The sequence below is a fragment of the Ochrobactrum sp. MYb379 genome (assembly GCF_037479515.1).
In the GTDB taxonomy this organism is placed as follows: domain Bacteria; phylum Pseudomonadota; class Alphaproteobacteria; order Rhizobiales; family Rhizobiaceae; genus Brucella.
In genome coordinates this window covers 1-55976 of the sequence record NZ_JBBGYW010000011.1, presented here as the reverse complement: position 1 = coordinate 55976, position 55976 = coordinate 1, and the positions used below count along the sequence as shown (strand labels likewise).

The window sequence follows — 55976 nt, the reverse complement described above, 5'->3', positions numbered from 1 at the left end:
CGTAAAGAACAAACTGGCCCAACGTACCGGCGCTCATTGTGCCCGACAGGACATCGCGCGAGCCAAACCACAGCACCGCAACAACACTGGCAAAGATCAGAAAGATCGCAAAGCCGGTGAGAATAGCGCGTGCTTTGATGGATGAACGTGCGGCTTGATAAGCTTTTTCAACGGCACCTGCAAAGCGCCCCACAACCATATTTTCATTGGTGAAAGCCTGCAAAGTGCGCATGGCACCAATCTGTTCGCTGGCATAGGCATTGGCATGGGCCAGCATATCCTGCGTCATTCGCGAGCGACGACGTACCGAGCGGCCAAACGCAATCAGCGGAATAACAATCAGCGGAATGGCGGCAATCACCAACATGGATAGCTTGGGGCTGGTGACGACCATCATGATCAACGCACCAATACCGAGAATCATGTTGCGCAAAGCAACAGAGGCCGTCGCACCCACAACCGACTTAATCTGCGTGGTATCGACTGACAGTCGCGAAACGATTTCGCCAGACTGCGAGCGGTCAAAGAACTCGGTCGAAAGGCTGGTCACATGCGAAAACACGGCATTGCGCAGATCAGCCACAACACGCTCGCCAAGCGAGATCACAAAGAAATAGCGAAGCCCGGACGCCAGCGCCAGCACAAGCGCCAGTGCCACCAGCATGACGAAGTAATTATTGACGAAGATCGCATCAGCGCCTGAGAAACCGTGATCAATCATCCGGCGAACGGCAACAGGAACTGCGAGGGTGGTGGCAGCAGCAAGGACCAGCGAAAAAAGCGCGCCAACGACCAGACTCTTATAACGCGAGAGAAATGGGATCATCCGCTTCAAAGGCTTGAGCGAGCGGCGTTTCCGATCTTCTTGCGTATTGAAATCAGGATTCATGCGAATTTGACTGTCTGTGCTGGCCATTCTTGAGATTGCGCCCTTGTTATTGCCGTGCGCCTGATGTATAGGCTCGCCAACCCTTTTGGAAGCCGTTGCCGTTGGTAACGGGTCTTCATATTGACCATCGGGCGAAAGTGCCGCAGTTTTAAACACTAGAGCTGGGCTTTTCTTCCCAGACTTTCAGGATTGAGAAGATGAAAGCTGATATCCATCCCGACTACCACACCATCAAGGTCGTGATGACCGATGGTTCGGAATACACAACCCGTTCCACATGGGGCAAAGAAGGCGATACGATGAATCTCGATATCGATCCATCGACGCACCCAGCTTGGACCGGTGGTTCGCAGACCATGCTTGATCGCGGTGGCCGCGTTTCCAAGTTCAAGAACCGTTTCGGCAATCTCGGTATCTAATACCGTCATTGATGAGATTACGAAAAACCTCGCTCCGGCGGGGTTTTTTGTTGTCTGCATTTCAAGCGAAGACCCAATAAAAAACTCCCGGACGAGCCGGGAGTTTCAAGATTTAGAACTGAGACCGGAACTTAGGCGCTCAGCTTTTCCATCACTTCATCGCTGACTTCGAAGTTGCTGTAGACGTTCTGAACGTCATCATCATCTTCAAGCACGTTGAGAAGCTTCAGCACGGAGCGTGCCTTTTCTTCATCCAGTTCAGTGTTGGTCTGTGGCTTCCAGATCGTCTTGATCGATTCGGCTTCACCAAGCGCTGTTTCCAGCGCTTTCGAAACGTCGCCAATGTCTTCAAAGGCGCAGAGGATCACATGCTCCTCTTCGCCTGTCTGAACATCGTCAGCACCGGCTTCAATCGCCGCTTCCATGACGGTATCGGCGTCGCCAACGGCAATCTTGTAGACGATTTCGCCAACGCGATCGAACATGAACGCAGCCGATCCGGTTTCGCCCAGCGCGCCACCGGACTTGGTGAAAGCTGCGCGGACATTGGAGGCTGTTCGATTGCGGTTGTCGGTCAGGGCTTCAACGATAACCATAACGCCACCGGGGCCACGGCCCTCGTAACGCACTTCATCGTAGTTTTCGCCGTCATTGCCAGCGGCCTTCTTAATGGCGCGTTCAATATTGTCTTTCGGCATGGACTGCGCTTTGGCATTCTGGATAGCCAGACGCAGGCGCGGGTTCATCAATGGGTCAGGCAGACCCTGCTTGGCCGCAACGGTAATTTCGCGTCCGAGCTTGGAAAACATTTTCGACCGCACGGCATCCTGACGGCCTTTGCGGTGCATGATATTCTTAAACTGTGAATGGCCAGCCATGGCACCCCTGTTCGGTTCAAATGAAGCGCACGGAGAAAGCGTCACTTGAGAAGAGGGCAGGCCACAGCTCGGGCCAGCGTGCTTTCCGTGCAGAATGGGCGCGTTATAAGGAATTGAGGCCCATTCGTCCAGCAAAAGCGCCAAATTACAAATTCCTCTGTCAATTATGCGATTAGCTGTCGACGCCCGGACCCAAACAGCTTTATCTATAAAGCCATGAAACAGCATTCCAGCAATACCACCAGCGAAACAATTGCTACCCGTATCAGCCGCATACTCGCCGACCGCATCATTGCCGGCGAGATCGAGCCGGGTGTTAAGTTGCGGCAGGATCATATTGCTGAAGAGTTCGAAACAAGCCATGTGCCTGTCCGCGAAGCGTTTCGACGGCTGGAAGCACAAGGGCTTGCAATTTCAGAGCCAAGGCGCGGTGTTCGGGTTGCTTCTTTCGACATCAAAGAAATTCGTGAAGTGGCGGAAATGCGCGCGGCTCTTGAAGTGCTGGCATTGCGCCATGCGGCACCGCACATCACACGCGCTACACTGGATGCAGCAGAACAAGCCACAGTCGAAGGTGATAAATCACGCGACGTCAGAAGCTGGGAAGAAGCCAATCGTCGCTTTCACCGGCTGATTCTCGAACCCTGCAACATGCCACGCTTACTTGCGACCATTGACGATCTGCATGCAGCCAGTGCGCGCTTTTTGTTCGCCACATGGCGGTCGGAATGGGAAACTCGCACCGATCATGACCACCGGGCTATTTTAACCGCCCTTCGTCAGAATGACATTGAAGCCGCAACGACCATCCTCGCCCGGCATGTGCAATGGATCGGCCATCGCCCGATCAAAACGGCATCTGGCAAGACACGCGATTCCTTCGCAATCGTCGGCTAGACAGCAGTTTCAACGATCAGTTTTTTGCTGCGACGTGATCTGCCGCTTCAGCAGATTTCGAACGGGCTTTATTGTCTTGATTTTAAACAATTTTTACATTTTTATATATTTTATCTATTTCTCACTTGCCAAAATTCATCAATCCGGAGATTTTAAATAGATCGAGTCGTAATTTTATCTATAATTTGAGGAAGCCATGGCCTACATCACCCAGAAGAGCGTATCTTTCAGCCCGCTTGATCTTGAGTCCCGCTCCCCTGCCCTGCGCATCGCAGCCGTCGCATTTGGTACACTGGTTCTGGCAATCTCGTCACAGATCGAAGTTCCGATGATCCCCGTTCCAATCACGCTTCAGACGCTGATCGTACCATTGATCGGCGCGCTCTATGGCTGGCGCCTGGGTGCAGCCACGGTTCTTGCATGGCTGGGTCAGGCGATGATCGGCCTTCCTGTTCTTGCAGGCGGTGCTGGCGGTATCCATCACTTTGCAGGCGCAACGGCTGGCTATCTCGCAGCCTTCCCGATTATCGCAGCGCTGACCGGCTATCTTGCTGAACGCGGGTGGAATAAGAGCATTGTTCTGAGCTTCACGTCGTTCCTTGCCGCCAACGCGATCTGTCTGGCTCTCGGCGCACTATGGCTTTCGGGCGCGATCGGCATTGAAAAGGCCGTTGCCTTCGGTGTTACACCATTCCTAGTCGGTGCAGTGATCAAGTCGGCACTGGGTGCAGCAATCCTTAAAGCAGCAAATCGATAAGCAAAAAATGACGGTACGCTTACGCGGCCATCATCTTCTCTGCATGCTGACTTATATCGGCAAGGGCTACAGCCCGGCATTCGTGGACAATTATGACACGATTGCCGGGCGCTTGTCTGATGGAGAAGACATCGAGATCATCGATGGGCCGGACGATATTTGTCAGCCGCTGCTTTGTGATGGCGATTGTCATTGCTTAAATGAAAGCGTGATCGTGCGCGACCGGCTGGCGCTGAACTCCATCTCAGATTTATTCAAAACCACAGTCGCCGCAGGCTCAGATTTCGAGCTCGATGCGGCGCGACTTGCATTGATGCGGTCGGCCTTTGTAGCAGGAACCATCCGCAAAGCCTGTCAGTCTTGCGAGTGGTCAGATCTCTGTACCCGCATCGCCGTCAACGACGATTATGCGGGTGTTCAAATCAGATTATAGCGCAGACTATTTCCAGAATTCTGGAATATTCTCTTCCAGCCGTGCGCCAATACGCAACGGTGCAATTTTTTCAGCAAGCCCAGTGCGGTCAGAAATCTCGATCCCCACGCCGCAGACAGTGGCAGGACCGCTGGCGGCCTCAAAGCGACCTTTCGGTACTTTCGACAGGAACCGATTAAGCGGCTCTTCCTTTTCCATGCCCAGCGACGAATCATAATCGCCGCACATGCCAGCATCCGACATATAAGCCGTGCCGTTGCGCAGGATTTGATAGTCAGCAGTCGGCACATGGGTATGCGTTCCAACCACAGCACTGGCACGACCATCGACGAAATGACCGAAGCACTGCTTTTCGCTTGTGGCCTCCGCATGAAAATCGAAGAACACGGCATCGGCCTGTTCACCAAGCGGACAAGCTTCAAGAATTTTCTCGGCCGCGATGAACGGATCATTGAGGTCGGGATGCATGAAAACGCGGCCCATCACATTGGAGACCAGCACCCGCGCACCGTTCTTTGCAATGTAAAGCCCTTCCCCCTTACCCGCAGTTCCTTTCGGAAAATTTGCAGGACGCAGAAAACGATCTTCACGCTTGGAGAAATCAAGCGCCTCGCGCTGATCCCATACGTGATTGCCGGTCGTCACAACATCAGCACCCGCGCGGATTGTGTCGTGAAAAATCTCTTCGGTAATACCGAAGCCGCCAGCGGCGTTTTCACCGTTGACGATCACGAAATCCAGCTTCAGATCGGAAATTAAGCCCGGCAGCTTGTCATAGACTGCCGTGCGCCCCGACCGGCCCACCATATCACCAAGAAAAAGTAATCTCATAAATCCGTCTTTATCAGCCCTGATCGAAGGAGCGCAAGCCAGTCTCGGTCAGTATCTGGTGAAGAGCAATATCGTGCGACTCATTGGGCACATGTGGCACTTCCTGACAATCAAATGCCATACCGATCAGCAGCGGCTCCAGACCCCGACCCCTGAATCGCGAAAGAGCGCGATCATAATGCCCTGCCCCATAGCCAAGCCTGTGGCCACGTTTGTCAAAACCTGCAAGCGGCATCAACAGAATCGCCGGGTCGACCAGCGGCGCATTTTTATCTGGACCCATCGTACCAAAGCCTGTCTGCACCAATTCCGCATCTGGCAGAAATTCGCGAAATGCTATTGTCTCTTTATCAAGCACTACCGGCAAACAAAGCCGCACACCCTTATCGCGCATAAACGACAATAGCGGGCGTGGATCAATCTCCGACCGGATAGGCCAATAACCCGCGATCATTGCTCCCTTGGGAATATGAAGAGCGGCTTCTGCCTTTTTAGCTGCCGACAAAGAGGCTTCGTAACGAAACCGCGGATCAAGCGCATCGCGGCGCGAAAGCACTGTTCGCCTCAAATGCTGCTTATCGCCGCTCTGCGGCTGCCCGGTATCATTCATCAAACGCCTCCACCAATTGCTGATAGTGGAACCGGAATGCGCTTCTCCGTCAAGGGTCAGTTGCTAATCTCTCCGAGCGCTCACGAATAACTTTCAGCACAACGCCATGGAAATCATTCAGGAAAACCTTACCCCAGAGATCGCAGTAGAAATTGATTGGCGTCGCAATGCGGTAGCGCGTGGTCAGCGTCAGGCGTGTGTGACCATTCGGAAGTGTTTCAAGCTGATAATCGCCATTGGTCAGCTTGAGATAGGAGCTATCCACATCGATATGCGCTTCAACAGCTGCAGGTATCGATTCCGGCCCAAAATTGAAATCCCATGCGAGATGTCGATTCTCTTCCCACTGCGTTATGATTTCCTGAAATTTTACACCGCGTGTCCATTCAAGCTGGCGTACAGCGCCGACACCCTCGCCTTCAAGCCGCGCATCCACTGGCTGCGGAACTCCGACGATGCCATGACTGAATGTCCAAGACAGTTCATCCGGGCGCACATTGCGGATTTCAGCCGTCTGCTGCCACACAATGTCAGGCGAAGCTGCAATATCGATAACAGTCGTAACCGCCCCCTCATGCGGCTCATATTTCAGCAACGGCTCTAACGGATAAAACATCAACGGAAGTGCAATCACCAGCATTGTCGAACGCGGCGAACGAAACCGCTGAATGAGGGAAAGCGTCACCCAAGATCCAATCGCCGAGAAAACTGCGAAAAACGGCGCAGCCATAATCACGCAAATCCCGCCCTCGCGAAAGAAAACCATGCTGATAACAACGAGGCCGCCGATAATCATCCAGCCCATTTTCACGTGGTTCCAAAGGGGCTTTAGTGCACGCGGATCGCTGATACTCGATGCAAGGCTCGCAATTCCCATCGGCAAAAGCATCAGCCCACCAATGAAGGGCATCATATCCGAAATGGGCGTCAGCCAGATCAGCATATAGAGCAACAGCCCGTAGACCATCGCAATCGGAACAGCGACGCGCAGACGTTCAGACACTGGAGGCAAATCAGGGGGAGTATAAGTCATCAGCAAACGCACATATCTTTGAAGGGATAAGGCGCGTTAGAACATACTTATCTTAAATAACAAACCGCTTGGCTCAAAAAGGCACGAAGCGAAAGAAAGTGGCGACCACGACGACCGATGGTAGTGTTTGATCCCGGGAACCTACAACGTAGGTGGGCGCCATATGCGAAAGCCCACAGGCCTTCACAGGGACAGCTCCCTTAGAGATCAATAAGGCCCCGGGGATGCTGTTACACCTGTCGGGAAGCGCAGTACGCCGACAACACATATAGGCGCACTCACGCTTAAGCGCCAGAGGCGTTAAGACAGATACAGAAATCTTTTAGAAAAATCAGGCAGAACCGCGACGCGGTGAGATACGCGCAGCAACCTGTTCAAGACGCGTCGCGACATCTGCGAGCATTCCCGTTACGGCAGCATCATTCTTGTCGGCACTTGTCAGCGCTTCGTCATGCGAGTGGCGCAGGTTTTCAACCTCTTTTTCAAGCGCTTTAACGCGCTTTTGCGTCTCAGCCAGCTCATCCATCACCATAATGCCGGACATAACAGTGAGGCGCAGATCGCCGATTTCGCCAAAAGAAGATTTCAGATGAGTAACATACTGGTCGAAACGATCCGCAAGGCCAGAGAGATGCTCTTCTTGCCCTTCGTCACAGGCCATCCGATAAGCTTTGCCATCGATGGTAACGGTTACAGTCGCCATGCTTGTGTCCTTTATCGATCCAGAACGGCGCGGATGGTTTCCATAGCGGTCACAAGACGACGTGACACTTCGCGGTTCGCAGCTTCAAGCCGCTCTGCGCGCGCCTCAGATTGATCAAGTTCCTGAGCAAGTTTGCTACGGTCAGCGTTCATACGCTGCACCTCTTCCTCGGCTTCGGCGAAGTCGCCTTCCTTGTCCAGCCGCAGATCAACTGCTTGTTCAAGCGTGTTGAGTGCTTTGTCCAGCCGTTCGAGGACTTGCCTGAGGGTCGTATCGGGTGCCATCCATATCCTTTCCAATGCCAGATCACAGACGCAGATTACAGACTTCGAATCGCGCCTGCCGGACGGGCATCTTTAAAAAGACTGTAATAATCGTGAGCCCGATAAGCAACAAATGAGGGGGCTTTGACCCCGTTCATGCACCGTTATCAGCGCAAAAAAGGCTTTTCAGTGTTAGCCGCCCCAACAATTGCCCGCATTTCGCGCCTGATCGCGGAGTGTTTATTGTCGAAAAGCTATCGTTTTGTTGACTCCTTGGTCGCAGGTGCTATGTGTCCCAAAGCCTTCTGCAGCGCGAGCATCTCATGCATTTAATCGGTTTAAATAGATTAAATCGTTTAGTATAAGAAATTCGTGCTTCAGTCCCGAGGCATCGCCGCAACCCCGTTCAAACCACTCTGGAAAGACGGCTGAGACCATGACGAATTCCGATAAACAAAATCAGTTGGCCAATGCAATCCGCTTCCTCTCGATTGATGCGGTTGAAAAAGCCAACTCCGGCCATCCCGGACTCCCGATGGGTGCAGCCGATATTGCGACCGCGCTTTACACGCGCTTCCTGTCGCATGACCCACAGAACCCACATTGGCCAGATCGCGACCGCTTCGTGCTTTCCGCAGGTCACGGCTCGATGCTTCTTTATTCGCTGCTCTTCCTTTCGGGCTACGAAGACATCTCGATTGAGGAAATCAAGAATTTCCGTCAGCTCGGCGCACGTACTGCTGGTCACCCAGAATACGGTCATGCCGCTGGTATCGAAACCACAACTGGTCCGCTCGGACAGGGCATTGCCAATGCTGTTGGCATGGCGCTTTCCGAACGCGTTCTGAATGCACAGTTCGGTGACAGCCTTGTTGACCACTACACCTATGCGGTTGTTGGTGACGGCTGCCTCATGGAAGGCATCAGCCAGGAAGCTCTCTCGCTTGCCGGCCACCTGAAGCTTAACAAGCTGATCGTTCTTTGGGATGACAACAACATCTCCATCGACGGCCCGATCTCGCTGTCCGACAACACCGATCAGCCAGCACGTTTCGCCGCTTCGGGCTGGAACACCATTGCTGTTGATGGTCACGATCAGGACGCGATTGCCAAGGCAATTGAGCTTGCCAAGGTTTCGGAAAAGCCAACCTTCATCGCGTGCAAGACCACTATCGGTTTTGGTTCGCCAAACAAGGCTGGCACCAACAAGGTCCACGGTTCGCCGCTCGGTGCAGAAGAAATCGCTGCAACACGCAAGGCACTTGGCTGGTCGGCTGAACCTTTCGTTGTTCCTGCTGAAGTTCTCGATGCATGGCGCGTTGCTGGTCTGAACGCTGCGAAGAAGCGTCTGGAATGGGAAAAGCGTCTGGCGAATGTCGATGCGGAAACCCGCGCTGAATTCGAACGCCGTATGCGTGGCGACCTGCCTGCAAACTTCGATGACGCGATCAACGAATACAAGAAGAAGCTTTCCGCTGAAAAGCCAAAGGTAGCGACCCGCAAGTCGTCCGAAATGGCTCTGGAAGTGATCAACGGCGTTGTGCCTGAAACGCTGGGCGGCTCTGCCGACCTGACCGGTTCCAACAACACCAAGACCAGCCAGACCAAGGCTGTTACGCCAGAAAACTACGGTGGTCGTTACATCCACTATGGTATCCGCGAACACGGCATGGCTGCTGCCATGAACGGCATCACGCTGCATGGCGGTCTGATCCCTTACTCCGGCACTTTCATGTGCTTCTCGGATTATTGCCGTCCGGCAATGCGTCTGTCGTCGCTGATGGGCATCCGCGTTGTTTACGTCATGACCCATGATTCGATTGGTCTTGGCGAAGACGGCCCGACCCACCAGCCGGTTGAGCATCTTGCAGCTCTGCGCGCTATTCCAAACCACAATGTCTTCCGTCCGGCAGACGCTGTGGAAGTTGCAGAATGCTGGCAGATTGCTCTGCATTCGAAGGGCACCCCTTCGACGCTCGCTCTGACCCGTCAGAACCTGCCTGTCGTTCGTACCGATCACCGCGAAGAAAACCTCTCCGCATTCGGCGCTTACGAACTTGCAGCTGCAAAGGGCGATGCAAAGGTTTCGATCTTCGCAACTGGTTCCGAAGTAGAAATCGCGCTTAAGGCTCGTGACCTTCTCGAAGCCAAGGGCATTGCAACCCGCGTTGTTTCGGTTCCATGCTTCGAGCTGTTTGAAGAACAGAGCGACGCTTACAAGCAGGCAACGCTCGGCGATGCTTCCGTTAAGGTCGCAATCGAAGCTGGTCTTTCGATGGGCTGGGAACGCTTCATCGGCGAAAACGGCGTGTTCATCGGCATGAAGGGCTTCGGCGCTTCGGGCGAGATCAACGATCTTTACAAGCACTTCGGCATCACAGCAGAACACGCTGCTGAAGCTGCGGAAAAGAAGCTCAACGCCGCATAATGTTCAAACGCCGGCGCTAAACACGCCGGCGTTTAAGTTTCCAGTTAGGGCTTAAGGCCTTAGCTGTTTTATCAAGTCACTGCATATGCAGAACCCTTTTGGGAGAATTAGAGAAAATGACAGTTCGCGTCGCAATCAACGGTTTTGGCCGCATCGGCCGTAATGTCCTTCGCGCTATCGTCGAATCGGGCCGCACCGACATTCAGGTCGTTGCAATCAACGATCTTGGTCCGGTCGAAACAAATGCGCATCTGCTGCGCTATGACAGCGTTCACGGTCGTTTTCCAAAGGAAGTAAAAGTCGTTGGAGACACCATCGACGTTGGCTACGGTCCGATCAAGGTTCACGCTGTTCGCAACCCGGCTGAACTGCCGTGGAAAGAAGAAAACGTCGACATCGCTCTGGAATGCACCGGCATTTTCACATCGCGCGACAAAGCAGCCCTTCATCTTGAAGCCGGCGCAAAGCGCGTTATCGTTTCGGCACCTGCCGACGGCGCTGACCTGACTGTCGTTTACGGCGTCAACCACGACAAGCTGACGAAAGACCATTTGGTCATTTCCAACGCTTCTTGCACCACCAACTGCCTTGCGCCAGTGGCACAGGTTCTTAACGATGCCATCGGCATCGAAAAGGGCTTCATGACCACGATCCATTCTTACACGGGCGACCAGCCAACGCTGGACACCATGCATAAGGATCTCTACCGCGCACGCGCAGCAGCTCTTTCGATGATCCCAACTTCGACGGGCGCTGCAAAGGCTGTTGGTTTGGTTCTGCCAGAACTGAAAGGCAAGCTCGACGGCGTTGCAATCCGCGTTCCAACCCCGAATGTTTCGGTTGTTGACCTGACTTTCATTGCAAAGCGCACCACCACTGTTGAAGAAATCAACAATGCGATCCGCGAAGCTGCCAATGCCCGCCTCAAGGGTATCCTCGGTTACACCGATGAACCGCTGGTATCGCACGACTTCAACCACGATCCGCATTCGTCGATCTTCCACACCGACCAGACCAAGGTTATGGACGGCACGATGGTTCGTATCCTGTCGTGGTACGACAATGAATGGGGCTTCTCCAGCCGCATGAGCGACACCGCAGTCGCTATGGGCAAGCTGATCTAATAACTGACAACGCCCCTTCAATCACGAAGGGGCGTTTTCAATTACATATTCAAAACCGAGAGAAGAAAAATGGCTTTCCGCACCCTTGATGATGTCGACGTCAAATCAAAGCGCGTTCTGGTTCGCGTAGACCTCAACGTGCCAATGGCAAACGGCGAGGTAACAGACCTCACCCGTATCGAACGTATTGTTCCAACCATTGCGGAACTCTCGAAGAAGGGTGCAAAGGTTATCCTGCTCGCCCATTTCGGTCGTCCGAAGGGTGTGGCGTCTGATGAAAACTCGCTGAAGCATGTCGTAAAGCCGCTCGCCAAGGTTCTTGGTCATGGTGTGCATTTTGCGGAAGACAGCATTGGCGAAAAAGCCAAAGCCGCAGTCGATGCACTGAAAGACGGCGACGTCCTGCTTCTCGAAAACACCCGCTTCCACAAGGGCGAAGAAAAGAACGATCCTGAATTTGTGGCGGCACTTGCTGCAAACGGCGACATCTTCGTCAACGATGCATTCTCGGCTGCACACCGCGCTCATGCCTCGACCGAAGGTTTGGCACACGTGCTGCCAGCCTATGCAGGCCGTGGCATGCAGGCTGAACTTGAAGCGCTTGAAAAAGGCCTCGGCCAGCCAGCACGTCCGGTTGTTGCAATCGTTGGCGGTGCCAAGGTTTCCACCAAGCTCGACCTGCTTTCAAACCTGATTGAAAAGGTCGATGCGCTCGTCATCGGCGGCGGCATGGCCAATACTTTCCTCGCTGCACAGGGCCACGATGTTGGCAAATCGCTTTGCGAACATGATCTTGCACATACCGCACGCGAAATCATGGCTAAGGCTGAAAAGACCAAATGCGCGATCATTCTGCCGGTTGATGCGGTTGTGGGCTGGCACTTTGCTGCCGACACACCAAACCAGACCTACGGCGTTGATGGTGTACCAAGCGACGGCATGATTCTTGATGCAGGCGCGCTTTCAACTGATCTGATCGCTTCGGCCATTGATGATGCAGCAACGCTCATCTGGAACGGCCCGCTCGGTGCATTTGAGCTGCGCCCGTTCGATGCGGCAACCGTAAAGACTGCAAAGCATGTTGCAGCCCGCACGAAAGCTGGCAAGCTTGTTTCGGTCGGCGGCGGCGGCGATACGGTTGCAGCGCTTAATCATGCAGGCGTTGCCGACGACTTCACCTATATCTCGACCGCGGGCGGCGCATTCCTTGAGTGGATGGAAGGCAAGCCGCTTCCAGGCGTTGATGTCTTAAAGAAGTAAAAAAGAAAGCCCCGGGAAACCGGGGCTTTTTCTTCATGGCTTAGGCGTCAGTTTTAACAACCGGCCCGGATTATCATCCTCGATCACCCAGATCGCACCATCAGGCGCAACCGCCACATCGCGGATACGATTTTCCATCGCAAAGCGCTCTGCTTCATTCGGCTGACCGTCACTGTTAATCGTGACGCGGATCAATGCCTGCGATGAAAGGCCTGCGATCAGCGCAGAACCGTTCCAGTCCGAAAACTGCTTACCCTTGTAAAAAGCAAGTCCACCCGGTGAAATCACCGGCGTCCAGAACAGCATCGGCGCTTCAAATTCCGGTCGTGTGCTATGCCGTGGAATAGGCCGTCCACTATAATTGTCGCCATTGGAAACAACCGGCCAACCATAGTTCAAACCCGGCTTAATGAGATTGAATTCATCGCCACCGCGCGGTCCCATCTCATGTTCCCAGAGCTTGCCATCAGGTGCGAAAGCAAGCCCATAGGGATTGCGATGCCCCATGCTCCATGTCAGCGCTTTAACACCCTCTTCTGATGCATGAGGATTGTCTTTCGGAACAGAACCATCAAGGTTCATACGCAGAACCTTGCCCATCGGGGAGTTCTCATCCTGCGCAGTGGCCGGGATCATGCGATCGCCAACGGACAGAAACAGATGCTTTTTATCGGGCGAGAATGCGATCTTGCCGCCGGGTTGTCCACCCTTGGCAACCGCCGACTGCCTCCAGATTGCCTCAAGGTTCTTGAACTCAGCCTTGCCTTTGCCTTCAGACAAAGTCGCACGCGCCAGCACAAGGCTGCCGCCACCATTTTCCGGCATGACATAGGTGAAATAAATCGCCTTGCTCTTAGCAAAATCAGGTGCTGGCACAATGTCCAGCAATCCGTTCTGGCCGCTATAGAGAACTTCCGGAAGACCAGAAATTTCAGTCTTTTCACCCTTTTGGGTTACGACAAAAGCTTTGCCACCCTTTTCGGTGAGGATTAGTTTTCCGCCCGGCAAAAATGCAATCGCCCATGGTGTGTCGAATTCCGCCACTGGCGCTATATTGAAAGGCAACTCAGTGGTGGCTTGCCTGCTTCCTGCATTGATACTTTCCGCGAATGCGGTTTGCATCGGAACGGCGATCATCGATGCAGCCAGCATGAATGGCAGGCTTAACAGGGCACGTCGCATCTCTCCTCCTATAACTCGAGCGCATCCCGAAAAGTGTGAAACGGTTTTCGGAACAAGACGCGCGTAAAAAAACAAATAGATAGAGCATTTCTAATGATTCAATGAAAACTGGAAATGCTCTAGTCGCCTTTAGATGGGATTTTTCACCGCCATTTCAAAACCCAATTATGGCTAAAATGGCTGTTAAGCCGCGAAAATATCAATAAAATCGTGCGCTAATTGATAATTTTAGCTTTCAGCGAAATGAAACCCGACGACTAGCGCCATAGCGAAAATTGCAAACACCGCAATCTTCCAAAAATCACCGCGCTTTTTCAGTCCCGGCCAGCCCAGCGGCTTGATAATATGCAACGCCATGAGGGCCATAAGCAGCACCGGCAAAATTTTGGTCACGAAGCACCTCTCATTCTTCCTTGTGACGTAGCAACAGGCCTGCTGCAAGTCTGATCACTGCATTCCCGACTTTGATATGTTTATTCATCTTTAGTTTGATGGACGAAACTTCGCTCATCGGCTTACACTCATCCCCGGAGGAGATGAAAAGCGTGTGGAGGAGATAAGGCCAACGAGCCAAATCTTGCGCTTTCATCCAGCATGTTATCGCAACGCTTTTACAGGCTATAGGCCGGTCAGAGCGTGCGTCTGGGAGGAACGGCATGACATCGAAATATGCGCAAACCTATGCTGCATGGCAGAAAGACCCAGAGGGCTTCTGGGCCGAGGCGGCTAAAGCCATTGACTGGTTCAAGCCATGGGATCAGGTTTTTGCGAGCGATGAAGGCGTCTATGGGCGCTGGTTTAAAGGCGCTGAATGCAACACGTGCTATAATGCGCTCGACCGTCATGTCGCCAATGGGCGCGGCGATCAGGTGGCACTCATCTATGAAAGCCCGGTGACGGGTTCCGTGCGCAAGTTCACCTATCGCCAATTGCTCGAAGAGGTCGAAGCGCTTTCGTCTGTCATGCTCGACAATAACGTGAGCAAAGGCGACCGCGTGCTTATCTACATGCCAATGGTGCCTGAAGCAGCGATCGCAATGCTGGCCTCAGCGCGCATTGGTGCCGTGCATTCCGTTGTGTTTGGTGGCTTTGCCGCCAATGAACTAGCAACCCGTATTGATGATGCAAAGCCGGTGATGATTATCGCCGGTTCCTGTGGGATTGAGCCCACCCGCGTCGTGCCCTATCAGGCGATGCTCGACAAGGCGATTGCCACGGCCCGTCATAAGGTCGAACATTGCATCATCCTTCAGCGCGAGCAGCATCCGCATAATCCCGTTGCAGGCCGCGACATCGATTACCGCACATCCGTCGATGCTGCCCGCGGTCGTCACGTTCTCTGTACGCCGGTTGATGCTATTGATCCACTTTATGTGCTTTATACATCCGGCACCACTGGCGAACCGAAAGGTGTTGTGCGCGACAATGGCGGGCATATGGTGGCGCTTACCTGGTCGATGAAAAATGTCTTCGGCGTTGAACCAGGACAAGTGTTCTGGGCGGCATCTGATGTCGGCTGGGTCGTCGGCCATTCCTATATTGTCTATGCACCACTCATTGCCGGTGCCACCAGCATCCTTTTTGAAGGCAAGCCCGTTGGCACGCCAGATGCAGGCACCTATTGGCGCATCATCGCTGAACACAATGTGGAAGTGATGTTCACCGCGCCAACGGCTTTGCGTGCCATCAAAAAAGACGATGCGGACGGCAATTTCGTACGCAAACACGATCTTTCCAAATTCCGCGCACTCTATCTCGCCGGTGAACGTGCCGATCCCGACACTATCCACTGGGCTGAAAATCTGCTCGGCTGTCCCGTGATTGACCATTGGTGGCAAACAGAAAGCGGCTGGCCGATGGTCGCAAATCCGCTTGGTCTCGGCCTGCTTGAAACCAAATATGGCTCACCCGCGGTTTGCCTGCCCGGCTATGACATTCAAGTGCTTGACGATGCAGGTCATGAAGTCGAACGCGGCCAGCTTGGAAACATCCTGATTAAGTTGCCCTTGCCGCCCGGTTGCTTGCCAACCCTGTGGAACGCCGATGAGCGCTTCCGCAAAGCCTATCTCAACGAATTTCCCGGCTATTATAAGACTGCCGATGCGGGCTATATGGATGAAGACGGCTATCTCTACATCATGAGCCGCACCGACGATATCATCAACGTCGCTGGCCACCGTCTCTCGACGGGCGCCATGGAAGAAGTGCTTTCCAGCCATCCGGATGTTGCAGAATGCGCGGTGCTTGGCATTTCCGATTCTGTCAAAGGTCAGGTGCCTTGCGGATTTCTCGTCCTCAAATCCAATATCCACCGCGATATTCAGGAAGTCGAAAAGGAATGCGTCAGCATGATTCGCGATGCCATCGGTCCGATTGCAGCTTTCCGGCTGGCTCTCACGGTAAAGCGCTTGCCCAAGACCCGCTCCGGCAAAATTTTACGCTCAACGATCCAAAAAATCGCTGATGGTGCGGAATGGAAAATGCCCGCCACCATCGATGACCCGGCAATTCTGGACGAGATAAGCACTGTTCTGCGAGAGCGCCACATCGGTCTAGCGTTTGTCTAATTTATTTATCATGCATTGACCGGCGAAACTCGCCGGTCCACTCTCCGGCAAAATTCGGAGAATGATGAATGCAGTTAGAAGGCAAGGTCGCAATCATCACAGGGGCTGCGCGGGGCATCGGCTATGCCATCGCCAAACGCTTCCTGATGGATGGTGCAAGCGTTGTTTTATCGGATATTGACGGTACAGCCGCCACAAAAGCCATGAAAGATCTGGAGCAATTTGGCAAGGTTCTGTCGATTGCATGCGATGTCGGTGACAAGCTCGACATTCATAATCTGCTGACCTATGCCACGACCAATCTTGGCGAGATCGATATTCTCGTCAACAATGCCGGTATTGTGCATCAGTCCGATTTTCTAGACCTGAAAGAAGATGATTTCGACCGGGTGATGCGCGTCAATCTTAAAGGTGCATTTCTCTGCGGGCAGTCTGTTGCAAAACGCATGGTCGCACGCGTGGAAGCCGGTGGCGACGCTGGCAAAATCATCAACATGTCGTCGATCAATGCCATTTATGGCCTGCCGGAACAGCTCGCTTATTCTGTCTCCAAGGGCGGCATGAACCAGCTGACACGCACAATGGCAGTGGCACTTGCCAAATGGGGTATCCGCGTCAATGCGATTGGCCCCGGTTCGATTGAAACCGATATGCTTGCTGCGGTGAATACAGACAAAGAGGCACGCAAGAAAATACTCGACCGCACACCATTGGGTCGAATCGGTCAAGCCGCTGAAATTGCAGCAATTGCTTCATTTCTGGCCTCAAACGATTCGAGTTTCATCACCGGCCAGACCATTTATGCTGACGGCGGACGCCTACCGCTCAGCTACACGGCAGACCCGCGTTTTAAACCGTGAAAATCACGCTCACTCCTGACAGAGAGTTGTCAGGAGCACTGTGTCATAGTGCATTCTTACAGATGAGGGATTCACCATGGCACTCGCAATCGCACCACTGCTGGCAATTCTGAAGGAATACAGGCGCAGACAAAATGAACGTCGGCGCTTTGTGCTGACACAGCGCGCACTCGACAATCTTCCAAGCGAGCTGCGCAAGGACATGGGCTGGCCGGACCGTTATCTCGAACAGCGCCGTAACGCTGCCGATGAGAGGAAATAACACCATGGCGAAAACCAAAACGATCGGTTTTGTCTTCGTTGAGGGCTTTGCTGATTGGGAATATGGATTTTTATCGGCATCAGCACGCGAATGGTTCGGCGTAAACACCGTTTCACTTGCGCCCGCAGGTTTGGAAGTCCGTTCGCTCAGCGGCTTTCGGCTAACACCCGATCGCAGCACGGACCTGCAAGAAAATGCTGATCTCGACGCTATTGCCGTTATCGGCTCCGATCTATGGGCGACGCCACAGGCTCCTGATATGACGGCGCTCTTGCGCGCCATTGCCGAAAGATCCGGTGTAGTTGGTGGCATTTGCGGCGCAACACTTGCACTAGCCCGCGCGGGTATATTCAATGGCGTCAATCACACCAGCAATGGCCGCGAATGGATCGCGGAGCGCGCACCGCAATATGCGGGTGCTGATCGCTATGAGGATGTGCCGAATGCTGTTGCGGACAAACGCATCGTTTCGGCACCGGGTACAGCACCCGGCACCTTCGCTGCTGTTTTTCTAGAAACGCTGTTTCCAACCGAACGGGAACGTATTGGCCAAATGCGCGCGCTCTTTGCACGCGAATATACTTGAGATCACCATGCGCCGAGCAGACCGCCTTTTCCAGATTGTTCAGCACCTGCGCGGTGGCAGGCTTGTCACTGCGCGCCAGCTGGCCGAACGGCTGGAAGTCTCCGAACGCACCATCTATCGCGACATAGCCGATCTTCAATCAACTGGCGTTCCTATCGATGGGGAGGCTGGTGTCGGCTATATTCTGCGTCAGGGCTTTGAGCTACCGCCGCTGATGTTTACCCGCGATGAAATTGTGGCACTGGTAGCGGGCGCACGCCTGATCCGCGCATGGGGCGGTGTTTCTATGGCACGCGGTGCAGAAGAAGCATTGGTGAAGATTGAAGCCGTTCTGCCGAAGGAAGAACGCGCGCGCATCACCAGCACGCAAATTCATGCACCGTCTACATCTATCAGTGTGGATGAGCGGCGCATCATCGATGCCGTTGAACGCGCGGTCGATGAAGGCACGGTGCTTAATATCCGCTATCGTGATCTTGAAGCGCGTGAGAGTGAGCGCGATATCCGTCCGCTCGGCCTTTGGTTCTGGGGTAAGGTCTGGACAGTGATCGGCTGGTGCGAGCTGCGCAATGCTTTCCGCACGTTTCGCACGGATCGGATTATAGCTGCTGACAAAGCTGGTCGCACATTCCGCTCAGAACGCGGCAAAACACTGGCTGACTTTTATCGACTCATGGAATTAAGCGAATGGAATTCCTTTAAAGATTGAAACGCCATCCAGCTTAAAATGAAAAACCCGCCTGACCGGCGGGTTTTCTATGTTCATCGAAGACGATCTTATTCTTCGTCTTCGTCGGTGTTTGTGCTCTTCAGTGAAGAAAGCTTTGCGAAAACCTTTTCCGCATCCAGCTCTTCTTCTTCAGGAGCCACATCGCGGAAATCGAAGTTTTCGGTCGCCGATGCTGGCAGCAATGTGCTGTCGGCTTCGACAACAGGACGGCTGCGTGCTGCACGATCAACTTCAAGATCGAGATCAATCTGCGTGCAAAGACCAAGCGTTACCGGGTCCATTGCGGTCAAAGTTGCCGAATTCCAATGCGTACGGTTGCGAATCTGTTCGATGGTCGACTTTGTCGTTCCAACCAAACGCGAAACCTGTGCATCCTTCAATTCTGGATGATTGCGAACCAGCCAAAGAATCGCATTCGGACGATCCTGACGCTTTGAAAGCGGGGTATAACGTGGACCTTTACGCTTGGCTTCCGGTACGCGAACCTTTGGCTCGGAAAGCTTCAAGCGATGGTATGGATCCTTTTCGCCCTTCGCGATTTCTTCGCGCGAAAGCTGGCCAGAGATAACCGGGTCCAGGCCCTTAATGCCCTGCGAGGCCTCGCCGTCCGCAATCGCCTTCACTTCGAGCGGATGCAGCTTGCACAAGCCAGCGATCTGATCAAAGGACAGAGCCGTATTATCAACGAGCCAGACTGCCGTTGCCTTCGGCATAAGAAGCTGGGTGGCCATTAGATATAATCCTCTTGTTCGTCCGCTCCGGTAGGGCGGGCCGTGGGAAAAACCACAAATTCCGGGAAATCACGGTCTGTATATATTTTTTTTAAGCGCAGAGCAAGAAACTGCTGCCATCCCATCCCATGTTCTCTTTTCATTGAATAAAATCAGGCAACTTCGAGCACGATCTTGCCGATATGCTGACTGCCTTCCATGCGCTCATGCGCTTTGCACGCATCTTTCAGTGGGAACGTCATATCCATCACCGGCGCAACCTTACGTTCCGCCAGAAGCGGCCAAACTTTTGCTTCCAATTCACGCGCGATACCTGCTTTGAACTCCACAGAACGCGATCGCAATGTCGAACCAGTATGGGTGAGACGCTTGGTCATCAGGATTGCAAAATTCGCCGTAGCCTTAGCACCATTTAGAAAAGCGATCTGCACAATGCGACCATCTTCAGCCGCAGCCTTGTAGTTGCGATCAACATAATCGCCGCCAACCATATCAAGAATAACATCAGCGCCCTTGCCGCCGGTGAACTCCTTCACCACAGTGACAAAATCTTCATCACGATAATTCACCGCGCGGTCAGCACCGAGCTTCAGACAGGCTTCGCATTTGTCAGTGGAGCCAGCTGTAATGATCACCTTCGCACCAAAAGCCTTCGCAAGCTGAATGGCCGTGGTGCCAATGCCAGATGATCCGCCATGGATCAGCAGCGTTTCGCCTTCTTTCAAGCCGCCGCGTTCAAACACATTGTGCCAGACGGTAAAGAAAGTCTCCGGAATTGCGGCCGCTTCACTGTAGCTATAGCCAGATAGCAACGGCAGAGCAGTGCTTTCATGCACCGTCGCATATTCTGCATAACCGCCACCAGCGAGAAGCGCGACAACCGCATCATCGATACGATAACGCTTAACGCCTTCACCAATTGCTACAACATCACCCGCAATTTCCAATCCCGGAATGTCTGACGCTCCGGCTGGTGGGGCATAACTGCCTTGTCGCTGCAATACATCAGGACGGTTCACGCCCGCAGCGCGAACCCGCACCAGTATTTCGCCAACTTTTGGCTGAGGTACTGCGCGCTCAACAGGTTGCAATACATTCGCATCACCCGGCTGCGCGATTTCGATTGCAGTCATTTGGGAAGGCAATTCAGCCGTCATGATCAAAGCTCCTGTTTTGTCCTATCGTCGCATATTTGCCGCACATATCGGCATGCTGGGCAAATTCAGAGAAATCATCATCGATTTCTGGAAATATATATGCGAAGATTCAAGGTGTTAAATCTTTTCTCTCTTTATAAGCCCATCATAGACTCCGGAGGAAGGCCATGAGCGGTTTTGACGAAGATGTTACAAAACCACGCAACAGTGTGGTTCTTAGCGATGAAGAATTATCGCTGCTGTCGGTTATCGAAATCGACCAGCACATCGCTTTGCTCCAGTCCGAAATAGAACGCCTAAAAGCCGAGAGACTTAAGAAGGGAGACAGTCGCGCTGCGGCTGAAGCCCTTTTCCGCTAAAGCATGTCGCGGAAAAGTGGGAACCGTTTTTCCGATAACGACATGCGTAAGAACCAGGAGTTAGAGCGAGCGCTATGGATACGAATAAGTGCGACACGCTCTAAGACTGCCCTGTTTCGTCATCAATGATAAAGCGAAGTGGCATTAAAGCGACTTCATAAAATCCCGGGAACGTGATCTTGCGCATTTATATTCAGGTTCTGGCGCTGCTCTGCGGCACAGCCTTTCTGTTGATGGCCTCGGGCCTCCATGGTCTGCTTCTGCCGTTGCGCGGCGGGCTAGAAGGCTTCTCCGTCGCATCGCTTGGTTTGCTCGGCACCACATGGGCAGGTGGATTCGTTGCTGGCTGTCTGTTTGCACCGCGTCTTGTGCGGCGTGTCGGCCATGTGCGTGCTTTTGGCTGTTTCGCTGCCTCTGCGGCCATCATCGCACTTTTATCTGGCATCTATATCGATGCGGTGTCCTGGATCATTCTGCGCACATTTACCGGCTTCTCAATGGCAGGCGCTTTCATGGTCATTGAAAGCTGGCTCAACGAGCGCGCCACCAATGAATCGCGCGGCAAGATTTTCGGCCTCTATATGATGGTCAACTACGGTGCGACCATGAGCGGTCAGATGATGGTGGCGAATGGCGATATTCGTTCTGATCACCTTTTTATGATCACCGGCATTCTTTTCTGCTTGGCTCTTATACCAACCGCCATGTCCACTGCCGTCAGCCCTAAGCCACTGACCGAAGTGCAGCTTGACCTGAAGGCACTTTATCGCAACTCACCCGCCGCATTTGTCGGCTGTATCCTGATCGGCATTGCAAACGGTGCATGGGGCACACTTGGCGCAGTTTTCGGCGCAAAATCAGGCATTTCGACCCCGGAAATCGCGCTCATGGTCAGTGTGACAATTGCCGCTGGCGCTTTAATGCAAATACCCGTGGGTCGCATTTCCGATCTGATTGACCGCCGTTATGTGCTGGCTGGCGTGGCTTCACTTGCAGCCCTTGTTGGCCTTGCAGCCTTTATTATCGGTCCATCCAACGGCAAGGTTATCATCATCATGACCGGCTGTTATGGGGCACTTGCCTATGCACTTTATCCTGTCGCAGTAGCCCATGCGAATGACCACGCTACATCTGAAAGCTTCGTGAAAGTATCGAGTGGGCTGCTGTTGCTATATGGCTTCGGCACCATGCTCGGACCCTTGCTGGCTGCGGCTGCGATGGATATTTTCTGGCCATCAGGCCTGTTTGCCATCACAGCGCTCGCGCATATTTCGATAACGGGCTACGCGCTGTTTCGCTCCCGCAGACGGGCATCGATACCGAAATCAGAAAAAGAGCAGTTTAAGAGCATGCCATCGGTGAAGAGTGCAACGCCTGAGGGGATGAATCTCGACCCACGGGCGGAAAGCGAAGCCAATTAAATAAAGATGTTCGGCGGCTGTAACGCAGCCGCCAATATTTAAAGAATAATTGCTCGACATCGCTTATTTAGAGCGCATCCCCGAAAGTGGGTTTCCATTTTCTGACAAGATGCTCATTAAAACGAATATTCAGCGCGCCGATCTGATTTAATCAGATCGAAACGCGCTCTATCATAAGCCTATAAAAACGATGCAATATCAACAGTTAAGGGCGTTGAACACCGTGCTTGGGGATCAGTGACGCGTCACTTGAATTTTTAGCTTTTCAATCTGCTCTTTGAGAGCCAGCTTCTTGCGCTTGAGAGACGTAACATGCAGGTCATCAATTGCCGGTGACGCTAAAGCTTCGGAGATTTCCTCTTCCAAAGCGCCGTGCTTCTGTTCAAGCGTGGCAAGATGGGACTCGATAGCCATCATCAATTCTCCTTTGATTGATTTACCAAAGGACAGGGCCATGTTGCAGCTTTTGCCAACAAATGGCTCCATCCGCTCTCACCTGCGCAAACGCCCGGTAGTACACCTCCTGCTATCCGGGCCAGTTACGCAGTCCCGGCTGCCATTCAACAGTTCATTCAGCAACCGTTGTTCATGACAGAACAATGACACTGTGGCATGAGTTTGATGCAAAGTCGAATTTGTTTTGGTAGGATTTTCCAATCACGAAAAATGTGATAAAGGCTTCGCCTGAAACGGGTCTGCACCACTCTGGAGCGGCCCGTAATATTATTTTTAAGAAATGGGGCAAGCCGCATGTCCGATCAGGATCAGGCCGAAGTTAGATTGGTCGTCGCACGTCTGAAACAGGAACACGCGGATTTCGATGCAGCTATAAATGCCATGATGCAGGTCGGCTGCGATCAGCTGCGCATCCAGCGCATGAAAAAGAAAAAACTCGCAATCAAAGACAAGCTTCAGGAACTGGAAGATCAGGTCATCCCTGACATCATCGCCTGAGCATAACATAAAAGACGTTTCATAGCCGGGGTTCGCCCGGCTTTGTTTTTCAATCCATGATCTAAAGAAGCAGGACGGATCAATGAGCAGAAGTGCAGATGTCGCAATCATCATGGGAAGCCAATCCGATTGGGAAACAATGCGCCATGCCGCTGATACGCTTGATGCATTGGGTATATCTTTCGATGCGCGCATCGTCTCGGCACATCGTACTCCTGATCGCCTCGTTTCTTTTGCCAAAGGCGCAAAGGCTGAAGGCTTCAAAGTTGTGATTGCCGGTGCTGGCGGCGCGGCCCACCTCCCCGGCATGGCAGCAGCGATGACCCCGCTCCCGGTTTTTGGTGTGCCAGTTCAGTCGAAAGCACTTTCTGGTCAAGACTCACTTCTGTCCATCGTGCAGATGCCCGCGGGTATCCCGGTAGGCACACTCGCCATTGGTCGCGCGGGCGCTGTCAACGCAGCGCTTCTATCAGCGGCCGTACTTGCCCTTTATGACGACGCGCTGGCCGCACGTCTTGACGAATGGCGCACTGCACAGACCGAAAGCGTTGCAGAACGCCCATCTGATGAGGTCTGATATGACAGTTTCAGCGTTGAAGGCCGGTTCTACAATCGGCATCATCGGCGGCGGCCAGTTGGCGCGTATGCTCGCTATGGCAGCGGCACGCCTTGGTTATGAGACCATCATTCTCGAGCCGCAGGCAGATTGCCCGGCAGCACAGGTGGCCAACCGTCAGATTATTGCGGCCTACGATGACCCAGCAGCGCTTGCACAGCTCGCTGCGGCGTCTGACGTCATCACCTATGAATTTGAGAACGTTCCGGTATCAGCAGCTGACAAGCTTGCGGAATCGGCGCTCGTGTTTCCACCACCAGCCGCACTTGAGATTTCACAGGACCGCTTTACCGAAAAGCAATTCCTCAATGAAAGCGGCATCGAAACCGCCCCGTGGCGCCTTGTCGACGATGAAGAATCGCTCATTGCAGCACTCGCAGCACTTGGCGAACGCGGTATTCTGAAAACCCGTCGCCTTGGCTATGATGGCAAGGGACAAGTCCGCCTCACATCGCTTGACGAAAGCGAAGCGAAAAACGCGCTTCACGCGATCAAGCACGCACCGGCAATCCTTGAAGGCTTTGTCGCTTTTGAGCGCGAAGTTTCTGTGATTGCAGCGCGCGACCGCCAAGGCAATGTTGCGATCTTCGATATTTCAGAAAACGTCCATAAGGACGGCATTCTGTCGACTTCGACAGTTCCTGCAGCAATCTCAACCCAAACTGCCGAAACCGCTAGCAAGGCCGCTGAGAAGCTTCTTCATGCGCTTGATTATGTCGGCGTCCTTGGACTTGAGTTCTTCGTTCTTGCTGACGGCACATTGCTTGCCAATGAGTTTGCGCCACGCGTGCACAATTCCGGCCACTGGACGGAGGCTGCCTGCGCGATCTCGCAGTTTGAACAACATATTCGTGCCGTCGCAGGCCTGCCTCTTGGCGACACTATGCGTCATTCCGATTGCGTGATGGAAAACCTGATCGGCGACGATATTGAGCAGGTTCCGGCGATTCTCGCAGAATCGAATGCTGTGCTGCATCTCTACGGCAAGAAAGAAGCCCGCCCGGGCCGCAAAATGGGTCATGTGACCCGCATTCGCACCCGCGCACGCTAAGCATTACGCAGGAATCCATCAGATTCCTGCGTTTGTAGGCCCTGCGGCAAGATTTTCGGGACCAGTCTTCGTGAATCTGCGGCGCAGGAGTTGACATTCAGCTGAAATATTGTGTATTTCGGCCAACCCTTCGGGCAGGAATACTGCCTGTAACCAATTGGCGCCTTGGGCGCCTGTTTTTATGCCGCCCCGCGACACGTGCTGTCGATGGGCCCAACCAAGACCGGTGATTGACATGAAGATCAAGAATTCGCTCAAGGCGCTCAAGGGCCGTCATCGTGACTGCCAGCTCGTTCGTCGTAAGGGCCGCGTATACATCATCAATAAGACTGCTCCGCGCTTCAAGGCACGTCAGGGCTAATCTTATTTCTGATTTTGCATTTGACGTTTCGCTACGTATAATCAACATTATGCGTATGCGGAACGTTTTTGCTTATCCAATACATATCACGCTCCTATCGGTCTTTAGCGCAGCTTTGCTTATCACAAGCCCTGCCCTCGCCGATACGAAGCCTCAGCTGACCGCCCCTATCCTGCCTGTGCAGACCGGTGCCGACAGCGAACAAAAGCCTGCTCCCAAGCCTCAAGATCAAGCTGACCAGACGCCTGAAGAGCGTCTCGATAAGCTTTTTGCTGATCTCAAGCGCACATCGGATGCGACTAAGGCTCGTCGCCTGACGATTCAGATCAATCAAATCTGGCAGCAATCTGGCAGCGCCACGGTGGACCTTCTGGTGCAATGGGCCAATTCAGCGATGCTTGAAAAGCGCTATACATCAGCGCTCGATTTTCTCAATGAAGCCATCGCGATCAATCCCGATTACGCAGAAGCATGGAATCGTCGTGCGACGGTGTATTACCTGCGCAATGATTATGCGCATGCCATGTTTGACATCAATCGCACGCTAGAGCTTGAGCCGCGCCATTATGGTGCGCTAACCGGCATGGCGGACATTCTGCGCGCTCGTGGCCTCAAGGAACAAGCTCTGAAGGCCTATGAGAAAGCGCTCGAGGTTAATCCGATGATGCGTGATGCGCAGAAGAACCTGCTCGATCTCACGGAAGAGCTGAGCGACACCCGCACCTGATTCTCTCAAAGCGATACAAACAAAAACGCGCCCCGAAAGGAGCGCGTTTTTTCTTATCTGTGAAGCCCACCCAAAACTGGATGGAATTCGGAATTATGGTGAGCCGAAAATGGTGGGATTTGAGAACCGGCGCGCAGCGTACTTAACGTACGTGAGCACCGGAAGCGAAAAAACACACCATTTGCAGGCCACTCCGGCATCTGCCCAAAAATCGGAAATGATTTTTGGAAGGCACGATGCGTAGTTTCAATAATTTAGAGCGTCCTTTGTGCGTCCAATAGGACGCACGGCGCTCTAAAAACCGAATGCCGCCGGTTTTAGTCAGTAGAAGACTGACCGTCGGCTCCAATGTAGGCGATGCGAAGAAGGTTGGTTGCACCCGGTGTTCCAAATGGCACGCCAGCGGTAACGATCAGACGATCACCAGCTTTACCGAACTCTTCCTTGAATACGACCTGACAAGCGTGATCGACCATGTCTTCCAGATCATGCGCGTCTTCTGTGACAACGCAATGCAGACCCCAGACAACCGACAGACGACGTGCGGTTTCAACAATTGGCGACAGCGCGATGATTGGTGTACGAGGACGCTCGCGCGCCGCACGAAGACCGGTTGCACCCGAAGCCGTGTACGTGACGATTGCCGAAAGGTTCAGCGTTTCTGCGATCTGACGTGCAGCCAAAGCAATTGCATCAGAACCCGTTGGCTCAGGAATTGCGCGCTGCGCATCCAGAATGCCCGGATAGGTCGGCTCGCGTTCAACCTTTTCCGCAATGCGGTTCATCGTGGCAACAGCTTCAACCGGATACTGACCGGAAGCCGATTCTGCCGAAAGCATAACCGCGTCTGCACCTTCAAACACAGCTGTCGCAACGTCCGACACTTCAGCGCGGGTTGGAACTGGTGCGGTGATCATTGATTCGAGCATCTGCGTGGCAACCACAACCGGCTTACCAGCGCGGCGTGCCTTGCGGATCATCTGCTTCTGAATGCCCGGAACGCTTTCCAGTGGCATTTCAACGCCAAGATCACCACGGGCAACCATGATAGCGTCGGAGAGTTCAATGATCTCGTCAAGACGGGTGACAGCCTGCGGCTTTTCGATCTTCGACATCAGGCCGACCTTGCCACCTGAAATCTTGCGTGCTTCGATCAGATCTTCCGGACGTTGAATGAACGACAGGGCAACCCAGTCGATGTCTTCCTTCAGAACCGCGTCGAAATCCTTGTAATCTTTTTCGGTCAGAGCGCCGACACCCAACGTGGTATCCGGCAGGCTTACGCCCTTACGATCGGAAATGCTGGTTCCAGCAACAACCTTACAAACAATCGACTTACCGTCGCTTGATTCTGCAATCAGTTCCAGCTTGCCGTCATCGATCAGAAGACGATGACCAGCTTCCACAGCTTCCAGAATTTCGGGATGCGGAAGATAAACGCGGGTTTCGTCGCCCGGCTCTTGATTGTTGTCTAGCGTAAAAGTCTGACCAACTGTCAATGTGACTTTGGTATCTTTGAACTTGCCAACGCGAAGCTTTGGACCCTGAAGATCGGCCAGAATGCCGATCGGACGACCAAGTTCTTTTTCTACATTGCGGATGCGCTTCACAAGCGTACGCATCATGTCATGATCGGCATGACTCATATTGATACGGAAAACGTCTGCGCCTGCTTCAAAAAGCTGACGGATAACGGATTCCTCGCCAGACGCCGGGCCGAGTGTGGCGAGAATCTTGACCTTGCGGTTGCGCTTCATGGGTTATTCGTTCCTGTAACTGTGGAGTTTTCTAACGGCGTTTCGTCCGTGAGCTGTACCATCCAGCTCGATTGTTCCCCGGTATCGTATTCCTGAAAGCCATTGCGCTGGAAACCACGGGCAAAACAGTCCTGAACACCCGTGATGCGGAATTCTTTTTCCGCAACACACATGTTCACTTTGCCTTCCCAGCGACCGCCGCTCTGAGAATCTTCTGCGAAAAGATAATAATATCGGGAGGTCAACGGCCCCTCGATCAGCGTCTTGCAGGTGGAGCCATCAATATGCCACCAGCCCTCAGTCACCCAGCCGGCTTTGGCTCTGTAGCCAATGGAAACACCAACCAGATTCTGAGTTGAGTTACATACTCGAAAATCAGCGCGCGCTTCCATGGATGTCAGACCCAGAGCGCCCACAAGCACACTGGAAAACAAACCCAAAAACACTGGAAGTCGCATTCGCCGAACTCCTTCAGTCCGCAATCGCTTTTGTCTCACGCAAGGAAATCCTCTTTCGGTCGATCTCTTTTCGGCAGTTTCGCCTTTGATGTCAACGCAATCCCGGAGAGAACAAATCAGTTACAGCATTTCCAATCAAACTGCATAGCGATTTTCGCTCAATTTAAACGATTAGATTCCTGCCTTGCCTCAATCCGGAAACTCCTTCACCTTTCTTTTGAGAATGATCGTTGCAATACCGACTTTCTCATGACAGAGCTGAAACTACTTGCGATTTATGACAGAAATCCCACCCAAGAAGCTGCATCCATGTCATTTGATCCGTCATTTTCACCCGTCCATCAGGTCGATGGCAACCTTAGCCTTGGTCTGCTTCTGACTGCTGATCATGCCCGCCGTGATTTGCCTGCTGAATATGGCAATCTGGGTCTCGCGGAGAGTGAGTTTGAACGGCATATCGCCTATGATATCGGCGTAGAGGAACTGACACGGCAGCTCGCAGCCAAGCTTAACGCACCGGCGGTCATGGGTGGCTTTTCTCGATTACTGATTGATCCCAATCGCGGCGAAGACGACCCGACACTCGTCATGCAATTGTCAGACGGGGCGGTGATTTCCGGTAACTATCCAATGACACCGGAAGAACGCGAAAATCGCCTCGACCGTTTCTATCGCCCCTATCACGACGCCATTGCCTCGATGAGCACGCGGGTTGCTGCCGAAAGTGGCAAAGCACCGTTTATCGTCGCCATCCATTCCTTTACGCCAAACTGGCGTGGCAAAGACCGTCCGTGGCATATCGGGCTTTTGTGGGATTCCGACCCGCGTGGCGTTACGCCTTTTCTGTCCATGCTGCGCAATGAGGCCGGATTGGTCGTCGGCGATAACGAACCTTATGATGGCGCGCTTAAGAACGATGCGCTGTATCGCCATGCAACAGCCAGAGGCTATGCGAACGTGCTTATTGAAGTGCGGCAGGATTTGATTGCTGACAAAACCGGGTCAACACAATGGGCAGAACTGCTGGCGCCGATGCTGGCAAAGATCAACGCGATGCCTGAGATCCACGAAATCCGGCATTTCGGCTCGCGATCTGGCTTGGTTGGCTGATCCTTTGCCCGCTATCCACAGCCCATCAGCGATAAAAAGCGCATTTCTAAGCCCGATGGCTCTTAATTTTGCCTGCGACTCGCAGAAAAACTAAGTCCGACTTTCGGCAACGGTCCTGTTCCTGTAACGGATGACCTTTGACCCGCATTCATAATCGACTTTGAATTGGAGAAACGCGTGAGCGACGACATTACCAGCGAAGCCCAGACCATTGCTGTTGGCCAGTTGCGTGCTTTCATCGAGCGCATTGAGCGCCTTGAAGAAGAAAAAAAGACCATTGGCGACGATATCAAGGAAGTTTACGCGGAATTGAAGGGTTCGGGGTTTGACAGCAAGGTCGTAAGGACCATTATTCGTCTGCGTAAAAAAGAAGACCATGAGCGTCAGGAAGAAGAAGCCATGCTCCAGCTTTATATGGATGCACTTGGCATGGGTTGATTCTTGGACCCAAATTCCTTCTTCCTGAAATCATAACGCTGCGGCTCCGAATGGGGCCGCAGGCAAAGGAAGAGGATAGGGTCCATGGAGTTTAGAAAACTCGGACGTACTGAACTCGAGGTTTCGCCGCTGTGTTTTGGCGGCAACGTATTTGGCTGGACGGTCGATGAAGCAACATCGTTCTCGCTTCTCGACCGTTTTGTCGATGCAGGTTTGAATTTCATTGATACGGCGGACGTTTACTCCGCATGGGCGCCGGGAAATTTCGGCGGCGAATCCGAAACCATCATTGGCAATTGGCTGAAATCCCGCGGCCTTCGTCACAAGGTTGTGATCGCAACCAAAGTCGGATCAGAAATGGGGCCTGACGAAAAGGGTCTTTCTCCCGCCTATATTCGCAAAGCCGTTGATGCCTCCCTCAAGCGGCTGCAAACAGACTATATCGATCTTTATCAATCGCATTGGGATGATCCAGAAACGCCGTTTGAAGATGTTCTTGGCACCTATCACGACCTGATCAAAGCGGGCAAGGTTCGCGCAATTGGCGCATCAAACCTGACGCCAGAACGGCTTACAGAATCGCTTAATATCGCAAAGCAGCACAGCCTGCCGCGCTACGAAACATTGCAGCCGCTCTATAATCTCTATGATCGTGCAGGGTTTGAAGACGGACTTGAAGCCATCTGCCGTGACAACGAACTCGGCGTTATCAACTATTACTCGCTTGCTTCCGGCTTTCTAACCGGCAAATACCGTTCGAAAGATGACCTTGGTCAGAGCGCGCGCGGTCAAACAGTGGAAAAATATCTGACTGATCGCGGATCGCGAATTATAGCAGCACTCGATCAGGTTGCCCGCGCCAATGATGCGACATCCGCTCAGATTGCAATTGCCTGGCTGATTGCCCGACCCGCTGTCACCTCACCGATTGCCAGTGCAACTCGTCTCACCCAGCTCAATGAGTTGATTGATGCAGCACAGATCAAGCTGGACGATGAAGCGATTGCCCTGCTCGACAAGGCAAGCGCTTAACCAAAAACGAAACGGAAGGGTAAACTACCCTTCCAGTTCTTCCCGCAGCATCTCCAGCTCCAACCACTCTTCTTCCATGGCAGAATGCTCGGAACGCTTCTTATCGAGAAGATCGGCGGTCTTGGCAAACAGTGTCGGGTCTTTTGCATAAAGCTGCGGATCAGCAAGCTTACCTTCAAGCACAGACATTTCCTTTGTCAGTGCATCCATCTTGCCCGGCAGAGTTTCCAGCGCAAATTTCTGCTTATAGGAAAGCTTGCGCTTTTCTTCACGCTTAGGCTGAGCAGCTGCGTCGCTCTTGTCACCAGAGCGAGCGGTAGCCGTATTGAGGTTGCGTTTCGCTAACGCCTGCTCCTTACGCTGCGCCATCATATCGGCATAACCACCAGCATATTCGAGCCAGTTGCCATCGCCTTCCGGAGCTATCACCGACGTCACCGTGCGATCAAGGAAATCGCGATCGTGGCTCACAAGGATAACCGTTCCGGGAAAACCCGAAACCAGTTCCTGTAACAGATCGAGCGTTTCCATATCGAGATCGTTGGTCGGCTCATCGAGGATCAGCAAATTGGCAGGGCGTGCCAAAACACGCGCAAGCATAAGACGCGCGCGTTCACCACCGGAAAGCTCGCGGATCGGGGTGCGAATCTGTTCCGGCTGGAAAAGAAAGTCCTTCATGTAGGAAACAACATGACGCTGCTCACCATTGACGACGAGGCTTTCGCCACGGCCATCGGTGAGATAATGCGCCAGCGTATCATCCAAATTGAGGCTTTCGCGCTTCTGGTCTAGCTCAGCCATTTCCAGATTGACACCAAGGCGCAAAGTGCCTGAATCAGGCGCAAGCTTGCCAGTGAGAATCGAGAGGAGCGTGGTTTTTCCGGCTCCGTTCGGACCAACAAGACCGATACGATCACCGCGTTGCACGCGGGTCGAGAAATCATGAACGAGAACGCGCTCACCATAAGCCTTATTGAGCTTTTTGGCTTCAATCACCAGCTTGCCGGATTCCTTGGAATCACTTGCTGCCAGCACGGCCGTGCCTTGAGCTTTGCGATGATTGCGGAAATCGGAACGCATCGAATGCAATTCGCCAAGACGGCGCATATTGCGCTTACGGCGCGCGGTTACGCCATAACGCAGCCAATGCTCTTCGCGCGCAATCTGACGACCAAGCTTGTGATGATCGCGCTCTTCTTCTTCCAGAACCTTGTCGCGCCATTCTTCAAAATGGCCAAAGCCCTGATCGATACGACGGGTGATGCCGCGATCAAGCCAGACAGTCGAACGGCTGACATTTTCAAGGAAACGACGATCATGCGAGATCAGCACAATGGCCGACCGGATTTGACGCAATTCATCTTCCAGCCATTCAATCGTATTGAGATCAAGATGGTTGGTCGGCTCATCAAGCAGCAATACGTCAGGTTGCGGAGCAATAACGCGTGCAAGGGCTGCACGGCGCGCTTCACCGCCCGATAAATGATCAGGCTTCTCTTCACCGGTCAGGCCAAGATGCTCAAGCAGATAGGTCACACGATGCGGATCATCTGCCGGTCCAAGACCCGCCTCCACATAAGCGCGCACATTGGCATAACCATCAAGGTCCGGCACCTGCGGCAGATAACGAATAGTCGCGCCCGGATGTTTGAATATCTCACCGGATGTTGCTTCGACCATCCCGGCTGCGATTTTTAGCAATGTGGATTTGCCGGAACCATTGCGGCCGACCAACGCAATGCGGTCGCCCTCACTCACGGATAGGACGGCTTCTTCCAGAAGCGGTGTGCCGCCAAAGGTGAGCTTGATCTGGTCGAGGCGAAGAAGCGGAGGTGCCATGGTTCTCTTTGAAAACTGCCGTTGAAATTTGTGCCCTGCTTGTCGGGGACAAAACGCGTTCTGTCAAATGATATGGCCCGGAAAAACAAATAGGCCGGATTTCTCCGGCCTATTTTCAAACTTAAATAGCTTAAGCGTCTTAGTTACAAGGCGCTTCGTAAACGCGACCGTAATTATCGCGGTAACGGCAATATTGAACATTGTTACGGGTCGTCGCTGCACCGAGCAACGTACCGCCAACAGCACCAATTGCAGCGCCAGTCAAAGCACCGCGACCGTTACCGCCGATAGCGCCACCTGCGAGCGCACCAAGCGCTGCGCCGCCAACGCCGTAACCGGCTGTACGCTGTTCACCCGTCGTGCATGCTGCTGTTGAAAACGCAAGCGCGCCGACGATTGCGATCATGGAAAGACGTGATTTCATGAAACAATCTCCTATTAGAGTTACACTAACACCGACGTTGCGTCCCCAAATTCGGCGTCCCGCTTGACATATTTACAATACGTTTCGACGCTCAGCGTCAAGCGGTTTCAATTATTAAGGTTAGCGGCGACCCTAAGGATGAGCCTGCTCATCTAAGCTCGCTACAAGTATCGCAAGACCAGAACGCGCAGAAATGCAAAGGGTTCCACGTACAATATTGGATACTGTCCATGAAGAACCAAAAGGCAGGGTCACGTTGTCTAACGGCCACTCCGCATTTGTGATCGAAAGTCCTTCAACGGTGCAGAAATTTACAACGCTGAATGATGTGCCATTTGGGAAATCATAAACATAGTCTCCGGCAACCAGCGGCCAAGCTTCTTCAACGCCGCTGGAGAGCAAAATATCACGGCCTTTGGCTGCCTGTGCCGTCGCCATCGTCAAATGCAGCAGCGTGTGATCGGTACGCGGACCACCAAAAGCCCCGCAAAGAATGACGCGCTCAGCACCTCGTTCGTAAGCTGCCTCGAGCGCCAGCTCTCCGTCGGTCATATCCTTGGCAGCGGGGAATGTTTTTTTCGGCACATGCGCATATTGCGCGAGCAAGTCTTCAGACGTCGAATCAAAATCGCCCAGCCAAAGCTCCGGTTCAACACCGAGCGCCTGTGCGTGACGCATACCACCATCAGCCGCCAAAACTCTTGCGCCGGCTATCTGACGTTTCAGGCGCTCTGTGACAACAAGATCACCGCCGAGAAGAATGACAAATGTACTCATAAGTCGCTCATAACATGCGGAAATTATCCCCGAAAGCCCGCATCTTCATCGCTTGCTCTCGGACGCGTGAAGCACTATTATCGACCTTGCTCTAACGGGGTGCCATTCAATCACTGAATGGCTGAGAGGCCGCACTCCGGCTAACCCGCTGAACCTGATCCGGTTTGTACCGGCGGAGGGATTAGATGCTGACCGATTTTGATAACGGCGCACAATCTTTTCGAACAAAAGAAAGGAATGCCGTTATGCGGCTTTTATCTCTGCTGACCTTGTCATTCACTGCGGCTTTCGCTTTCTCAGCGCAGGCTAAAGATAAACTCACCATTTATACCTACGACAGTTTTGTTTCCGAATGGGGCCCCGGTCCCAAAGTGAAAGAGAAGTTTGAAAAAGAGTGTGATTGCGAGTTGGAATGGGTGGCATCGGCGGATGGCGTTGCCCTTCTCAACCGCCTCAAGCTTGAAGGCGGCAATACCAAAGCCGACATCGTGCTTGGCCTCGATACCAATTTGACGACGGAAGCACGCGCCACCGGCTATTTCGCGCCAAGCGGTATCGATCTTGCGAATGTGAAAGTACCAGGCGAGTTTAAGGACGATGTTTTCGTGCCTTATGATTACGGCTATTTCGCTGTCGTTTATGATTCAGAAAAGCTGCCAAACCCACCGCAAAGCCTGAAAGAGCTGGTCGAAGGCGACCCATCACAAAAGATTGTCATTCAGGATCCGCGCACATCGACACCGGGGCTTGGCATCCTGCTCTGGGTCAAGTCGGTCTATGGCGATCAGGCGGGTGAAGCATGGGCAAAGCTGCAAAAGCGCATTCTCACGGTCACGCCGGGTTGGTCAGAAGCCTACGGCCTCTTCACAAAGGGCGAAGCGCCGATGGTGCTTTCTTACACGACCTCGCCTGCCTATCACATGATTGCGGAAAACACCGAGCGTTACAAAGCGCTGGCCTTTCCTGAAGGAAACTACCTTCAAATCGAGCTTGCAGCCCAGACCACGACCGGTGCGAAGAACCCACTTGCGCAAAAATTTCTGGCTTTCATGACCGGACCCGGCTTTCAGGACGTAATCCCCGAAACCAACTGGATGTATCCAGCGGGTAAAACGTCCGCACCGCTTGCTCCGGCTTTCGACAAATTGCCGAAACCTGAAAAGACACTGCTGATCCCAGCCAATGACGTTGCGAAAAACCGCAAAGCATGGGTTGATGAATGGTTGGCTGCTTCCAGCAAATGATAACATCGCCGACCAACAAACTTGCCAGAAATATGCCTGCGATGAAGCAACTCGCAGGCGTACTGGCGCTTGGCTTTTTAGCGGTTCTGGTCGGCGGCTCTTTGATAGCTTTGGCATTTGAGGCGAGCGGCTTTAATACCGACGTTTATTTCGATGCTTACCTGCTGCGCGTTGCGCGGTTTACCGTCCTGCAAGCGGCAGCATCCGCTCTTTTGTCGGTGCTGTTCGCTATTCCTGTGGCGCGTGCACTTTATTCGGAAACGAGCTTTCCGGGACGCAGCTTGTTTCTTCGCCTTTTTGCGCTGCCGCTTGCACTGCCAGCACTTGTGACAGTGCTTGGCATCACCGGCATTTACGGACGCAACGGCTTCATCGCACAGCTGTCGCAATCGGCGGGCTATCCGGTCTCGCCCGACATTTACGGCTTAACAGGCATTTTGATCGCGCATGTGTTTTTCAACATGCCTTTGGCAGTGCGGCTCATTCTGGCAGCTTATGAATCGATCCCTGCTGATTACTGGAAACTCTCCGCACAACTTGGCATGGGAAACGCTGCGCGCTTCCGCCTGATTGAATGGCCAGTCATCCGCCGCAATCTCCCAGGCATAATCGGCCTCATCTTCATGCTCTGCGTGACAAGCTTTACCACTGTTCTGACGCTCGGTGGTGGACCACGTGCAACAACGCTGGAAGTCGCGATCTACCAGAGCCTGCACTTCGATTTCGATCCGGCACGGGCTGTTGCGCTTACACTGGCACAACTCGGGCTTACGCTCGCAATACTGCTTGCTTTGCGGCTGACCGGACGTCCATCAGAAGAAGGTTTGACACTTACAAACACCGCAAGACGTTATGGCAAGCCCACTGCACCTGAACGCATCTTCAATATCACAGCCATCGCCCTAGGCTTTCTCTATGTGGCCTTGCCGGTTACTGGCGTTGTTATTTCCGGGCTTGCTGCCGATCTCATTCGTTTATTAAGCGAACGGACCGTCTGGCGGGCCATCAGCACCAGCATAACTCTCGGCTTTTCCGCAGCCCTTCTGTCCGTCATTCTCTCACTTTCACTTGTCATCGCCCGCGAGGCAACACGAAGTGCACGGCTTTCGAGTCTATTCGATACGGGCTCAAGCCTCATTCTGGTGATGCCGCCTATTGTGCTTGGCGCAGGCTGGTTCATTCTGCTCAGAAACTTCACTGACCCATTTACTATGGCACCATTCATGGTGGTGACGGTTAATGCAGCCATGGCTATGCCATTCGCTGTGCGCCTCTTGCGCCCGGCGTGGGACACATCGGCTGCGCGTCACAACAAGCTCTGCGCACAGCTTGGTATCACCGGCCTCAACCGCTTGCGGCTGATCGACTGGCCATCCATCCGCAAGCCTTTCGGCATGGCCTTTGCTTTCGCCATGGCATTGTCGCTGGGTGACCTCGGTACAATTGCGCTCTTTGGCAGCGATGCGCTTCTAACACTGCCCTATCTGCTGTTTCAGCGCATGGGCAGCTATCGCACTTTCGACGCGGCAGGCCTTGCGCTTATCCTCGGAATCTTATGTCTTTGCCTGATGATGCTTGCAGACCGCACAGCATCGCGAAAGGAAACGCCGCTTTCATGACTGTTACAGCCGACATCAGGCTTCGCGATGTGCATTTCAGCTATGGCGAAACCACCATGTATTTCGACGCGCCCATACCGGGCGGCGTGATTGTGGCTATTGTCGGCCCCAGCGGTTCGGGGAAATCTACCCTGCTTAACCTCATTGCCGGTTTTGAAGCGCCGCAATCGGGCGAGATCAGCATTGGTAATGTCGAGGTCACCGGCCTGCCGCCTGCTGCCCGTCCCGTATCAATGGTGTTTCAGGAAAACAATCTCTTTGCTCACTTGACCGTTGAACAAAATGTTGGCCTCGGACGTTCGCCCAATCTCAAGCTTACGCAACAGGATCGCGCCGCAGTCACCACAGCATTGCAGCGCGTGGGCTTAACCGGCAAAGAACAGCGCAAACCCGAAGCACTTTCCGGCGGCGAACGCCAGCGGGTGGCGATTGCACGAGCACTCGTGCGCCAACGCCCAGTCCTGCTACTCGATGAAGCTTTTGCCTCCCTCGGACCTGCTCTACGACATCAGATGCTCGATCTGGTACGAGAACTGCATCAGGAAAATGCCATGACCGTACTCATGGTCACGCACACGCCAGAAGACGCGCTTTATCTGAATGCTTTGCTGCTATTTTTAGAAAATGGTCACATTACCGCGCAGGGACCGGCAAGTGATTTGCTTTCATCATCTGGACCGGACGCTTTGAAGCGCTATATCGGCGATCAGTCTTTCCAACTCAAATAGAGTTACCGTCGCGGACATATTTTGTTCGCATTCGCCTTGAACAACGGCTTTGATGACCGAACTACTTCTTGTAGGTGCTTCAGTCAGTAGCTAGATTTGTGCCAGAGTGATCGGTACTGATTCAATTGCGAGGGTAAAATACTGTTCCGTCATACGACCCGTCTTCGGGCCTCCCTGTGTCTCCCCCTTTCCCTGCCAGAATGGGCACAGCACAATTGGCGGAAACCAGCCATCGCCTTTGGCTTGCTTTCTGTTGCCCTGATTTCGGGCTGTCAGTCGATCAATTCAAGCAAGGATCTTGGCCTTCAGCCGTCTTCCAATCCGGTAACTGTTGAAAACGTGACGCGAAACGACCGCCTTGCGCAGATCGGCGCACAGCAGCATCCGCGTATTCTTGCCACCTATGGCGGCGAGTATAAGGACGCGAAGCTCGAGCGCATGGTCGCGAAGATTGTGGGTAACCTCACAACCGTTTCTGACAAGCCGGATCAAACCTATCGCATCACGATTCTTGATAGCCCGAATATCAATGCTTTCGCACTGCCAGGTGGATTTCTTTACGTGACGCGTGGTCTGCTGGCGCTCGCCAACGACTCGTCAGAAGTTGCAGCCGTCATCGCACACGAAATGGGCCATGTGGTCGCCAATCACGGTATTCTGCGTCAGGAAAAAGAAGCTGAGACGGCAATCGCCGGACGCGTTGCAACCGAAGTGCTGCACAATGAGAGCGCAAGCCGTGAAGCAGATATTCGCGGCAAGCTGCGTCTTGCGCAGTTCTCACGCAATCAGGAACTGCAAGCAGATGCAATTGGCATCAAGATGATCGGAGAAGCGGGTTATGACCCGTTTGCTTCCGCACGCTTCCTGCAATCGATGGAAGCCTATACGGATTTCCGTTCGGTATCAGGTGCGACCGATGCAAGCCTCGACTTCCTTGCAAGCCACCCTGCAACGCCGCAACGCATTCAACTGGCACTCGGCCATGCGCGCCGCATTGGTGCACCAGGCGTTGGCACCACGGATCGCGATTCTTTCCTCAATGGTATTGATGGGCTGCTTTATGGCGACTCTCCTAGCGAAGGCTATGTCCGCGAGCAGACATTTATTCATCCAAAGCTTGGTGTGACCTTTACCGCTCCCGCTGGTTTCACCATCGACAATTCAGCGACAGCCGTCATGGCAAGCGGCCCCGGCGAAGTGGCCATTCGCTTCGATGGCGCATCGCTGCCTTCAGGCTCAAACCTTACCGATTACATCAAATCGGGTTGGGTAACAGGCCTGGACGAAAGTTCGATCCGTCCAATCACCATCAACGGCCTGCCCGCTGCAACCGCTCGAGCAAGCGCAGACCGCTGGCAGTTCGACATTGTGGTTATAGCCGCTAATAACAAGGTTTATCGCTTCCTCACGGCAGCGCCAAAAGCCAGCAATGCTTTGATGCCTGCATCACAAACCGTGACGCAGTCGTTCCGCCTGCTTTCACCCGCTGAACAGGAAGCGATCAAGCCATTGCGCATTCGTGTGGTCGCTGTGAAGCCGGGTGACACGATGGCAAGCTTGTCCGCACGCATGCAAGGCACCACGCGCAAACTTGAACTCTTCCGCCTGCTCAATGCCATGCCAGCCGGTGCCACTGTATCTGTCGGCGACCGCGTCAAGCTCATCAGCGAGTAAGTCTCAATGGAAGTGATCGTCGAATCATTGCTCGCTGGTAAGATCGCCCCCTTAGGAGAGCGGCAAGCGCCAAGCGGCATTGATAAAAAGCCAGTTTTTGGCCCTGTGCGCCTTCTACGCGACGGATTGGAATGTGATGAGCAAGGCGACAGAAAAGTGCATGGCGGACCTGAAAAGGCCGTCCATCACTATCCCCGCGATCATTATGCGGACTGGCTGAACGATGTGGGCGAAAATCAGCAGCTGAACAATGCGGGTGCCTTTGGTGAGAATATTTCCACCAATGGGCTTACTGAGCATAACGTTGCCGTGGGTGATCGCTTTCGCATAGGCACGGCAATCATTGAAGTTTCTCAAGGCCGACAGCCGTGCTGGAAGCTCAACGCACGTTTCAATGTCGCAGATATGGCCGTCCGTGTTCAGAAGACAGGACGCACCGGCTGGTATTATCGTGTTTTGGAAGAAGGCGTCGTTGCTCAGAACGATTCAATGACGCTCATCGAGCGTCTATCGCCGCAATGGACCTTACACCGTCTCTGGCATCTGCTTTATGTCGATATGCTCAATTATGACGAACTAGCGCAGATGGCCGATATCGCCCATCTCGCCGACGGCTGGAAGCGCTATGCCCTCCGCCGCCTTGAAAACCGTAAAGTCGAAGACTGGTCAGCCCGATTAAAAGGCAGTCAGGACTAAATATCAGGCCTGATAAGCCGCCATTTCGTGCTGATCCAGCAATGCGATCTTGAGCTTTTCCATTGCCCTGCTTTCGATCTGCCTGACACGCTCTTTTGAAATGCCAAGCTTTTCGCCAAGCGCTTCCAACGTTACGCCATCATCATCAAGACGACGCTCGCGAATGATATGCAACTCGCGTTCATTGAGCGCATGAAGCGCTGTATGAAGCCAGCCGACACGACGTTCGGTATCGATTGTGCCTTCCACTACCTCATCCTGCAAAGGATGATCATCGACAAGAAAGTCCATGCGCGTGGACGTGCCAGATTCGTCATTGCTCATCGACGCTGAAAGCGAACTGTCAGAGCCGGAGAGCCTGCTATCCATAACTTCAACATCGCTCGCCGAAACGCCGAGCTGGGATGAAATCTGGCGATAGATTTCTGCCTTCGTCAGTGTTTCATCTTCTTGCGCAAGCTTCGAGCGCAGGCGGCGAAGGTTAAAGAACAGCGACTTTTGTGCCGAGCTGGTGCCACCGCGAACGATCGACCAGTTACGCAAAATGTAATCCTGCATCGAAGCGCGGATCCACCATGAGGCATAAGTCGAGAAACGAACCTCACGCTCAGGATCAAAGCGAGCCGCTGCTTCAAGAAGACCCACATAGCCTTCCTGAATGAGATCACTCATCGGCAGTTTGAACTTGCGGAAACGTCCCGCCATCGAAATGACCAACCGCATATGCGATGCGGTAATGCGATGCAGGGCTTCCTGATCCTTATTTTCTTTCCAGGCTATTGCCAGCGAACGCTCTTCTTCACGCTCAAGGTATGGCGCTGACATCGCGTTGCGGATCATCGATTGTGGGGAGGAAGACGGTGCAGGCACCATGCTGCGCGATGCCTTAGGCAACCGCACCGAAGGAACTGAGGCTGAAGCTTGGGTCGGAACTGGGGAGGAACTGCTTATCGACAACATGCTCATCTGGTTCTCCTGTTCTTAGTGCAAAGCCTTCAAAAGAACTCTGAAGGGCAAGACAAAAGATAAATCAGCTCTGCGAAGAACAATTGAATGAACAACTTGTATTCGTTCAAAAACCCTATGACAGACCTGCTTTGAGGCCAGATTGGTACGCCGCAAAACAAACCCGTTTACGAACTGGTCTGATTACAACGCGAACAAAGCTCTGCGGTTCCATACGGAACACGATAAATCTTCGAATACTCAAGAAAATAGAGTTCAGGTTCAGTTGGGCAAGGCCAGAAACTATTTTCCGGCAAATAAAAAGCCCGGCTGAACCGGGCTTTTTAAAGAAAAATGCAGCGATTTATTATGCTGCTTCGACTTCGTCACCTTCAGCATCGCCTTCGGCTTCAATATCAGCCTTGGTACGCTTCGGGCTCTTGGCAAGATTTGCTTCGATGAGACGAACAGCTTCTGTATCAGAAAGCTTGTTCACGGCAGCGATTTCGCGAGCCATACGGTCAAGCGCTGCTTCATAAAGCTGACGCTCCGAATAGGACTGCTCTGGCTGATTTTCAGCGCGATGCAGATCACGAACAACTTCAGAAATCATAATCAGGTCGCCGGAATTGATCTTTGCATCATATTCCTGTGCGCGGCGCGACCACATGGTGCGCTTCACGCGTGCACGGCCCTGTACGACCTTCAATGCGCGTTCGACATAATCGGTTTCCGACAGCTTGCGCATACCGATCGTAACAGCCTTAGCGACTGGAACTTTCAGGCGCATCTTGTCTTTTTCAAAGTCGATTACAAAAAGCTCAAGCTTGTGGCCGGCAACTTCCTGCTCTTCGATGGCTACGATTTGACCAACGCCGTGAGCTGGGTAAACAATGGATTCACCGGTCTTGAAACCTTGACGAGCCGGCGTCTTCTTCTGCTGGGATGTCATACGCTCTAATACTCCCTGTTGTGCCCGGCACAACTCGCCGGTTAACACATGATTTCGACCGCACTTCTTGGGAGAAGTACGGAAGTCGTTGCGGTTTTGAACTGGAAGCGCGTCTCAGGCACAAATTTATTCACCGGGAGAGTTTGGTGAGGAACGGTTGCTGCAATCGCAATAATCCATCCCGGTGCCATACAGCCCAGTAAAAAAGATTAGCCCTTTCAGAGATTAACGCATTTGCGCCACGTGTTGACGTCCAGTCACCGAAATTATTTACGCAAGGTAACACAATTTCGCGCAAGAATCAACAAATTGCCAAATATGTCGCGTTCCACGATTCAGAACGCATTTTTGAGGCAACTATTTTTATCAAAATTAACCGAAAAAAGCTCTGGCGAACGATCAATCGCCCGGTCCGGCTTCAGCCGAGAAGAACTGCTCCAGCTTGCCAGACACGCCGTCCATTTCTTTCGCTTCAGGAAGCTCATCTTTTTTGGCGGTCAGGTTTGGCCACTTCGCCGCATATTCGGCATTCAGCTCCAGCCACTTGTCGAGGCCCGGCTCAGTATCAGGGCTGATGGCTTCAGCAGGACATTCTGGCTCACAGACGCCGCAATCGATGCACTCGTCCGGATTGATGACGAGCATATTCTCGCCTTCATAGAAACAGTCGACAGGACAAACCTCGACGCAGTCCGTATATTTGCAACGAATGCAATTATCGGTCACGACATACGTCATTGTCCAACTCCTGTTGCCACTCTTCCATTTGAAGAGACGGCTTATCTCTAGTGAACTGGCAGTTAAACACGCAGATCGAACATCTGAATGTTTTCGCTCCGGTCACGTCATATGTGTCACGCATATGGTGCTACGGCGTGTGGCTTGCTTGCCAGCTCATGCCTATGCAATCGCCAACGGTGAGGTAACGACTTTATCTCGCCATGACAAGGGTCCAAACGCCGCAATATCACTATGTCACGAACATCTGAAATGGCATTTCTTTTGTGCGTGAAAATTCAGAAAATGCTTTTGTTTTAGACGCTTAACACGCAATTTCATTCGTCAAAGAGCATCAAACTGCGTCATTGCGTCCGCATCATTGACCGCGCAAACGGTCCGTTTCCCGGCGTTCTTTCTTTGTCGGTCGCCCCGCACCGCTTTCGCGCTGTGGCTTCACCGCTTCGATAGTTTTGGATTGTTGCGTTGGTTTGGGCGTCATATCTTCATAAAGAAGCTGCGCTTCGGGGGCTGGGCCACGCCGTTCTCCGGGAACCAAAACCTTGTAGACCAGAATATGCCGATCAAGCGTGATAGTCAGAACATCGCCAATCTTTACTTGATAGGCAGCCTGATCGATCTTTCCGCTATTAACCCGGACTTTACCGCCAGCGGCGAGTTTCGCCGCCAGCGATCTTGATTTAACCACGCGTGCAAAGAACAGCCACTTATCAATGCGCTGTCTTGCAATCGCTTCGGTTACCATTTTACTTCTTCATCTGCTCCTTAAGAGCAAGAAGCTTGGCAAATGGCGAATCGGGGTCAATACGAACCGGACGTTCCTGCTCGACGCGCTTGTTTGCCTGCGGGCTCACATTATCACGTTTTGGGTCACGATTTGGCTGGCGATGATCGCGATTGCCATCGCGAGGCTTGCCTTTAAAGCCTTCACGCTTGTTCTGGCCACGATCCTGACCTTCACCATCATTACGACGGTTCTTGTCAAAGCGCTTTGCACCACCACGATTATCGCGTGGAGCCTGCGCATCACCACCTTCAGTACCAGCATCCGATTTCCGCGCTTCACCCTGCTGTGGGCGATTGTTGCGCTGACGATTCTGGTTCTGATCCTGATTGCGAGTGCGACCTTCAAAGCGACCCTGACGCCAAAGAAGAATTGGCTTTGGCTCTTCAGCTGGAGCTTCAACCGCTTCTGAAACTGGCTTTGCTTGCGCAACAACCTGAGCAGGTTCGACCGCAACAGGCGCTGGAACAGGCTCTGCGGCAGGAATAGCAGGCTTAACTTCGCTAACAGGTGCAGAAGCTGGAACAGCTGCTTTGAAGACGGTTTCTTCTTCAACAACCTCAACTTTAGCAGCAATTGCAGCAGCAGCCGCAAATGCATCAAGCTCGGCTAGCTTTGCTGTGACGGCAGCCGCATCCATAGCTTCCTGACGATAACCGAGGCTTTTTAGAATCTCTTCCATGTCCTCAGCAGTCGCGCCCAGAATAGACATCATCGCTGGCGTCACAATAAAGCGACCGCCATCAAATGCGCCTTCCGCACGCGTGCCAGTACCCGGACGCCAAGCGAGCGCTGGACGGATGAGATCAGCCAAACGTTCCAGAATATCGATACGAACAGCACGACGGCCCAGCACGCGATAGCCTGCAAGACGATAGAACTGCTGATCAAAAGCCGGATCAACGACAACCGATGTACGGCCAGCGGCCAGCACATTGACGACATCGCCGTAGCCCGCGCGTTCTTTACCTTCGTTCTTCAATGCCCAAAGCAGTGTGATCAGGCCAGCAGGAGCAGGCTTGAGCAGCATTGGCATAAAAACATGATAGGCACCAAAACGCACGCCAAGACGACGAAGCGCTGCGCGCGAATCCTGATCAAGGCCGCGTACTTCTTCGCTCACATCGCGGCGCTGAAGAACACCAAGACCTTCGACGATCTGGAAAGCCAGACCGCGTGTCATGCCGGTCAGCGCATCAGCGGCATTGAGATCCGTCAAAGGCTTCAGAACGGTTTCAATGTGGTGAGCGACAAAACGTTCAATCCGTGCCGCGACCTTATCGCGTGCTGGGCCAGTCAGCTGTTCATCAGCCAAAATGACCGCGCGCGGCTTCAGCACATCATCGCCCGCAACAAGCGTGGCGACAGTCGCACCAACCCAGCGCAGAACACCGTCTGAACCGAGCGCAAAATCACCGTTGGGAGCAGCAGCAAAACGCTCCGCACGACGGTCAAATTCGGCGGCAAGCGCCTTTTGTGCAGCCGTCTTTACTGCCTTCGCATCCGGTCCATCGGACTGAACGTCAGCGGTAAAACGGAATCCTTCCAGTTGCCCGACATTATGGCCTTCGACATTTACGTCTCCGGTCGAGCTGATTTCTGCTTCTAGCATAGCATTCTCTCTCAGGCGCCTCATAAGCACGCTTGTCCTGCGGTCTACAAAGCGTTTCGTCAACCTTTCATGCAGCGCGTCGGACAATCTGTCCTCAATTTCGCGCGTCTTTTCCTGCCAGTGTGTCGGATCGGCAAGCCAACCGGGCCTGTGCGACACAAAAGTCCAGGTACGGATTTGCGCGACGCGATGAGACAGAGTGTCGATTTCCCCCTCTGTACTATCGGCGCGGCGCACCTGTTCGCTCATATAATCTTCATCAACGCTCCCTCGGCGGACCAGATCCTGATAAATGGTTGCTATGATATCGGCATGTTGAGCCGGCGCAATCTTACGATAATCTGGGAGCGCACAGGTATCCCACAAAAGTTCAATCCGCGCAGGCGTCGTTGCAAGCCGCACAATGTCTTCGTCTTTCGACAAATTTTCAAGAGCCTGCTGATCAACAGCGGGCAGAGCTTTGGTCAAACCGACGACCGGCGTTGGTGTATCCAAAGAATAGAGCAAGGCATTCAGCGAAGAAAAGTCGAAACGACCCGTTCGCCATTGTAAAACTTTTACCGGATCAAAACTATGGGCTTCGACCCGCTCAACCAATTCGTCATCCAGTGGTTGAACCTGACCCGTCACACCAAAAGTGCCATCGCGCAAATGACGACCAGCGCGACCAGCAATCTGCCCAACCTCGGCAGGTGTCAGATCTCGGAACTGATAACCATCAAACTTGCGGTTCTGCGCAAAAGCGACGTGATCGACATCGAGATTAAGCCCCATGCCAATGGCATCGGTCGCAACCAGAAAATCGACATCACCCGATTGATAAAGCTCGACCTGCGCATTGCGGGTACGCGGGCTCAGTGAACCCATCACCACGGCCGCACCACCACGCTGGCGGCGGATCAGTTCAGCAATCGCATAAACTTCGTCACTCGAAAAAGCGACAATGGCCGAACGGTTTGGCAGACGGATAATCTTCTTGGAACCGGCATAAGTTAGATGTGACAAACGCGGACGCGTCACCACTGTGATGCCACGCAGCAGCTTTTCCAAAATACCGCGCATGGTGCCAGCGCCGAGCAACAGCGTTTCCTGCCGCCCGCGCAGATGCAAAATACGATCCGTAAAAATATGCCCGCGTTCAAGATCGCCAGCGAGCTGCACTTCATCGATAGCCACAAAAGGCATATCCGTTCGGCGCGGCATGGCCTCAACAGTGCAAACAGAATAGCGCGAATTGGGTGGCGTTATTTTTTCTTCGCCGGTGATCAGCGAAACATTGGCCGCGCCCACTCTCTCGACCACACGATTGTAAACCTCGCGCGCAAGCAAGCGCAGCGGAAGACCAATCATGCCACTGCCATGTGACAACATCCGCTCAATCGCGAGATGCGTCTTGCCGGTATTCGTCGGCCCAAGCACCGCAGTCACACCGCGGCCGCTTAAGGTTAGCGGCAGATCATGGGCAGGGAGTTGGTTCATGCCAATTGTAGAATTCCCGGAACAAATGCCATACATAAAGCTATGCGATAGCACTATATGACTTGAGCCGAAAGCGCTCCTGTTAAGTTTAGACCTATGTTCTTAAAGCAATTCCGGCGCGGTCAAAGCCGCGACTGTTCTAGCCGGAACTCTTGCTTCATGCACCCTCAAAAAAACAAAACGGCTTATCCATGGCACTGCGCCTCAATACACATGATTCACGCTGGGTTTTAGATGCCCGAACATCTTAACGAATGTGCCTTTTAACGAATGGAACGACTCTGGAACGAATCAGCGACGAATCGCTGACTCTGCGTTCTTCGCCTTTTGTTCACGGCAACATATAGATGCTTACGCGTATCTTGCTACTATATGCTGAATCGCAATTATTAATGGGCGAGACTTTTCGAGTATGAAACTGCGATTCTGTTAACCTTTGCGTCTAATCGGCAAAATCCGCAGAACGCGATTAAATCACCAGTTTCTAAATTATCATTTTTTTCCGAGCCTTAGCTCAACTCAAGCCGGTTAAAAGCGTCTTTTCATTAACCTTCAGTTCAAAGCCAGAACGAATCGGCGACGAATCGCTGATCAATCGATTTTCTGTTTTTGTTCTCACAATATGTAGTGGCTCTGTCGCTGGAATCCCCATAGGGCAGCGCATAGTGGCTGCCCTATTCTCGTTCCAACGCGTATCGGCGTTAACTTTTAGGCTGTTTAAGGCCGTTCCACGCACATGGCCACACCCATGCCGCCACCTATGCAAAGCGTAGCAAGACCGCGCTTTGCGCCACGACGTTTCATCTCATAAAGAAGCGTTGTCAGCACGCGTGCACCTGATGCGCCTATCGGATGACCGATAGCGATCGCCCCGCCATTCACATTGACGATCTCTGGATTAATCCCTAGATCACGCACCACAGCACAGGATTGCGCGGCAAAGGCCTCATTCGCTTCGACCAGATCAAGATCAGCAACTGTCCAGCCAGCCTTTTCGAGCGCTTTGCGCGTAGCAGGAATTGGTCCGGTTCCCATGATCGATGGATCGACACCGGCTGTTGCCCAGGAAACAATCCGCGCAAGCGGCTCGACACCGCGCTTTGCAGCTTCATCCGCTTCCATCAGAACAACCGCCGCAGCACCGTCATTAATGCCGGACGCGTTGCCAGCCGTTACAGTGCCTTCTTTATCAAAAGCAGGCTTCAGCTTGGCCAGCGCTTCAATGGTCGTCCCTGCACGAATATATTCGTCAGCAGACACAATGGTTTCACCTTTTCGGCTTTTCACAGCAAACGGAACAATTTCATCATCGAAACGCCCGGCCTTTTGCGCGGCCTCTGCCTTGTTCTGCGAAGCAAGCGCGAAACTGTCTTGCTCATCACGACTGAGATGCCATTGTGTTGCGATGTTTTCGGCGGTGATACCCATATGATAACCGTGGAAAGCATCGGTCAGGCCGTCCTTGATCATCGTATCGATCATCTTAAAGTCGCCCATCTTCACGCCACTGCGCAGATGCGCGCAATGCGGCGCCATCGACATGGATTCCTGGCCACCTGCCACAATGATTTTCGCATCACCCGAAAGAATCTGCTGCATGCCAAGCGCCACGGCGCGCAGACCGGAACCGCAAAGCTGATTGATTGAAAACGCGGTCGCCTCAACCGGACAACCAGCGGCCATAGCGGACTGACGGGCGGGGTTCTGCCCCTCACCTGCCGTCAGCACCTGCCCGAGAATAACTTCATCAACGTCCGCTGCATCAACACCGGCGCGCTCAAGCGCTGCCTTGATTGCAACGGCTCCGAGTTCATGTGCGGGTACATTAGCGAAGGCGCCATTAAACGCCCCCACAGCGGTACGCGCGGCACTGGCGATAACGATTGCTTTCTGGGCATGTGATGCAGTCATTCTTTCCTCCTTGAAAATTACCGACAGAGAAAGACCAAAACGCATCGCTTTGCAAGTTCCGTGGAATACGGCGATGCGAAGTATTTTTGCTCAAATCAATAATCTGTTTCGTCATTCAGCGCGCAGTTAAAGCCACACGCCTCGCGCAACACGCGTTAAGTTGAGATGACGGAAACCAAGGAGATCACTATGTCCGCGCTCACCCTAGAAAAAGCCAATGCCATCATCACAGCCGCCTTTGCGAAGGCAACTGAACTGAAGCTAAAGCCATTGGCCGTATCAGTTTTTGATGCCGGCGGTCATCTGAAGGCTTTTCAAAAACAGGACGGTGCATCGATTCTGCGTTTTGAAATCGCATCCGGAAAAGCTTTCGGCGCTCTCGCTGTCGGCGCTGGATCACGCTGGCTTAACAATCAAGCAAAAGAACGGCCGCATTTCCTTGAAGGTCTGTCCAACGTTTCCGGGGGTAGAATCGTACCAGTGCCGGGCGGCGTTCTCATCAAGGGTTCCAACAACGAAATAATCGGTGCGGTTGGTATTTCCGGCGACACTTCGGATAATGATGAAATCGCCGCTGTTTCGGGAATTGAAGCCAGCAATTTTGTCGCTGACGCTGGCTAGCGTGATAAACGCCACGTATCATTCAAGATATGTGGCGTTTGCATCCCCACTAAGGGTAATCCTATCTCAAGTTTTTATCAGCGAAACTCGTAATTGCTGCGGGCGTAAGGCTATCAGAACTCCCCACCTGACACGGTGTATCTGATATAAATTTAGATACACCTTCATTAACATCTGTACTTTTAAATACATCTAATAAGAAAATTGATGAATTTAATGACAGATCTCCATTATGTATCAGTATATTAAAAATACCGTCCATGAATAAACCCATTTTTTAAAATTATCTAAAATAACAATTATAAATAGTATCAAAAATCATGTTTTAATTATGATTTTTTACCTTACGGTAAAAATATGAATTCAGACAGCTGTAAAATATTAATAAAAAACGCCGCTTCCGGAAACCGGAAACGGCGTTTTTGAAAATCACCTTTCAGCTGCAAAGCAGCCTAAGACTATTCCTTAGCTTCGAGGACCTGACGGCCACGATACATACCGCTCTTAAGGTCGATATGATGTGGACGACGAAGTTCGCCCGAGTTCTTGTCCTCGACGTAAGTCGGGGCCTTGAGTGCGTCTGCCGAACGGCGCATGCCGCGCTTCGACGGAGACGTTTTGCGTTTAGGTACTGCCATGGATTCAGCTCCACTGATCGATCAATAAACGTCCGGCACGGCCCCGAGGAGCCTGTCACATCGGACAAAATTCCGGAAAGTCACGTGCCTATACACGCTCTCGCGGCATTTGACCAGCGGAGTCTTATCTTTTTTCCAGCTATTGAACACAAGCGACGTAAGGTCCGGCGCGTGAAGCGCGTCCAGCAACAATACGCGAGATACGTTGCATGTTGCGCGTGGGCTTTGCTGGATTGCGAAGCGTTGGATTGGGAAGCGTCACCGCGAGCAACGCGGATTGCTGTGCATTCAGCCGCGATGCGGGTCGTTTGAAATAATGCTGAGCCGCAGCTTCAATGCCGTAGATACCCGGACCCCACTCAGCAATATTGAGATAGATCTCCATAATACGTCGCTTTGACAATACGGCATCGGCAGCCAGTGCCAGCGGAAACTCCAGTCCTTTTCGCACGTAAGACCGACCATTCCAGAGAAAAAGGTTCTTCACTGTTTGCATGGTAATGGTCGAAGCACCGCGACTAGGCGCACCATCGCTGTCGAGCACGAGACTGAGCTGGTGCCAGTCCACGCCGCCATGGCTGCAAAACTGTCCATCCTCGGCCATCATCACCGAATTCACCAGAACAGGTGCGACATCGTCGATACTGACCCACTGTCGATCAACACCTTGAAAGAGAACGTAGTCCTTAACCATCAAAGTTGAAATCGGGCGCACAAAGGGAAGTGAATAGAGCAGAATCAGAAAAAGCGGAACAATGGCGAGACCGAGCAAAATCTTGAGCATAAGGGCAATCCTGCCACCCCAAACGGGATCAGCCAAGTAATTGCGACCATCTTTGCTCCTGAGAATGATTTTTGCCACATCCACCGCCCGTTATTCCATATCAAGCGACATAAACTATTCCTTAACAATAATGAACCTGATTCCATAAAGCTTCTGACAAGAAACAAACTGTTTGATGACCGCTTGATGAAAAAACCTGTGCTGATCGTTGTGCCCAGTTGACCAAATCTGCACTTTCGTCCATCCCCTTGGATATGGAAAACGTGTCTGTCGATTTTGCTCAATCCCTGCATCTGCACGCTCTCGAAGTCGAGACAATGCTGGTCGGGCTTCTGGATCTTCGTTTACGTACCGGTGAAGTGGCGCGCCCCGAGCGATTACTTGCTGCTATGCGCCATGGCGTATTGAACGGCGGCAAAAGACTGCGCCCCTTCCTTGTTGTTGAGAGTGCCGCGATGTTCGGCCAGCACAGCGATTCTGTACTGCGCGTGGCAGCGGCACTGGAATGTATTCACTGCTATTCGCTTGTGCATGATGATCTGCCTGCGATGGACAATGACGATATGCGACGCGGTCAGCCAACCGTGCATAAGGCTTTTGATGAAGCCGCAGCAATTCTCGCAGGCGATAGCCTGCTAACCTATGCTTTCGATATCGTCGCCTCAGACGAGACCGATCTGCCCGCCAGTATCCGCATCGAACTCGTATCGGCGCTTGCGCGCGCATCGGGCATTGGTGGTATGGCAGGTGGTCAGGCACTTGATCTGATGGCAGAAGATAACAAACCGGATGAAGCAGGCATTATCACGCTGCAAGCAATGAAGACCGGTGCGTTGATACGCTTTGCCTGTGAAGCGGGTGCGATCATTGCAGGCGCGTCACGTGAAGATCGCGAGCGCATGGCGGAGTTTGGCTCAGCCATCGGCCTCGCCTTCCAGCTTGCAGACGATCTTCTGGACGTGACTGCTGATGCAGCCATAATGGGCAAAGCAACTGGAAAAGATGCAGCCGCAGGCAAAGCCACGCTCGTGTCGCTTCATGGCATCGACTGGACCCGCAAGCAACTCTCAGGACTTGTTGAACAGGCTGAAAGCCTTCTTGAGCCATTTGGCGACGATGCAACTATTCTCAAACAGGCCGCGCGCTTCATCGCAGAACGCCAGAGCTAACTACGGGCTGATTAGGAAGCAACCTTCTGACCAAGCCCGAAACGGTTCTCGATATATTCGGCAACCATCTTCTGGAAATCAGCGGCAATCTCAGGTCCGCGCAGCGTCGTCACCTTCTTGCCATCGACAAAGACTGGTGCGGATGGCGTTTCGCCCGTGCCGGGAAGCGAAATGCCAATATCGGCATGTTTCGATTCGCCCGGACCATTGACGATGCACCCCATAACCGCGACCGAGAGCCCTTCCACACCGGGATATTTCTCGCGCCAGACTGGCATGCTGCGGCGAATATCGTCCTGAATATTCTGCGCCAGTTCCTGAAACACCGTTGACGTCGTGCGTCCGCAACCCGGACACGCTGCAACAATTGGAATAAACTGGCGAAAGCCCATGGTCTGCAACAATTCCTGCGACACCTGAACTTCGCGTGTGCGATCGCCACCCGGCTCTGGTGTGAGCGAAATGCGAATTGTATCGCCAATGCCCTGCTGAAGCAGAATACCCATAGCAGCGGATGACGCGACAACGCCCTTGGTGCCCATTCCGGCTTCGGTGAGACCCAGATGCAGTGCATGATCGCAACGGTTAGCGAGCATCGTATAAACGGCAATCAGATCCTGCACCTGACTAACTTTGGCCGACAGGATGATCTTGTCGCGGCTCAAACCAATCTCTTCGGCAAGATTTGCCGAAATCAGCGCCGACTGCACAATGGCTTCGCGCATGACTTCTTGCGCGCTCAAAGGTGCACCTTCCGCCTGATTGCGATCCATCAGCGTGGTCAGCAATTCCTGATCAAGCGAACCCCAGTTCACGCCAATGCGCACCGGTTTGTCATAACGGATCGCCATTTCAACGATGTCAGCGAACTGCTTGTCTTTTTTGTCCTTGAAACCGACATTGCCCGGATTGATGCGATACTTCGCAAGCGCTTCCGCGCAGGCTGGATGATCGGCCAAAAGCTTGTGACCGATATAATGAAAATCGCCGACCAGCGGAACATTCATGCCGAGGCGTTCAAGACGCTCACGAATCTTCGGCACAGCCGCAGCCGATTCGTCCCGATCCACTGTAATACGCACGATCTCGGAACCCGCGCGATGCAAAGCTGCAACCTGCGCAACAGTTCCATCAATATCCGCCGTATCGGTATTGGTCATCGACTGCACAACAACAGGCTCGCTGCCGCCAACGATAACACCACCGACACTCACGCCAACGGATCGGCGACGGGGAAAAGGATGCGAAAAATAGCTGACGGTCTCGGAAGACATTGTGCTCTGTTCTTTTGTCCTGCTGCAATTGCCGACGCAAAACATAATTCGCGTGTCGGGAACCGCTCTTCGTACGGGCCTGTTTTCAGGTGGCGTAGCAAGGCGCAATTGTCAACGCCTGCCTGCATCGTTTTCTTGTTATATAATCACTTGCCGACGGCTTGTCGCCTCCTCATTATGCAATGATTCCAGAGGAGGAGATGAAACATGGCAAATGCTAAGGCCCGCAAAACCGCGATTGTCACGGGTTCCAATTCGGGCATTGGTCTTGGCATCGCCCATGCGTTGGCCGGTTCCGGGCACAATGTTGTGATCAACTCCTTCACAGACCGCAGCGAAGACCACGATCTGGCACAAGCAATCGCCAAAGAACATGGCGTAAGCGTGATCTATATTGCCGCTGATATGTCAAAGCCCGACGATTGCCGCGCGTTGATTACAAAAAGCGTCGATGCCTTTGGCAGCGCAGACATTATCGTCAATAATGCTGGCATCCAGCATGTCGCCCCCGTCGAAGAATTTCCGACCGAACAATGGGACCGGATTATTGCGATCAACCTGACATCGGCGTTTCACACCTCAGCCGCAGCGATCCCACATATGAAAAAAGCTGGCTGGGGTCGTATCATCAACATCGCGTCAGCGCATGGTCTTGTCGCATCACCGTTCAAGTCGGCCTATGTCGCAGCCAAACATGGCATTGTCGGCTTCACAAAAACACTGGCGCTTGAACTGGCAACCGCAAAGATAACGGCCAATGCCATTTGCCCCGGCTATGTATTGACCCCGCTTGTCGAAGCACAAATACCCGATCAGATGAAAGCGCATAATATGGATCGCGAAACAGTCATCCGCGAAGTCATGCTCGATAAACAGCCGACGAAGGAATTCGTGACCACTGCTCAAATTGGTGCGCTTGCGGCCTTCCTTGCAACGGATGCCGCAGCGCAGATCAATGGTGCCGCCCTGCCAGTCGAGGGCGGCTGGACCGCCGAATAATTAGAGTAATTAGTGCGAACTATCCGCGTATTTTGCCAGTCCTGAAAACGCCAGCACGACCAGCAACAGAACAGGCAGCGACAAGAACACCACGCTAAAGCCGCTATGCTTGGCAACAAAACCAATCAGCGAAGGTGCAACCAGCATCCCCGAATAGCCCATCGTCGTGGCAATCGACAGGCCAACACTTGGGTTGATGCCCGGTATATTGCCGCCAATCGAGAAGGCAATCGGCACCATGTTAGAGATGCCGATACCGCAGATAGCAAAGCCAAAGATCACGGCATAAGGGTGGCTTGAAATACCGACGATAACCATACCGACAATCGCAATCGACGTACAGAATCGCAGCGTGTTAATCGCACCGAAACGGTCGCGTACAACGTCGCCAGCAAAGCGCATGATCGCCATGGTCATGGAGAAGGCAGCAAAACCAAAGCCAGCAACGGTCACGGACGCGCCCAGTTCATCACGCAGATAATAAGCGCCCCAATCGAGAATTGCGCCTTCTGGAATCATCGAGAACAGAGCAATAATACCCACCAACCATGGCAGTGCGGTGCGTGGTAAAGTCAGCTTCTGCTTTTCACCACTTGGATGATAATGCTTATCGGCAATGATTGAAGGCCAAGCGAAGGCAAGCACGCCTGCGGCAACGACAGTTGCAATCAGCGCATGAATAGTTGAGCCAAGATGCGCGATGAGAAAACCACCAGTCGCGGCGCCAATCAGACCGCCAAGGCTCCAGAATGCATGACAGGACGACATGATTGCCCGACGCATGTGTTTTTCAACACCAACCGCATTCGCGTTCATTGCAACGTCCATCGCGCCGATCATGCCACCAAAATAGAACATAACAATCACGGCTGTGACGATATTGGGCACCAGCGCAATGACGAGCAAAGCCGGGACCAGACCGATTGCAAACATTTTCACAACGGCGCCAGAACCGCGATGTGCGGACAGCGCGCCTGCCACCGGCATCATCGAAAGCGAACCAATACCAAAGACGAGGATCATCAGGCCCATGCCACTGGTATCAAGCCCGAGACGCCCTGCAAATTCGGGTATTTTTGGTGCCCAGCCACCAAAAATATATCCATTCATCAGAAAGAGCAGTGCCACCGCAATACGCTCTCTGGTTACGATTGGCGCACGATCATTGAGCGCATCATTTCGTCCGGCAGTCTGTTCCATGGCTTCCTCAGTCACGACTTTCTAAAGCACATCCCGAAACGGGGGAACCGGTTTTCGGAGTAAGATGTGCGTAAAAACAAATAGATAGAGCATTTCTTCTGATTAAACTCAGTCTAGAAATGCTCTAGGCGTGTATAATCGTCATGCCTGATGCCCGATAAGGCGCAAGCACATCTTCCTTTGTATCGTGTTCGACAGCCATAACATTGACCGCCTTTATGGGTATGACATCGTGCGCAGCAACGGTGCCGAGCTTGTCGCTGGTGATTGCCAGCACAACCTTACGACTACGGCCCGCAATAACCCGTTTGAATTCCGCATCTTCCAGATGAAGTGCTGTAATGCCTGTTTCGGCAGAAAAGCCGCATACTCCGAGCATACAAAGATCAGGCCGCACCAGTTCCGCATCGCGCAAAGCACGCGCACCAACCGCCGCACTCACGCGACGATCAATAGGGCCGCCAATCATCACGACGTCAATCTTGTCGGACTGCAGAACGATTGCTGCAATCGACGGCGTGTTGGTGACAACCGTGATCGCATCACCGCGATCCACGAGCAGACGCGCAAGCGCTAAGTTCGTCGAGGAGGAATCGAGAAACACTGTCATGTTCGGCTCGATCAGACCAGCCAGCGCAGCGGCAAGCGTCGTCTTGGCCTCTGGTCTTTCCGTATCACGTTCAGCAAGTGGCGCGTAGGAAGGAGCGGCCTTCAAAGCACCGCCATAGACACGCTTGCAAAGACCTGCCGCCGCCATCTCGCGAAGGTCACGTCGGATTGTATCTTCCGAAACACCAAAGGATTCAGCGAGCTCGGTCGCCAATACGCGCCCCGACTGCTCAAGCAGTTGCTGAATGCGCGCCTGCCTTTCGTCCAATAATAGCTCTGTCATCGCTCGTTCCTACTACTATGCACAAACATGCATAAATCGGTAAAAACGTGCATAGCAGATTTTTATGACCGTGCAAGCAAAAGAAAACGCCGC

General features: G+C 53.0%; 58 protein-coding genes, 1 other RNA gene and 1 riboswitch (1 of these 60 running past the window's edge). Of the genes, 30 read left to right on the top strand and 29 right to left on the bottom strand.

What is annotated here, in order from left to right; genetic code table 11:
• A protein-coding gene (locus tag WH356_RS17785; RefSeq protein WP_421566196.1) for an ABC transporter transmembrane domain-containing protein crosses the window boundary here: on the bottom strand, positions 1 to 889 show its start. The gene continues 908 nt to the left of window position 1, outside the view; 889 of the gene's 1797 nt are visible here — the first part of the coding sequence; its start codon is at positions 887 to 889; its stop codon lies beyond the left edge, outside the window.
• Positions 890 to 1086: 197 nt separating this feature from the next.
• Between WH356_RS17785 and rpmE the strand changes: the two genes are divergently transcribed.
• On the top strand, positions 1087 to 1308 hold the full coding sequence (rpmE, locus tag WH356_RS17780) for a 50S ribosomal protein L31 (protein WP_339513186.1): 222 nt from the start codon (positions 1087 to 1089) through the stop codon (positions 1306 to 1308).
• A 131-nt stretch (positions 1309 to 1439) separates the two neighbouring features.
• On the opposite strand, the gene WH356_RS17775 is transcribed toward rpmE, so the two are convergent.
• On the bottom strand, positions 1440 to 2186 hold the full coding sequence (locus WH356_RS17775; RefSeq protein WP_339513184.1) for a YebC/PmpR family DNA-binding transcriptional regulator: 747 nt from the start codon (positions 2184 to 2186) through the stop codon (positions 1440 to 1442).
• Positions 2187 to 2402: 216 nt separating this feature from the next.
• Here WH356_RS17775 and WH356_RS17770 point away from each other — a divergent pair, with 216 nt between their 5' ends.
• The 3 genes from WH356_RS17770 (at position 2403) to WH356_RS17760 (ending at position 4273) form a co-directional block, all read left to right on the top strand.
• The gene (locus WH356_RS17770) at positions 2403 to 3083 is read left to right on the top strand and encodes a GntR family transcriptional regulator (protein WP_339513182.1); all 681 of its coding nucleotides are present in this window, start codon (positions 2403 to 2405) and stop codon (positions 3081 to 3083) included.
• A 196-nt stretch (positions 3084 to 3279) separates the two neighbouring features.
• Complete coding sequence (locus WH356_RS17765) at positions 3280 to 3840, top strand: biotin transporter BioY (RefSeq protein WP_339513180.1); 561 nt, start codon at positions 3280 to 3282, stop codon at positions 3838 to 3840.
• Positions 3841 to 3847: 7 nt separating this feature from the next.
• A complete protein-coding gene (locus WH356_RS17760) occupies positions 3848 to 4273 on the top strand; it encodes a DUF1284 domain-containing protein (RefSeq protein ID WP_339513178.1) in 426 nt (141 codons plus the stop codon).
• Positions 4274 to 4279: 6 nt separating this feature from the next.
• Here WH356_RS17760 and WH356_RS17755 read toward each other — a convergent pair whose 3' ends face one another.
• The 6 genes from WH356_RS17755 to WH356_RS17730 all read right to left on the bottom strand — a co-directional run bounded on the left by WH356_RS17755 (position 4280) and on the right by WH356_RS17730 (position 7734).
• Positions 4280 to 5104: a TIGR00282 family metallophosphoesterase gene (locus WH356_RS17755; protein WP_339513176.1), complete on the bottom strand. Its 825-nt coding sequence runs from the start codon at positions 5102 to 5104 to the stop codon at positions 4280 to 4282.
• A 13-nt stretch (positions 5105 to 5117) separates the two neighbouring features.
• Positions 5118 to 5714 carry a 5-formyltetrahydrofolate cyclo-ligase gene (locus WH356_RS17750; protein WP_339513174.1) on the bottom strand — a complete coding sequence of 199 codons (597 nt, stop codon included), beginning with the start codon at positions 5712 to 5714 and terminating at the stop codon, positions 5118 to 5120.
• Positions 5715 to 5763: 49 nt separating this feature from the next.
• Positions 5764 to 6747: an SRPBCC family protein gene (locus tag WH356_RS17745; RefSeq protein WP_339513172.1), complete on the bottom strand. Its 984-nt coding sequence runs from the start codon at positions 6745 to 6747 to the stop codon at positions 5764 to 5766.
• A gap of 99 nt (positions 6748 to 6846) precedes the next feature.
• Positions 6847 to 7005, bottom strand: a non-coding RNA gene (ssrS, locus tag WH356_RS17740) — 6S RNA.
• Between the two features lie 73 nt (positions 7006 to 7078).
• Complete coding sequence (locus tag WH356_RS17735) at positions 7079 to 7450, bottom strand: cell division protein ZapA (RefSeq protein ID WP_339513170.1); 372 nt, start codon at positions 7448 to 7450, stop codon at positions 7079 to 7081.
• Positions 7451 to 7461: 11 nt separating this feature from the next.
• Positions 7462 to 7734, bottom strand: a complete 273-nt coding sequence (locus WH356_RS17730; RefSeq protein WP_250041133.1) for a DUF4164 domain-containing protein — start codon at positions 7732 to 7734, stop codon at positions 7462 to 7464.
• Between the two features lie 415 nt (positions 7735 to 8149).
• On the opposite strand from WH356_RS17730, the gene tkt reads away from it, so the two are divergent.
• The 3 genes from tkt to WH356_RS17715 all read left to right on the top strand — a co-directional run bounded on the left by tkt (position 8150) and on the right by WH356_RS17715 (position 12525).
• A complete protein-coding gene (gene tkt / locus WH356_RS17725) occupies positions 8150 to 10141 on the top strand; it encodes a transketolase (protein ID WP_339513168.1) in 1992 nt (663 codons plus the stop codon).
• Between the two features lie 116 nt (positions 10142 to 10257).
• Positions 10258 to 11265 carry a type I glyceraldehyde-3-phosphate dehydrogenase gene (gene gap, locus WH356_RS17720; protein WP_339513166.1) on the top strand — a complete coding sequence of 336 codons (1008 nt, stop codon included), beginning with the start codon at positions 10258 to 10260 and terminating at the stop codon, positions 11263 to 11265.
• Between the two features lie 69 nt (positions 11266 to 11334).
• The gene (locus WH356_RS17715; RefSeq protein WP_339513164.1) at positions 11335 to 12525 is read left to right on the top strand and encodes a phosphoglycerate kinase; all 1191 of its coding nucleotides are present in this window, start codon (positions 11335 to 11337) and stop codon (positions 12523 to 12525) included.
• Positions 12526 to 12558: 33 nt separating this feature from the next.
• Here the strand turns inward: WH356_RS17715 and WH356_RS17710 are convergent, their stop codons facing one another.
• Positions 12559 to 13707: a PQQ-dependent sugar dehydrogenase gene (locus WH356_RS17710; protein WP_339513162.1), complete on the bottom strand. Its 1149-nt coding sequence runs from the start codon at positions 13705 to 13707 to the stop codon at positions 12559 to 12561.
• 228 nt (positions 13708 to 13935) lie between these two features.
• Positions 13936 to 14100, bottom strand: coding sequence for a hypothetical protein (locus tag WH356_RS17705; RefSeq protein WP_421566187.1), 165 nt, complete (start codon positions 14098 to 14100; stop codon positions 13936 to 13938).
• 263 nt (positions 14101 to 14363) lie between these two features.
• Between WH356_RS17705 and WH356_RS17700 the strand changes: the two genes are divergently transcribed.
• The 5 genes from WH356_RS17700 (at position 14364) to WH356_RS17680 (ending at position 18691) form a co-directional block, all read left to right on the top strand.
• The gene (locus WH356_RS17700; RefSeq protein ID WP_339513158.1) at positions 14364 to 16274 is read left to right on the top strand and encodes a propionyl-CoA synthetase; all 1911 of its coding nucleotides are present in this window, start codon (positions 14364 to 14366) and stop codon (positions 16272 to 16274) included.
• A gap of 68 nt (positions 16275 to 16342) precedes the next feature.
• A complete protein-coding gene (locus WH356_RS17695; protein WP_339513157.1) occupies positions 16343 to 17134 on the top strand; it encodes an SDR family NAD(P)-dependent oxidoreductase in 792 nt (263 codons plus the stop codon).
• A 76-nt stretch (positions 17135 to 17210) separates the two neighbouring features.
• Positions 17211 to 17396 carry a hypothetical protein gene (locus tag WH356_RS17690; RefSeq protein WP_339513156.1) on the top strand — a complete coding sequence of 62 codons (186 nt, stop codon included), beginning with the start codon at positions 17211 to 17213 and terminating at the stop codon, positions 17394 to 17396.
• Positions 17397 to 17400: 4 nt separating this feature from the next.
• Positions 17401 to 17982, top strand: coding sequence for a DJ-1/PfpI family protein (locus WH356_RS17685; RefSeq protein WP_339513154.1), 582 nt, complete (start codon positions 17401 to 17403; stop codon positions 17980 to 17982).
• A 7-nt stretch (positions 17983 to 17989) separates the two neighbouring features.
• Positions 17990 to 18691: a helix-turn-helix transcriptional regulator gene (locus tag WH356_RS17680; RefSeq protein ID WP_339513152.1), complete on the top strand. Its 702-nt coding sequence runs from the start codon at positions 17990 to 17992 to the stop codon at positions 18689 to 18691.
• Between the two features lie 68 nt (positions 18692 to 18759).
• On the opposite strand, the gene WH356_RS17675 is transcribed toward WH356_RS17680, so the two are convergent.
• Together WH356_RS17675 and WH356_RS17670 are read right to left on the bottom strand one after the other, a co-directional pair.
• On the bottom strand, positions 18760 to 19443 hold the full coding sequence (locus WH356_RS17675; RefSeq protein ID WP_339513150.1) for a DUF1013 domain-containing protein: 684 nt from the start codon (positions 19441 to 19443) through the stop codon (positions 18760 to 18762).
• 152 nt (positions 19444 to 19595) lie between these two features.
• Positions 19596 to 20600, bottom strand: coding sequence for an NAD(P)H-quinone oxidoreductase (locus WH356_RS17670; RefSeq protein ID WP_339513148.1), 1005 nt, complete (start codon positions 20598 to 20600; stop codon positions 19596 to 19598).
• A gap of 167 nt (positions 20601 to 20767) precedes the next feature.
• Between WH356_RS17670 and WH356_RS17665 the strand changes: the two genes are divergently transcribed.
• Positions 20768 to 20959: a DUF1192 domain-containing protein gene (locus WH356_RS17665; protein ID WP_250041148.1), complete on the top strand. Its 192-nt coding sequence runs from the start codon at positions 20768 to 20770 to the stop codon at positions 20957 to 20959.
• Between the two features lie 179 nt (positions 20960 to 21138).
• Positions 21139 to 22380 (top strand): MFS transporter, encoded by a 1242-nt coding sequence (locus WH356_RS17660; protein ID WP_339513145.1) that lies wholly within the window; start codon positions 21139 to 21141, stop codon positions 22378 to 22380.
• A gap of 234 nt (positions 22381 to 22614) precedes the next feature.
• Here the strand turns inward: WH356_RS17660 and WH356_RS17655 are convergent, their stop codons facing one another.
• A complete protein-coding gene (locus WH356_RS17655) occupies positions 22615 to 22797 on the bottom strand; it encodes a YdcH family protein (protein WP_250041152.1) in 183 nt (60 codons plus the stop codon).
• A 333-nt stretch (positions 22798 to 23130) separates the two neighbouring features.
• Between WH356_RS17655 and WH356_RS17650 the strand changes: the two genes are divergently transcribed.
• From WH356_RS17650 to WH356_RS17630, 5 genes are all read left to right on the top strand, one after another.
• Positions 23131 to 23334, top strand: a complete 204-nt coding sequence (locus WH356_RS17650; RefSeq protein WP_339513143.1) for a YdcH family protein — start codon at positions 23131 to 23133, stop codon at positions 23332 to 23334.
• 82 nt (positions 23335 to 23416) lie between these two features.
• Positions 23417 to 23911 (top strand): 5-(carboxyamino)imidazole ribonucleotide mutase, encoded by a 495-nt coding sequence (gene purE, locus WH356_RS17645; protein ID WP_339513141.1) that lies wholly within the window; start codon positions 23417 to 23419, stop codon positions 23909 to 23911.
• Position 23912: 1 nt separating this feature from the next.
• A complete protein-coding gene (locus WH356_RS17640) occupies positions 23913 to 25001 on the top strand; it encodes a 5-(carboxyamino)imidazole ribonucleotide synthase (RefSeq protein ID WP_339513139.1) in 1089 nt (362 codons plus the stop codon).
• A gap of 235 nt (positions 25002 to 25236) precedes the next feature.
• Complete coding sequence (gene ykgO, locus WH356_RS17635; RefSeq protein ID WP_075657282.1) at positions 25237 to 25362, top strand: type B 50S ribosomal protein L36; 126 nt, start codon at positions 25237 to 25239, stop codon at positions 25360 to 25362.
• 115 nt (positions 25363 to 25477) lie between these two features.
• Positions 25478 to 26089 (top strand): tetratricopeptide repeat protein, encoded by a 612-nt coding sequence (locus tag WH356_RS17630; protein WP_421566185.1) that lies wholly within the window; start codon positions 25478 to 25480, stop codon positions 26087 to 26089.
• Positions 26090 to 26406: 317 nt separating this feature from the next.
• Here the strand turns inward: WH356_RS17630 and pyk are convergent, their stop codons facing one another.
• Together pyk and WH356_RS17620 are read right to left on the bottom strand one after the other, a co-directional pair.
• A complete protein-coding gene (gene pyk / locus WH356_RS17625; RefSeq protein WP_339513134.1) occupies positions 26407 to 27846 on the bottom strand; it encodes a pyruvate kinase in 1440 nt (479 codons plus the stop codon).
• A complete protein-coding gene (locus WH356_RS17620) occupies positions 27843 to 28304 on the bottom strand; it encodes a DUF1036 domain-containing protein (RefSeq protein ID WP_339513132.1) in 462 nt (153 codons plus the stop codon). Before WH356_RS17620 ends, pyk begins: the two co-directional genes overlap by 4 nt.
• A 309-nt stretch (positions 28305 to 28613) precedes the next feature.
• Here WH356_RS17620 and WH356_RS17615 point away from each other — a divergent pair, with 309 nt between their 5' ends.
• The 3 genes from WH356_RS17615 (at position 28614) to WH356_RS17605 (ending at position 30884) form a co-directional block, all read left to right on the top strand.
• Complete coding sequence (locus WH356_RS17615; RefSeq protein ID WP_339513312.1) at positions 28614 to 29414, top strand: N-formylglutamate amidohydrolase; 801 nt, start codon at positions 28614 to 28616, stop codon at positions 29412 to 29414.
• A gap of 177 nt (positions 29415 to 29591) precedes the next feature.
• Positions 29592 to 29852 (top strand): DUF2312 domain-containing protein, encoded by a 261-nt coding sequence (locus WH356_RS17610; protein ID WP_007876730.1) that lies wholly within the window; start codon positions 29592 to 29594, stop codon positions 29850 to 29852.
• An 84-nt stretch (positions 29853 to 29936) separates the two neighbouring features.
• Positions 29937 to 30884, top strand: coding sequence for an aldo/keto reductase (locus WH356_RS17605; protein WP_339513130.1), 948 nt, complete (start codon positions 29937 to 29939; stop codon positions 30882 to 30884).
• Positions 30885 to 30908: 24 nt separating this feature from the next.
• Here the strand turns inward: WH356_RS17605 and WH356_RS17600 are convergent, their stop codons facing one another.
• From WH356_RS17600 to WH356_RS17590, 3 genes are all read right to left on the bottom strand, one after another.
• Complete coding sequence (locus WH356_RS17600) at positions 30909 to 32723, bottom strand: ABC-F family ATP-binding cassette domain-containing protein (protein ID WP_339513128.1); 1815 nt, start codon at positions 32721 to 32723, stop codon at positions 30909 to 30911.
• Positions 32724 to 32862: 139 nt separating this feature from the next.
• Positions 32863 to 33147, bottom strand: a complete 285-nt coding sequence (locus tag WH356_RS17595; RefSeq protein ID WP_094578220.1) for a glycine zipper domain-containing protein — start codon at positions 33145 to 33147, stop codon at positions 32863 to 32865.
• A gap of 132 nt (positions 33148 to 33279) precedes the next feature.
• Positions 33280 to 33924 carry a thiamine diphosphokinase gene (locus WH356_RS17590; protein WP_339513123.1) on the bottom strand — a complete coding sequence of 215 codons (645 nt, stop codon included), beginning with the start codon at positions 33922 to 33924 and terminating at the stop codon, positions 33280 to 33282.
• 85 nt (positions 33925 to 34009) lie between these two features.
• Positions 34010 to 34122, top strand: a riboswitch (TPP riboswitch).
• A 47-nt stretch (positions 34123 to 34169) separates the two neighbouring features.
• Between WH356_RS17590 and thiB the strand changes: the two genes are divergently transcribed.
• The 5 genes from thiB to WH356_RS17565 all read left to right on the top strand — a co-directional run bounded on the left by thiB (position 34170) and on the right by WH356_RS17565 (position 39885).
• Complete coding sequence (thiB, locus tag WH356_RS17585; RefSeq protein ID WP_339513121.1) at positions 34170 to 35168, top strand: thiamine ABC transporter substrate binding subunit; 999 nt, start codon at positions 34170 to 34172, stop codon at positions 35166 to 35168.
• Positions 35144 to 36787 carry a thiamine/thiamine pyrophosphate ABC transporter permease ThiP gene (gene thiP, locus WH356_RS17580; protein WP_339513119.1) on the top strand — a complete coding sequence of 548 codons (1644 nt, stop codon included), beginning with the start codon at positions 35144 to 35146 and terminating at the stop codon, positions 36785 to 36787. The genes thiB and thiP overlap by 25 nt, the downstream gene beginning before the upstream one ends.
• Positions 36784 to 37515, top strand: a complete 732-nt coding sequence (thiQ, locus tag WH356_RS17575; protein WP_339513117.1) for a thiamine ABC transporter ATP-binding protein — start codon at positions 36784 to 36786, stop codon at positions 37513 to 37515. The genes thiP and thiQ overlap by 4 nt, the downstream gene beginning before the upstream one ends.
• A 192-nt stretch (positions 37516 to 37707) precedes the next feature.
• Entirely contained in the window at positions 37708 to 39189 is a 1482-nt protein-coding gene (gene cdlP, locus WH356_RS17570; RefSeq protein ID WP_339513311.1) for a cell division protease CdlP, read from the top strand.
• 6 nt (positions 39190 to 39195) lie between these two features.
• Entirely contained in the window at positions 39196 to 39885 is a 690-nt protein-coding gene (locus WH356_RS17565; protein ID WP_339513115.1) for an MOSC domain-containing protein, read from the top strand.
• Positions 39886 to 39888: 3 nt separating this feature from the next.
• Here WH356_RS17565 and WH356_RS17560 read toward each other — a convergent pair whose 3' ends face one another.
• The 6 genes from WH356_RS17560 to WH356_RS17535 form a co-directional block, all read right to left on the bottom strand.
• Positions 39889 to 40758 (bottom strand): RNA polymerase factor sigma-32, encoded by an 870-nt coding sequence (locus tag WH356_RS17560; protein WP_339513309.1) that lies wholly within the window; start codon positions 40756 to 40758, stop codon positions 39889 to 39891.
• A 439-nt stretch (positions 40759 to 41197) separates the two neighbouring features.
• Positions 41198 to 41782: a CarD family transcriptional regulator gene (locus tag WH356_RS17555; protein ID WP_339513113.1), complete on the bottom strand. Its 585-nt coding sequence runs from the start codon at positions 41780 to 41782 to the stop codon at positions 41198 to 41200.
• 399 nt (positions 41783 to 42181) lie between these two features.
• Entirely contained in the window at positions 42182 to 42520 is a 339-nt protein-coding gene (gene fdxA / locus WH356_RS17550; RefSeq protein WP_339513111.1) for a ferredoxin FdxA, read from the bottom strand.
• A gap of 358 nt (positions 42521 to 42878) precedes the next feature.
• Entirely contained in the window at positions 42879 to 43265 is a 387-nt protein-coding gene (locus WH356_RS17545; protein WP_339513109.1) for an RNA-binding S4 domain-containing protein, read from the bottom strand.
• 1 nt (position 43266) lies between these two features.
• Entirely contained in the window at positions 43267 to 46395 is a 3129-nt protein-coding gene (locus WH356_RS17540) for a helicase-related protein (protein WP_339513107.1), read from the bottom strand.
• A 717-nt stretch (positions 46396 to 47112) separates the two neighbouring features.
• A complete protein-coding gene (locus WH356_RS17535; protein WP_339513105.1) occupies positions 47113 to 48306 on the bottom strand; it encodes an acetyl-CoA C-acetyltransferase in 1194 nt (397 codons plus the stop codon).
• Positions 48307 to 48495: 189 nt separating this feature from the next.
• Here WH356_RS17535 and WH356_RS17530 point away from each other — a divergent pair, with 189 nt between their 5' ends.
• Positions 48496 to 48927: a GlcG/HbpS family heme-binding protein gene (locus WH356_RS17530; RefSeq protein ID WP_339513103.1), complete on the top strand. Its 432-nt coding sequence runs from the start codon at positions 48496 to 48498 to the stop codon at positions 48925 to 48927.
• Between the two features lie 458 nt (positions 48928 to 49385).
• Here the strand turns inward: WH356_RS17530 and rpmF are convergent, their stop codons facing one another.
• Both rpmF and mtgA read right to left on the bottom strand, forming a co-directional pair.
• Complete coding sequence (gene rpmF, locus WH356_RS17525; protein WP_006467787.1) at positions 49386 to 49565, bottom strand: 50S ribosomal protein L32; 180 nt, start codon at positions 49563 to 49565, stop codon at positions 49386 to 49388.
• Positions 49566 to 49704: 139 nt separating this feature from the next.
• Positions 49705 to 50427: a monofunctional biosynthetic peptidoglycan transglycosylase gene (mtgA, locus tag WH356_RS17520; RefSeq protein WP_339513101.1), complete on the bottom strand. Its 723-nt coding sequence runs from the start codon at positions 50425 to 50427 to the stop codon at positions 49705 to 49707.
• Positions 50428 to 50603: 176 nt separating this feature from the next.
• On the opposite strand from mtgA, the gene WH356_RS17515 reads away from it, so the two are divergent.
• Complete coding sequence (locus tag WH356_RS17515; RefSeq protein WP_339513307.1) at positions 50604 to 51518, top strand: polyprenyl synthetase family protein; 915 nt, start codon at positions 50604 to 50606, stop codon at positions 51516 to 51518.
• 11 nt (positions 51519 to 51529) lie between these two features.
• On the opposite strand, the gene ispG is transcribed toward WH356_RS17515, so the two are convergent.
• Positions 51530 to 52792, bottom strand: coding sequence for a flavodoxin-dependent (E)-4-hydroxy-3-methylbut-2-enyl-diphosphate synthase (gene ispG, locus WH356_RS17510; RefSeq protein ID WP_339513099.1), 1263 nt, complete (start codon positions 52790 to 52792; stop codon positions 51530 to 51532).
• Positions 52793 to 52999: 207 nt separating this feature from the next.
• Between ispG and WH356_RS17505 the strand changes: the two genes are divergently transcribed.
• Positions 53000 to 53791, top strand: a complete 792-nt coding sequence (locus tag WH356_RS17505) for a 3-hydroxybutyrate dehydrogenase (RefSeq protein WP_339513097.1) — start codon at positions 53000 to 53002, stop codon at positions 53789 to 53791.
• Between the two features lie 9 nt (positions 53792 to 53800).
• Here the strand turns inward: WH356_RS17505 and WH356_RS17500 are convergent, their stop codons facing one another.
• Both WH356_RS17500 and WH356_RS17495 read right to left on the bottom strand, forming a co-directional pair.
• On the bottom strand, positions 53801 to 54991 hold the full coding sequence (locus WH356_RS17500; protein WP_339513096.1) for an MFS transporter: 1191 nt from the start codon (positions 54989 to 54991) through the stop codon (positions 53801 to 53803).
• A gap of 124 nt (positions 54992 to 55115) precedes the next feature.
• Positions 55116 to 55883 (bottom strand): DeoR/GlpR family DNA-binding transcription regulator, encoded by a 768-nt coding sequence (locus WH356_RS17495; RefSeq protein ID WP_339513093.1) that lies wholly within the window; start codon positions 55881 to 55883, stop codon positions 55116 to 55118.
• Positions 55884 to 55976 lie beyond the last annotated feature (93 nt).

What these genes read in the sequence shown, in the direction of transcription:
- WH356_RS17655 (WP_250041152.1), bottom strand. Translation starts at nt 22,797, where the DNA reads ATGATGGCTATCGAGTCCCATCTTGCCACGCTTGAACAGAAGCACGGC.
- WH356_RS17500 (WP_339513096.1), bottom strand. Translation starts at nt 54,991, where the DNA reads ATGGAACAGACTGCCGGACGAAATGATGCGCTCAATGATCGTGCGCCA.
- WH356_RS17530 (WP_339513103.1), top strand. Translation starts at nt 48,496, where the DNA reads ATGTCCGCGCTCACCCTAGAAAAAGCCAATGCCATCATCACAGCCGCC.
- ispG (WP_339513099.1), bottom strand. Translation starts at nt 52,792, where the DNA reads ATGTCTTCCGAGACCGTCAGCTATTTTTCGCATCCTTTTCCCCGTCGC.
- WH356_RS17685 (WP_339513154.1), top strand. Translation starts at nt 17,401, where the DNA reads ATGGCGAAAACCAAAACGATCGGTTTTGTCTTCGTTGAGGGCTTTGCT.
- WH356_RS17615 (WP_339513312.1), top strand. Translation starts at nt 28,614, where the DNA reads ATGTCATTTGATCCGTCATTTTCACCCGTCCATCAGGTCGATGGCAAC.
- WH356_RS17760 (WP_339513178.1), top strand. Translation starts at nt 3,848, where the DNA reads ATGACGGTACGCTTACGCGGCCATCATCTTCTCTGCATGCTGACTTAT.
- WH356_RS17745 (WP_339513172.1), bottom strand. Translation starts at nt 6,747, where the DNA reads ATGACTTATACTCCCCCTGATTTGCCTCCAGTGTCTGAACGTCTGCGC.
- WH356_RS17775 (WP_339513184.1), bottom strand. Translation starts at nt 2,186, where the DNA reads ATGGCTGGCCATTCACAGTTTAAGAATATCATGCACCGCAAAGGCCGT.
- WH356_RS17665 (WP_250041148.1), top strand. Translation starts at nt 20,768, where the DNA reads ATGAGCGGTTTTGACGAAGATGTTACAAAACCACGCAACAGTGTGGTT.
- WH356_RS17495 (WP_339513093.1), bottom strand. Translation starts at nt 55,883, where the DNA reads ATGACAGAGCTATTATTGGACGAAAGGCAGGCGCGCATTCAGCAACTG.
- WH356_RS17640 (WP_339513139.1), top strand. Translation starts at nt 23,913, where the DNA reads ATGACAGTTTCAGCGTTGAAGGCCGGTTCTACAATCGGCATCATCGGC.
- WH356_RS17565 (WP_339513115.1), top strand. Translation starts at nt 39,196, where the DNA reads ATGGAAGTGATCGTCGAATCATTGCTCGCTGGTAAGATCGCCCCCTTA.
- purE (WP_339513141.1), top strand. Translation starts at nt 23,417, where the DNA reads ATGAGCAGAAGTGCAGATGTCGCAATCATCATGGGAAGCCAATCCGAT.
- WH356_RS17600 (WP_339513128.1), bottom strand. Translation starts at nt 32,723, where the DNA reads ATGGCACCTCCGCTTCTTCGCCTCGACCAGATCAAGCTCACCTTTGGC.
- WH356_RS17715 (WP_339513164.1), top strand. Translation starts at nt 11,335, where the DNA reads ATGGCTTTCCGCACCCTTGATGATGTCGACGTCAAATCAAAGCGCGTT.
- WH356_RS17765 (WP_339513180.1), top strand. Translation starts at nt 3,280, where the DNA reads ATGGCCTACATCACCCAGAAGAGCGTATCTTTCAGCCCGCTTGATCTT.
- WH356_RS17560 (WP_339513309.1), bottom strand. Translation starts at nt 40,758, where the DNA reads ATGGTGCCTGCACCGTCTTCCTCCCCACAATCGATGATCCGCAACGCG.
- thiQ (WP_339513117.1), top strand. Translation starts at nt 36,784, where the DNA reads ATGACTGTTACAGCCGACATCAGGCTTCGCGATGTGCATTTCAGCTAT.
- WH356_RS17590 (WP_339513123.1), bottom strand. Translation starts at nt 33,924, where the DNA reads ATGAGTACATTTGTCATTCTTCTCGGCGGTGATCTTGTTGTCACAGAG.
- WH356_RS17735 (WP_339513170.1), bottom strand. Translation starts at nt 7,450, where the DNA reads ATGGCGACTGTAACCGTTACCATCGATGGCAAAGCTTATCGGATGGCC.
- tkt (WP_339513168.1), top strand. Translation starts at nt 8,150, where the DNA reads ATGACGAATTCCGATAAACAAAATCAGTTGGCCAATGCAATCCGCTTC.
- WH356_RS17690 (WP_339513156.1), top strand. Translation starts at nt 17,211, where the DNA reads ATGGCACTCGCAATCGCACCACTGCTGGCAATTCTGAAGGAATACAGG.
- pyk (WP_339513134.1), bottom strand. Translation starts at nt 27,846, where the DNA reads ATGAAGCGCAACCGCAAGGTCAAGATTCTCGCCACACTCGGCCCGGCG.
- WH356_RS17670 (WP_339513148.1), bottom strand. Translation starts at nt 20,600, where the DNA reads ATGACGGCTGAATTGCCTTCCCAAATGACTGCAATCGAAATCGCGCAG.
- WH356_RS17595 (WP_094578220.1), bottom strand. Translation starts at nt 33,147, where the DNA reads ATGAAATCACGTCTTTCCATGATCGCAATCGTCGGCGCGCTTGCGTTT.
- WH356_RS17620 (WP_339513132.1), bottom strand. Translation starts at nt 28,304, where the DNA reads ATGCGACTTCCAGTGTTTTTGGGTTTGTTTTCCAGTGTGCTTGTGGGC.
- WH356_RS17505 (WP_339513097.1), top strand. Translation starts at nt 53,000, where the DNA reads ATGGCAAATGCTAAGGCCCGCAAAACCGCGATTGTCACGGGTTCCAAT.
- WH356_RS17675 (WP_339513150.1), bottom strand. Translation starts at nt 19,443, where the DNA reads ATGGCCACCCAGCTTCTTATGCCGAAGGCAACGGCAGTCTGGCTCGTT.
- WH356_RS17650 (WP_339513143.1), top strand. Translation starts at nt 23,131, where the DNA reads ATGTCCGATCAGGATCAGGCCGAAGTTAGATTGGTCGTCGCACGTCTG.
- WH356_RS17540 (WP_339513107.1), bottom strand. Translation starts at nt 46,395, where the DNA reads ATGAACCAACTCCCTGCCCATGATCTGCCGCTAACCTTAAGCGGCCGC.
- WH356_RS17750 (WP_339513174.1), bottom strand. Translation starts at nt 5,714, where the DNA reads ATGAATGATACCGGGCAGCCGCAGAGCGGCGATAAGCAGCATTTGAGG.
- WH356_RS17770 (WP_339513182.1), top strand. Translation starts at nt 2,403, where the DNA reads ATGAAACAGCATTCCAGCAATACCACCAGCGAAACAATTGCTACCCGT.
- WH356_RS17710 (WP_339513162.1), bottom strand. Translation starts at nt 13,707, where the DNA reads ATGCGACGTGCCCTGTTAAGCCTGCCATTCATGCTGGCTGCATCGATG.
- gap (WP_339513166.1), top strand. Translation starts at nt 10,258, where the DNA reads ATGACAGTTCGCGTCGCAATCAACGGTTTTGGCCGCATCGGCCGTAAT.
- WH356_RS17680 (WP_339513152.1), top strand. Translation starts at nt 17,990, where the DNA reads ATGCGCCGAGCAGACCGCCTTTTCCAGATTGTTCAGCACCTGCGCGGT.
- WH356_RS17535 (WP_339513105.1), bottom strand. Translation starts at nt 48,306, where the DNA reads ATGACTGCATCACATGCCCAGAAAGCAATCGTTATCGCCAGTGCCGCG.
- WH356_RS17730 (WP_250041133.1), bottom strand. Translation starts at nt 7,734, where the DNA reads ATGGCACCCGATACGACCCTCAGGCAAGTCCTCGAACGGCTGGACAAA.
- rpmE (WP_339513186.1), top strand. Translation starts at nt 1,087, where the DNA reads ATGAAAGCTGATATCCATCCCGACTACCACACCATCAAGGTCGTGATG.
- WH356_RS17515 (WP_339513307.1), top strand. Translation starts at nt 50,604, where the DNA reads ATGGAAAACGTGTCTGTCGATTTTGCTCAATCCCTGCATCTGCACGCT.
- WH356_RS17605 (WP_339513130.1), top strand. Translation starts at nt 29,937, where the DNA reads ATGGAGTTTAGAAAACTCGGACGTACTGAACTCGAGGTTTCGCCGCTG.
- WH356_RS17755 (WP_339513176.1), bottom strand. Translation starts at nt 5,104, where the DNA reads ATGAGATTACTTTTTCTTGGTGATATGGTGGGCCGGTCGGGGCGCACG.
- fdxA (WP_339513111.1), bottom strand. Translation starts at nt 42,520, where the DNA reads ATGACGTATGTCGTGACCGATAATTGCATTCGTTGCAAATATACGGAC.
- ykgO (WP_075657282.1), top strand. Translation starts at nt 25,237, where the DNA reads ATGAAGATCAAGAATTCGCTCAAGGCGCTCAAGGGCCGTCATCGTGAC.
- WH356_RS17695 (WP_339513157.1), top strand. Translation starts at nt 16,343, where the DNA reads ATGCAGTTAGAAGGCAAGGTCGCAATCATCACAGGGGCTGCGCGGGGC.
- WH356_RS17545 (WP_339513109.1), bottom strand. Translation starts at nt 43,265, where the DNA reads ATGGTAACCGAAGCGATTGCAAGACAGCGCATTGATAAGTGGCTGTTC.
- rpmF (WP_006467787.1), bottom strand. Translation starts at nt 49,565, where the DNA reads ATGGCAGTACCTAAACGCAAAACGTCTCCGTCGAAGCGCGGCATGCGC.
- WH356_RS17700 (WP_339513158.1), top strand. Translation starts at nt 14,364, where the DNA reads ATGACATCGAAATATGCGCAAACCTATGCTGCATGGCAGAAAGACCCA.
- thiP (WP_339513119.1), top strand. Translation starts at nt 35,144, where the DNA reads ATGGTTGGCTGCTTCCAGCAAATGATAACATCGCCGACCAACAAACTT.
- thiB (WP_339513121.1), top strand. Translation starts at nt 34,170, where the DNA reads ATGCGGCTTTTATCTCTGCTGACCTTGTCATTCACTGCGGCTTTCGCT.
- WH356_RS17555 (WP_339513113.1), bottom strand. Translation starts at nt 41,782, where the DNA reads ATGACATCCCAGCAGAAGAAGACGCCGGCTCGTCAAGGTTTCAAGACC.